The 55,645-nt window shown below is 65.7% G+C and carries 52 protein-coding genes and 2 pseudogenes (1 of these 54 running past the window's edge); 19 read left to right on the plus strand and 35 right to left on the minus strand.

Annotated elements, in window-relative coordinates; all coding sequences use genetic code 11:
• Nucleotides 1-200 (plus strand): annotated as a pseudogene (locus ABFA30_RS19795) (chemotaxis protein); the annotation flags it as partial.
• Between the two features lie 86 nt (nt 201-286).
• On the opposite strand, the gene ABFA30_RS19800 reads toward ABFA30_RS19795, so the two are convergent.
• From ABFA30_RS19800 to ABFA30_RS19810, 3 genes are all read right to left on the minus strand, one after another.
• Complete coding sequence (locus ABFA30_RS19800) at nt 287-1,351, minus strand: hypothetical protein (protein ID WP_225786870.1); 1,065 nt, start codon at nt 1,349-1,351, stop codon at nt 287-289.
• Between the two features lie 62 nt (nt 1,352-1,413).
• Nucleotides 1,414-1,791 carry a RidA family protein gene (locus ABFA30_RS19805; RefSeq protein WP_225786871.1) on the minus strand — a complete coding sequence of 126 codons (378 nt, stop codon included), beginning with the start codon at nt 1,789-1,791 and terminating at the stop codon, nt 1,414-1,416.
• Between the two features lie 12 nt (nt 1,792-1,803).
• A complete protein-coding gene (locus ABFA30_RS19810) occupies nt 1,804-2,940 on the minus strand; it encodes an NAD(P)/FAD-dependent oxidoreductase (protein ID WP_368815611.1) in 1,137 nt (378 codons plus the stop codon).
• A gap of 113 nt (nt 2,941-3,053) precedes the next feature.
• Between ABFA30_RS19810 and ABFA30_RS19815 the strand changes: the two genes are divergently transcribed.
• Both ABFA30_RS19815 and ABFA30_RS19820 read left to right on the plus strand, forming a co-directional pair.
• On the plus strand, nt 3,054-3,677 hold the full coding sequence (locus ABFA30_RS19815; RefSeq protein WP_225786873.1) for a helix-turn-helix domain-containing protein: 624 nt from the start codon (nt 3,054-3,056) through the stop codon (nt 3,675-3,677).
• A 123-nt stretch (nt 3,678-3,800) separates the two neighbouring features.
• The gene (locus ABFA30_RS19820; RefSeq protein WP_225786874.1) at nt 3,801-4,586 is read left to right on the plus strand and encodes a sulfite exporter TauE/SafE family protein; all 786 of its coding nucleotides are present in this window, start codon (nt 3,801-3,803) and stop codon (nt 4,584-4,586) included.
• A gap of 14 nt (nt 4,587-4,600) precedes the next feature.
• On the opposite strand, the gene ABFA30_RS19825 is transcribed toward ABFA30_RS19820, so the two are convergent.
• The 6 genes from ABFA30_RS19825 to ABFA30_RS19850 form a co-directional block, all read right to left on the minus strand.
• On the minus strand, nt 4,601-5,041 hold the full coding sequence (locus ABFA30_RS19825; protein ID WP_225786875.1) for a hypothetical protein: 441 nt from the start codon (nt 5,039-5,041) through the stop codon (nt 4,601-4,603).
• A 116-nt stretch (nt 5,042-5,157) separates the two neighbouring features.
• Entirely contained in the window at nt 5,158-5,697 is a 540-nt protein-coding gene (locus ABFA30_RS19830; RefSeq protein ID WP_368815612.1) for a histidine phosphatase family protein, read from the minus strand.
• 55 nt (nt 5,698-5,752) lie between these two features.
• Complete coding sequence (locus ABFA30_RS19835; protein ID WP_225786877.1) at nt 5,753-6,094, minus strand: DUF3325 domain-containing protein; 342 nt, start codon at nt 6,092-6,094, stop codon at nt 5,753-5,755.
• Nucleotides 6,091-7,617 carry a PepSY-associated TM helix domain-containing protein gene (locus tag ABFA30_RS19840; protein ID WP_253100313.1) on the minus strand — a complete coding sequence of 509 codons (1,527 nt, stop codon included), beginning with the start codon at nt 7,615-7,617 and terminating at the stop codon, nt 6,091-6,093. Before ABFA30_RS19840 ends, ABFA30_RS19835 begins: the two co-directional genes overlap by 4 nt.
• Entirely contained in the window at nt 7,614-7,901 is a 288-nt protein-coding gene (locus ABFA30_RS19845; RefSeq protein WP_410045824.1) for an iron transporter, read from the minus strand. Before ABFA30_RS19845 ends, ABFA30_RS19840 begins: the two co-directional genes overlap by 4 nt.
• 145 nt (nt 7,902-8,046) lie before the next feature.
• The gene (locus ABFA30_RS19850) at nt 8,047-10,287 is read right to left on the minus strand and encodes a TonB-dependent siderophore receptor (RefSeq protein ID WP_225786880.1); all 2,241 of its coding nucleotides are present in this window, start codon (nt 10,285-10,287) and stop codon (nt 8,047-8,049) included.
• 258 nt (nt 10,288-10,545) lie between these two features.
• Between ABFA30_RS19850 and ABFA30_RS19855 the strand changes: the two are divergent.
• Nucleotides 10,546-10,656, plus strand: a pseudogene (locus tag ABFA30_RS19855) (helix-turn-helix domain-containing protein); the annotation flags it as partial.
• Nucleotides 10,657-10,733: 77 nt separating this feature from the next.
• On the opposite strand, the gene ABFA30_RS19860 reads toward ABFA30_RS19855, so the two are convergent.
• From ABFA30_RS19860 to ABFA30_RS19890, 7 genes are all read right to left on the minus strand, one after another.
• Complete coding sequence (locus tag ABFA30_RS19860) at nt 10,734-10,955, minus strand: formate dehydrogenase subunit delta (protein WP_225786881.1); 222 nt, start codon at nt 10,953-10,955, stop codon at nt 10,734-10,736.
• Nucleotides 10,952-13,837 (minus strand): formate dehydrogenase subunit alpha, encoded by a 2,886-nt coding sequence (fdhF, locus tag ABFA30_RS19865; RefSeq protein ID WP_225786882.1) that lies wholly within the window; start codon nt 13,835-13,837, stop codon nt 10,952-10,954. Before fdhF ends, ABFA30_RS19860 begins: the two co-directional genes overlap by 4 nt.
• Nucleotides 13,834-15,393: a formate dehydrogenase beta subunit gene (locus ABFA30_RS19870; RefSeq protein ID WP_410045825.1), complete on the minus strand. Its 1,560-nt coding sequence runs from the start codon at nt 15,391-15,393 to the stop codon at nt 13,834-13,836. The genes fdhF and ABFA30_RS19870 overlap by 4 nt, the downstream gene beginning before the upstream one ends.
• A complete protein-coding gene (locus tag ABFA30_RS19875) occupies nt 15,387-15,869 on the minus strand; it encodes a formate dehydrogenase subunit gamma (RefSeq protein ID WP_225786884.1) in 483 nt (160 codons plus the stop codon). Before ABFA30_RS19875 ends, ABFA30_RS19870 begins: the two co-directional genes overlap by 7 nt.
• Nucleotides 15,870-16,128: 259 nt before the next feature.
• Nucleotides 16,129-16,944, minus strand: a complete 816-nt coding sequence (locus ABFA30_RS19880; protein WP_225786885.1) for a matrixin family metalloprotease — start codon at nt 16,942-16,944, stop codon at nt 16,129-16,131.
• A 107-nt stretch (nt 16,945-17,051) separates the two neighbouring features.
• A complete protein-coding gene (locus ABFA30_RS19885; RefSeq protein ID WP_410045826.1) occupies nt 17,052-17,684 on the minus strand; it encodes a hypothetical protein in 633 nt (210 codons plus the stop codon).
• A gap of 11 nt (nt 17,685-17,695) precedes the next feature.
• Nucleotides 17,696-18,013 (minus strand): hypothetical protein, encoded by a 318-nt coding sequence (locus ABFA30_RS19890; RefSeq protein ID WP_410045827.1) that lies wholly within the window; start codon nt 18,011-18,013, stop codon nt 17,696-17,698.
• Nucleotides 18,014-18,256: 243 nt separating this feature from the next.
• Here ABFA30_RS19890 and dusA point away from each other — a divergent pair, with 243 nt between their 5' ends.
• The 3 genes from dusA to ABFA30_RS19905 all read left to right on the plus strand — a co-directional run bounded on the left by dusA (nt 18,257) and on the right by ABFA30_RS19905 (nt 22,390).
• A complete protein-coding gene (gene dusA / locus ABFA30_RS19895; RefSeq protein WP_410045828.1) occupies nt 18,257-19,252 on the plus strand; it encodes a tRNA dihydrouridine(20/20a) synthase DusA in 996 nt (331 codons plus the stop codon).
• 122 nt (nt 19,253-19,374) lie between these two features.
• Nucleotides 19,375-20,301, plus strand: coding sequence for a transaldolase (tal, locus tag ABFA30_RS19900; protein ID WP_253080492.1), 927 nt, complete (start codon nt 19,375-19,377; stop codon nt 20,299-20,301).
• Nucleotides 20,302-20,515: 214 nt separating this feature from the next.
• The gene (locus ABFA30_RS19905) at nt 20,516-22,390 is read left to right on the plus strand and encodes an alkaline phosphatase D family protein (protein ID WP_410045829.1); all 1,875 of its coding nucleotides are present in this window, start codon (nt 20,516-20,518) and stop codon (nt 22,388-22,390) included.
• Between the two features lie 27 nt (nt 22,391-22,417).
• On the opposite strand, the gene rssC is transcribed toward ABFA30_RS19905, so the two are convergent.
• Together rssC and rssB are read right to left on the minus strand one after the other, a co-directional pair.
• The gene (gene rssC / locus ABFA30_RS19910; protein WP_194787571.1) at nt 22,418-22,900 is read right to left on the minus strand and encodes an anti-sigma factor antagonist RssC; all 483 of its coding nucleotides are present in this window, start codon (nt 22,898-22,900) and stop codon (nt 22,418-22,420) included.
• Nucleotides 22,897-24,081 carry a two-component system response regulator RssB gene (rssB, locus tag ABFA30_RS19915; RefSeq protein ID WP_225786898.1) on the minus strand — a complete coding sequence of 395 codons (1,185 nt, stop codon included), beginning with the start codon at nt 24,079-24,081 and terminating at the stop codon, nt 22,897-22,899. The genes rssC and rssB overlap by 4 nt, the downstream gene beginning before the upstream one ends.
• 270 nt (nt 24,082-24,351) lie before the next feature.
• On the opposite strand from rssB, the gene ABFA30_RS19920 reads away from it, so the two are divergent.
• On the plus strand, nt 24,352-24,651 hold the full coding sequence (locus ABFA30_RS19920; protein WP_225786899.1) for a PilZ domain-containing protein: 300 nt from the start codon (nt 24,352-24,354) through the stop codon (nt 24,649-24,651).
• Between the two features lie 116 nt (nt 24,652-24,767).
• Here the strand turns inward: ABFA30_RS19920 and ABFA30_RS19925 are convergent, their stop codons facing one another.
• On the minus strand, nt 24,768-25,475 hold the full coding sequence (locus tag ABFA30_RS19925; RefSeq protein ID WP_225786900.1) for a VacJ family lipoprotein: 708 nt from the start codon (nt 25,473-25,475) through the stop codon (nt 24,768-24,770).
• A gap of 192 nt (nt 25,476-25,667) precedes the next feature.
• Between ABFA30_RS19925 and ABFA30_RS19930 the strand changes: the two genes are divergently transcribed.
• Both ABFA30_RS19930 and ABFA30_RS19935 read left to right on the plus strand, forming a co-directional pair.
• Nucleotides 25,668-26,231 carry a phosphonoacetaldehyde phosphonohydrolase-related protein gene (locus ABFA30_RS19930; protein ID WP_253090898.1) on the plus strand — a complete coding sequence of 188 codons (564 nt, stop codon included), beginning with the start codon at nt 25,668-25,670 and terminating at the stop codon, nt 26,229-26,231.
• 123 nt (nt 26,232-26,354) lie between these two features.
• Entirely contained in the window at nt 26,355-26,618 is a 264-nt protein-coding gene (locus ABFA30_RS19935; RefSeq protein WP_225786902.1) for a DUF4404 family protein, read from the plus strand.
• Nucleotides 26,619-26,767: 149 nt separating this feature from the next.
• Here ABFA30_RS19935 and queF read toward each other — a convergent pair whose 3' ends face one another.
• Together queF and ABFA30_RS19945 are read right to left on the minus strand one after the other, a co-directional pair.
• Entirely contained in the window at nt 26,768-27,598 is an 831-nt protein-coding gene (queF, locus tag ABFA30_RS19940; RefSeq protein ID WP_225786903.1) for an NADPH-dependent 7-cyano-7-deazaguanine reductase QueF, read from the minus strand.
• Nucleotides 27,599-27,664: 66 nt separating this feature from the next.
• Complete coding sequence (locus ABFA30_RS19945) at nt 27,665-28,159, minus strand: plastocyanin/azurin family copper-binding protein (protein ID WP_225786904.1); 495 nt, start codon at nt 28,157-28,159, stop codon at nt 27,665-27,667.
• Nucleotides 28,160-28,328: 169 nt separating this feature from the next.
• Between ABFA30_RS19945 and ABFA30_RS19950 the strand changes: the two genes are divergently transcribed.
• Complete coding sequence (locus ABFA30_RS19950) at nt 28,329-29,009, plus strand: heavy metal response regulator transcription factor (RefSeq protein WP_253080493.1); 681 nt, start codon at nt 28,329-28,331, stop codon at nt 29,007-29,009.
• Entirely contained in the window at nt 29,006-30,358 is a 1,353-nt protein-coding gene (locus tag ABFA30_RS19955; protein ID WP_410046058.1) for a heavy metal sensor histidine kinase, read from the plus strand. The genes ABFA30_RS19950 and ABFA30_RS19955 overlap by 4 nt, the downstream gene beginning before the upstream one ends.
• Before the next feature lie 116 nt (nt 30,359-30,474).
• Here the strand turns inward: ABFA30_RS19955 and ABFA30_RS19960 are convergent, their stop codons facing one another.
• From ABFA30_RS19960 to ABFA30_RS19970, 3 genes are all read right to left on the minus strand, one after another.
• A complete protein-coding gene (locus ABFA30_RS19960; RefSeq protein ID WP_253080494.1) occupies nt 30,475-31,719 on the minus strand; it encodes a lipoprotein-releasing ABC transporter permease subunit in 1,245 nt (414 codons plus the stop codon).
• A 61-nt stretch (nt 31,720-31,780) separates the two neighbouring features.
• Nucleotides 31,781-32,464 (minus strand): lipoprotein-releasing ABC transporter ATP-binding protein LolD, encoded by a 684-nt coding sequence (lolD, locus tag ABFA30_RS19965; RefSeq protein WP_410045830.1) that lies wholly within the window; start codon nt 32,462-32,464, stop codon nt 31,781-31,783.
• 7 nt (nt 32,465-32,471) lie between these two features.
• Complete coding sequence (locus tag ABFA30_RS19970) at nt 32,472-33,719, minus strand: lipoprotein-releasing ABC transporter permease subunit (protein ID WP_225786908.1); 1,248 nt, start codon at nt 33,717-33,719, stop codon at nt 32,472-32,474.
• Nucleotides 33,720-33,812: 93 nt separating this feature from the next.
• Between ABFA30_RS19970 and ABFA30_RS19975 the strand changes: the two genes are divergently transcribed.
• Both ABFA30_RS19975 and ABFA30_RS19980 read left to right on the plus strand, forming a co-directional pair.
• Nucleotides 33,813-34,397, plus strand: coding sequence for a PilZ domain-containing protein (locus tag ABFA30_RS19975; RefSeq protein WP_225786909.1), 585 nt, complete (start codon nt 33,813-33,815; stop codon nt 34,395-34,397).
• Between the two features lie 33 nt (nt 34,398-34,430).
• The gene (locus tag ABFA30_RS19980; RefSeq protein ID WP_225786910.1) at nt 34,431-35,153 is read left to right on the plus strand and encodes a glycerophosphodiester phosphodiesterase; all 723 of its coding nucleotides are present in this window, start codon (nt 34,431-34,433) and stop codon (nt 35,151-35,153) included.
• A gap of 42 nt (nt 35,154-35,195) precedes the next feature.
• Here the strand turns inward: ABFA30_RS19980 and sthA are convergent, their stop codons facing one another.
• The 3 genes from sthA to ABFA30_RS19995 all read right to left on the minus strand — a co-directional run bounded on the left by sthA (nt 35,196) and on the right by ABFA30_RS19995 (nt 39,502).
• Complete coding sequence (gene sthA / locus ABFA30_RS19985; RefSeq protein WP_225786911.1) at nt 35,196-36,590, minus strand: Si-specific NAD(P)(+) transhydrogenase; 1,395 nt, start codon at nt 36,588-36,590, stop codon at nt 35,196-35,198.
• Nucleotides 36,591-36,803: 213 nt separating this feature from the next.
• A complete protein-coding gene (locus ABFA30_RS19990; RefSeq protein WP_410045831.1) occupies nt 36,804-37,802 on the minus strand; it encodes an FAD:protein FMN transferase in 999 nt (332 codons plus the stop codon).
• A gap of 236 nt (nt 37,803-38,038) precedes the next feature.
• A complete protein-coding gene (locus tag ABFA30_RS19995; RefSeq protein WP_225787150.1) occupies nt 38,039-39,502 on the minus strand; it encodes a glyceraldehyde-3-phosphate dehydrogenase in 1,464 nt (487 codons plus the stop codon).
• Nucleotides 39,503-39,670: 168 nt separating this feature from the next.
• Here ABFA30_RS19995 and mfd point away from each other — a divergent pair, with 168 nt between their 5' ends.
• Genes mfd through ABFA30_RS20010 form a run of 3 tightly spaced genes read left to right on the plus strand, consistent with a single transcriptional unit; the run spans nt 39,671 to nt 47,024 of the window.
• Nucleotides 39,671-43,117, plus strand: a complete 3,447-nt coding sequence (mfd, locus tag ABFA30_RS20000) for a transcription-repair coupling factor (RefSeq protein WP_253080496.1) — start codon at nt 39,671-39,673, stop codon at nt 43,115-43,117.
• A gap of 9 nt (nt 43,118-43,126) precedes the next feature.
• Complete coding sequence (locus ABFA30_RS20005) at nt 43,127-43,699, plus strand: peptidoglycan binding protein CsiV (RefSeq protein ID WP_225786914.1); 573 nt, start codon at nt 43,127-43,129, stop codon at nt 43,697-43,699.
• Nucleotide 43,700: 1 nt separating this feature from the next.
• Complete coding sequence (locus ABFA30_RS20010) at nt 43,701-47,024, plus strand: SNF2-related protein (protein ID WP_410045832.1); 3,324 nt, start codon at nt 43,701-43,703, stop codon at nt 47,022-47,024.
• A gap of 72 nt (nt 47,025-47,096) precedes the next feature.
• On the opposite strand, the gene nagZ is transcribed toward ABFA30_RS20010, so the two are convergent.
• The 3 genes from nagZ to ABFA30_RS20025 all read right to left on the minus strand — a co-directional run bounded on the left by nagZ (nt 47,097) and on the right by ABFA30_RS20025 (nt 49,428).
• Nucleotides 47,097-48,095, minus strand: coding sequence for a beta-N-acetylhexosaminidase (gene nagZ / locus ABFA30_RS20015; RefSeq protein WP_410046059.1), 999 nt, complete (start codon nt 48,093-48,095; stop codon nt 47,097-47,099).
• A 22-nt stretch (nt 48,096-48,117) separates the two neighbouring features.
• Nucleotides 48,118-48,642: a L,D-transpeptidase gene (locus ABFA30_RS20020; protein ID WP_225786916.1), complete on the minus strand. Its 525-nt coding sequence runs from the start codon at nt 48,640-48,642 to the stop codon at nt 48,118-48,120.
• 72 nt (nt 48,643-48,714) lie between these two features.
• The gene (locus ABFA30_RS20025; RefSeq protein ID WP_225786917.1) at nt 48,715-49,428 is read right to left on the minus strand and encodes a TetR/AcrR family transcriptional regulator; all 714 of its coding nucleotides are present in this window, start codon (nt 49,426-49,428) and stop codon (nt 48,715-48,717) included.
• A gap of 266 nt (nt 49,429-49,694) precedes the next feature.
• Between ABFA30_RS20025 and lexA the strand changes: the two genes are divergently transcribed.
• Together lexA and sulA are read left to right on the plus strand one after the other, a co-directional pair.
• Nucleotides 49,695-50,303: a transcriptional repressor LexA gene (gene lexA / locus ABFA30_RS20030; RefSeq protein ID WP_253080497.1), complete on the plus strand. Its 609-nt coding sequence runs from the start codon at nt 49,695-49,697 to the stop codon at nt 50,301-50,303.
• Nucleotides 50,304-50,316: 13 nt separating this feature from the next.
• Entirely contained in the window at nt 50,317-50,799 is a 483-nt protein-coding gene (gene sulA / locus ABFA30_RS20035; protein ID WP_225786919.1) for an SOS-induced cell division inhibitor SulA, read from the plus strand.
• A gap of 47 nt (nt 50,800-50,846) precedes the next feature.
• Here sulA and ABFA30_RS20040 read toward each other — a convergent pair whose 3' ends face one another.
• The 5 genes from ABFA30_RS20040 to fadA form a co-directional block, all read right to left on the minus strand.
• A complete protein-coding gene (locus ABFA30_RS20040; RefSeq protein ID WP_225786920.1) occupies nt 50,847-51,080 on the minus strand; it encodes a hypothetical protein in 234 nt (77 codons plus the stop codon).
• 51 nt (nt 51,081-51,131) lie between these two features.
• Nucleotides 51,132-51,653 (minus strand): DUF6586 family protein, encoded by a 522-nt coding sequence (locus ABFA30_RS20045; protein WP_225786921.1) that lies wholly within the window; start codon nt 51,651-51,653, stop codon nt 51,132-51,134.
• A 147-nt stretch (nt 51,654-51,800) separates the two neighbouring features.
• Entirely contained in the window at nt 51,801-54,410 is a 2,610-nt protein-coding gene (gene topA, locus ABFA30_RS20050) for a type I DNA topoisomerase (protein ID WP_253090893.1), read from the minus strand.
• Nucleotides 54,411-54,510: 100 nt separating this feature from the next.
• Nucleotides 54,511-54,762 carry a DUF1653 domain-containing protein gene (locus tag ABFA30_RS20055; RefSeq protein WP_225786923.1) on the minus strand — a complete coding sequence of 84 codons (252 nt, stop codon included), beginning with the start codon at nt 54,760-54,762 and terminating at the stop codon, nt 54,511-54,513.
• A 77-nt stretch (nt 54,763-54,839) separates the two neighbouring features.
• Nucleotides 54,840-55,645: the 3' portion of an acetyl-CoA C-acyltransferase FadA gene (gene fadA / locus ABFA30_RS20060; protein ID WP_225786924.1), read on the minus strand. Its footprint extends 370 nt past the window's final position; only the last 806 of its 1,176 coding nucleotides appear in the window; its start codon lies off the right edge, out of view; it ends in the stop codon at nt 54,840-54,842.

Below are 55,645 nucleotides of genomic sequence, written 5' to 3' on the forward strand. Positions count from 1 at the left end.
TCGACGGCATGAACCAGTCGGTGGCCACCGCCACCGAGGAGCAGAGCGCGGTGGTCGAGAGCCTGAACCTGGACATCACCCAGATCAACACCCTCAACCAGCAAGGGGTGGAGAACCTCAACGAGACCCTGCGTCACTGCGATGCCCTGAGCCAGCAGGCCGGGCGGTTGAAGCAGTTGGTGGGGAGCTTCAGGATCTGAGGGGAAGGCCGCAGTGGGGCGCAAAGCGCCCCCGATTGGAGACTCACATCATTTTATGATCGCCCAGAGGATCCCTTGCCCCACCTTCAGGCCACCGCCACCTTCCTGCCCTTGCCCCGCCGCAACCACCCCAGCAACACCGCTGCCATCAGCACGAAGCCCAGGTAGCCGAAGAACGGATACACCTCCCCGACCAGGCTGATGAACCCCACCAGGCTGCAAGCGAACGCCACCACCCCGGTCACCACCGAGCCCCAGCGAAACTGCGTCGTCCCCGCCGGCAGCAACCGTGACAGGAAGGAAAACAACGTCCCCACCGCCGTGTTGACGATCATCCCGAAGATGATCAGGCACATCACCAGCCCCAGCAGCGGCGAAACCTCGCTGGCGATCGACAGCATCGGCATGGGCAGCTCGGCGACGCTGTCCAGGCGCGACAGCAACCCCGCGCTCATCACCAGCATCAGCCCGCCCAACGCCGCGCCACCGAGCAAGCCGCCCCATATCGCCGTCCTCTCGCCCTTGGCCGAACCACCGAGGATGGCCAGGATCGGCGCACCCGCGACGATGTTGTAGGACACATAGAGGAACGCCCCCAGCAGCCAGTGACGGGCGCCCGCCTGCTGCTGGCTGGCCAGCCGGTCGAGCTCGGCGAAGCTCTGCCCACGGGAAAACATCGCGTACAGGGCGATCGCCGAGGCGATCAGGATCAGCAACGGCGTGATGGCGCCGATGGCGACGATCACCTTCTGTACATCCAGGCACACGATGCCCACCACCAGCAGGGTCACCAGCACGCTGCCAGCCAGAGCCGGCACGCCGAACTGCTGCTCCAGCAAGGCGCCACCACCCGCCAGCATGACCACGGTGACGGCGAACATGAAGAAGGTGATGAGCCAGTCGACGAACCAGCCCAGGTGACGGCCGCAGATGGCCTGGATGACGTCCTTGTGCGAGGTGGCTTGCTGGCGATTGCCCAACCCCGCCAGGGCCATGCCCAGGAAGGTGAACAACGCGGCGCTGACCAGCGCACCGACCAACCCCCAGACACCAAAGTCGACGAAGAACAGCAACAGTTCCCGCCCGGACGCGAAGCCCGCCCCCACGATCACGCCGATGAAGGCACCGGCGATCTTCAGCTGCTCTTGCATGTGAACCTCTGGCTCTATTGTTGTTGTGTTTCAGGGAAGGCCACGACGGCCCGGCATTCGATTCACGCCTGCCCGACGAACGCCTGCACTTCGATCTCCACGTCGACGCCGAGCGCCAGCGCCGACGCCACGGTGGAGCGCACCGGCAGGGCCTCGCCGAAGAACGTCGTGTAGACCTCGTTGAAACCCGCGAAATGAGCCATGTCCGACAACCACACGGTGACCTTGACCACCTGGTCGAAACGCGCCCCGCACGCCGCCAGGCTCTCGCCGATACGCTCGCAGGCCGCACGGGTCTGGGCCTGGATGTCGCCACGCACCACTTCGCCCGTCGCGCTCATCGGCACCTGGCCGGACAGGAACAGAAAGCCACCGGCCTTCACCGCACGGGAGAACGGAAACGGCAGGCTGCTGGGAAAACGCTGGATATCATCGCTCATGGAAAGCTCCTTTCAGGGTTGTGGGAAACGGGCCGGCGACAGCTGCTCTGGCGACACGCCCTGGGCCAGCAAGCTCGGACAGAGGGGCTGGCCGAGCAGCAGGTCGGCGGCCAGGCGGGAGGCACCGGCGGCGGACTGGATGCCGTAGCCGCCCTGCGCCGCCAGCCAGAAGAACGCCGGCATACGCGGGTCGAAGCCGATCACCAGGTCGCCGTCGGCGACGAACGAGCGCAGCCCGGCCCAACTGTGGCTGGGACGGCGGATCTGCAGGGTGGTCATGGCCTCGATGTTGTAGATGCCCAGGGCCACGTCCAGCTCTTCTGGCGCGGCGTCCTGGGGCTCGACCGGGTCAGCGTTGGCCGGCGAGCCGAGCAACTGGCCGGCGTCCGGCTTGAAGTAGAAGCTTTCGTCCACGCCGATCACCGCCGGCCAGCGACTGAAGTCGTGCGCCGATGGGCCCGGGAAGGTGAAGGCGCTCCGCCGACAGGGCTGCAGGCCAACCTTGACCACCCCGCACTGCCCGGCCACCTGGTCGGCCCAGGCTCCGGCGGCGTTGACCAGTTGGCGAGCCTGCAACTGGCTGCCATCGGCCAGTTCCACTTGCCACAGCTCATCGAGGTAGCGGGCCTGGACCAGCTCGGCGTTGCAGCGCAGCTCGCCACCGGCCGCGCGGTAGCCACGCAGGAAGCCCTGGTGCAGGCCATGCACGTCCAGGTCCATGGCCCCCGGCTCGAGCAGCGCACCGCCGAGGACCTCGCCACGCAGGCTGGGTACCAGGGCCAGGGCGGCCTCGCGGTCGAGCAGGCTGACCTCGGTGCCGTTGGCCAGGTTCTGCGCGTAGGTGGTTTCGAGAAGCTCGCGTTGCTCGGTGGTAGCGACGTACAGGCAGCCACGGGGCTCGAGCAGGGGATGCTCGCAAAAGCCCTCCGGCGGCTGCTCGTAGAAGGCACGGCTGGCGCGGGTGAGGGCCTGGATCTGCGGCGTACCGTAGGCCTCCATGAACATGGCGGCCGAGCGCCCGGTGGAGTGGTAGCCCGGCTGCATCTCGCGCTCGAGCAGCAGCACCCGGCGCTGGCCGGCTAGGCGGTAGCCCAGGGAAGCACCGGCGATGCCGGCGCCGATGATCAGGGTGTCGTAGATCTGTGCCATGCACGCTCCTGTCGCGCTAATTATCATTTATGAGAATTCTAATATATGAGAATTTCGGATCGCGCAAGGGTCCAAGGTAAGATGCCCGACCAAAGCCGTACATGAGAGCCCCGATGCCCGACGACCGTACCCGCCCGCCAAACCGCCCCGGTGCCCTCCCCCTGCTCGACCGCGCCGAGGTTGGCGCGCGCCTGCGCCAGGTGCGCAAGGCGCGGCAGATGACCCTCAAGCAGTTGTCCGCGCTCAGTGGCGTGCCGGTCTCGACCCTGTCGAAGATGGAGCTGGCGCAGGTCTCGGTCAGCTACGAGAAGCTGGCCGCAGCGGCGCGTGCCCTGAACCTGGACATCGCCCAGTTGTTCCGCGCCAGCGGCCCGGCCAGCGCGCCAGCCCCGGCGACCGTGGTGGTCGATTCGCTGCCCGCGGCAGCCGGTTACTCCACCGGCACCTACGACTACCACCCGATTGCAGGGGCCTTCCCCGAACGGCGCATGACCCCCGCCTACGCCCGCATCATCGCCCGGGAGCGCGGCCAGTTCGATGACTTCATCCGCCATCCCGGCCAGGAGTTCGCCCTCGTCCTGAGCGGGCGGGTACGCATCCTGTTCGAAACGGGCGAGGCGGTGAGCATCGGGCCCCAGGAGACGGCTTACTTCGACAGCCAGGTGGGGCATATCTACCTGTCTGAGAGCGAGGATGGCGGCGATGCCCATGTCATGGTGGTGATGACCGACCGCTGATCTTGGAGGCCCGCAGTCGATATCTGGTTATAACCTAATAACGAACAAGTCTATTTCGCTATAAAAAAACCTTTATGCTGGCAGCCATCCGATCACGGGCACAGCGGGACAGTCGAGTAGCGTATGGATGTAGGTTCTTTCGGTTTCACCATTGCGGGACTGGTCGTGGGTTTCATCGTCGGCATGACCGGCGTCGGTGGCGGTTCGCTGATGACGCCGATCCTGCTCTGGTTCGGGGTCAACCCGGCCACCGCCGTGGGTACCGACCTGCTCTACGCCGCCATCACCAAGGCCAGTGGCGTCTGGGTGCATGGGCGCAACAAGAACATCGACTGGAAGATCACCGGCCTGCTGAGCCTGGGCAGCGTGCCGGCGGCAGCGCTGACGCTGTGGTTCCTCAGCACCCTGCACACCGATACCTCGGCGCTCAATGCGGTGATCAAGCAGGGCCTGGCCGTGGTGCTGATCCTCACCGCGCTGGCGATCCTGTTCAAGTCGCGCCTGCAGGCCTTCGCCAATCGCCACGCCGGCGACCACTACCACCTCAGCGACCGCACCCTGAACATCCTCACCGTGCTCACCGGGGTGGTGCTGGGCGTCATGGTCACCCTGACCTCCATCGGTGCCGGCGCTCTGGGCACGGTGGCGCTGTTCCTGCTCTACCCGTTCCTGGTCACCCGCCGCCTGGTGGGCACCGAGATCGCCCACGCCGTGCCCCTGACCCTGGTGGCCGGCCTCGGCCACGCCGGGATGGGCAACATGGACTGGGCGTTGCTCGGCTACCTGCTGCTCGGTTCGCTGCCCGGCATCTACCTGGGCAGCCACCTCACCGGGCGTATCTCCGACCACCTGCTGCGGCCTTGCCTGGCCGGGATGCTGTTGATGATCGGCTACAAGCTGGCGTTCTAACGCGCCCGCTGCCCTTACCTGGCCGCCTGTTGCAGGTAGTCGGTCAGGAAGTACTGGGCATTGCCCTGCTCGGAGAGAGAAGGGTCGTAGCGCAGGGATGTCTCTTGCGCCTCGCCCGGCAGGTAGAGGTTGGCCCAGTCGCCACGAACGATCAGGGCAACGTACTTCTTGCCGTCGACCTCGGTGGAGTAACGCGTATCCCGCTCGGACTTCTCGACGTTCATCTTCTGGATGCGCATCTGCCAGTCATGGTCGATGCCATCGACCTGTACCAGCGCCTGGTTCGCCGAGCGCTCACCGATGCGCAGGGTCCAGACCTTGATCCCCTGCTCGCCGCTGTAGGCGACCACCTTGTCGGCCACCGGTGGGCGCTCGGGCTCGGCGGCCAGCAACGGCGTGGTGATGAAAAGGCCCAGTGCCAGGGCCAGCCAGTTCCGTCTTGTCGTGAGCATCATGCTGCTTTCCTGTATTGCCTGTGAAAGAGCCTCCAGCCGGAGACGCAAAGATGATTGCAAAGGGCCGCACAAGTTCAAACGTGGCGGCGGGTTTTTTCTGCACGTTGTGACGCGCGTCAGGCCAGGCGCAACCGCCAACGCCCCACGCGGCTGAGTGGCAGGCGCGACAGCGGCAATACATCGATGCGCTGGAAAGCCTCCAGCGGGCAGCCGAGCACATGGACCATCGCCGCACGGATGACGAAGGGGTGGGTCACTGCCAGCCAGTCGCCCGGTGGGTCGAACCCCTCCAGCCAGGCGCCGACCCGTTGGCACAAGGCGGCGATCGATTCGCCGCCGTGGGGCGCACTGTGCGGGTCGTCCAGCCATTGGGCCAGGGCCTGCGGCTGCTCGGCCTGCAGGTGCTTGAGCGCCTGGCCTTGCCAGCGCCCCAGGTCGCAATCGGCCAGGGCTGGCTCGATACCCACGCACGTTCCCAGGCAGGCCGCCGTCTCCAGTGCCCGACGCTCCGGTGCGCTCAGCAGCTGGGTACCTGGCGCAGCCGGCGAAGGCCGCTCCGAGCCTGGCGACAGGGCATCGTCGATACCGTGTAAATACCCGGTCTTGAGGGCATGGGTCGGAGCGTGGCAGATCAAGGCAAGGTGGACAGCTTTCACGGGGGCTCTTCGTGGGCGATGTTCAGGCATCCGGTTTAGCATGCCAGCGATTTTTTTACCGCAACGAAACACAGGAGAATACCAGCCCCCACACCGGCACCAGCATCACCAGCCCCACCGCCACCCGCGGCCAGTACGGCAGCACCATCACCAGCACCATCCCCGCCAGCGACATCGCCCCGAACCAGGCCACCGGTCCCATGGCCCAGCCCCAGGCCCCGGCGCACAGCAACAGGCTGCCCAGCAGCGACGACCAGCCCAACCCGCGCAGGGCCAGGCGCAGCCCACGCGGGCATGGCCTGTGCCAAACCTGCTTGTAGTGCCGCTCCAACCCCTGGCACAGCCCCAGCATGCCGGCATAGGCGAACAGCAATCCCCCCATGACCATCGTCATCATCCTGCCACCTCCATCCGCCGAGCGGGCGTCCGGGCCGTCACCGGCACCGAACGGGCCACCCGCCAGGCCGCCAGGGCCAGACCCACGCCCAGCACCAACCCGGTAACCTCCACACCCAGGCGCAGGCTGTCTGCCGTGCCGGTAACCATGCCCAGCGCCCCCAGGCCACCACTCAGCAGCGCCACGAGCCCCAATTGCTCGACCCAGGCGCGCTTGGCCGGCCGCGACCCAGCATGCAACAAGGCCAGCAACCAGGCCCCGAAGAACACCCGCACCTCCCACGCTTCACGCCCGGCCAGCTCCGCAGGCAGCAGGCGGCTGGCCCACAGCAGCGCGACACAGGCCAGCAGCAAGCCGGCGATGAAACCGACGTTGCACACCTCGGCCAGGCGATACCAGCGTCGCGCCGATGCCTCGGCCGTGACCGTGGCGTACTTGCGCCCGCGTTTGACGCAGAACAGCACCAAACCACTGGCGATCATCGCGCAACTGACCAGGCCACAGACGAAGTACAGCCAACGCATGGGGTAGCCACCGAACTGGGCGAAGTGCAGGCCGACCATCACCCGTTGGGTCAATGGCGCCGGGCGCAGCTCGGGCACATCGCTGAGCAGCTTGCCGCTGACGCCGTCGAAGACCATCGCCTGGCCCTTGGTCAAGGCGATACGGTTGCCCAGCTGCGGCCGGATCTCGATGCGTGCCCCAGCCGTATTGGGGTTGCGGATATTCAGGCCACCGATCGGCCCCAGCCGTGCCTCGGCCTGGGCCAGCAGCGGCGCGATGTCGACCAGTTCGCCCGGCACCTTGGCCAGGCGCCGTGGCTGTTCCAGGCGGGTATTGCCCTGGGCCTGGAAGTACGCCCGGGTATCACCGTCGAACAGGGCATCCACGCCTGCGGGAATGTAGATCAGCATGAAGATCACCAACCCCGTGTAGGTGATCATCAGGTGGAACGGCAGCAACAGCACGGCACTGGCATTGTGGAAATCCAGCCAGGAGCGCTGCCCCTTGTCCGGGCGGAAGGTGAAGAACTCCTTGAAGATCTTCTTGTGGATCACGATACCGGTCACCAGCGCCGCCAGCATCACCAGGGCCAGCGCTCCGACCACGAAGATGCCCCAGTTGCGCGGCAGGTCGAGGGTGAAATGGAAGCGGAAGAAGAAATTACCGCCAACGCTGTCGCGCACCGCCAACGGCTCGCCGGTCTGCGGATCGAGTTGCACGCCACCGCCATGGCGGCGTTCGCCGGTGGACACGCGCAGCCCTGGGGCGCGTTCGCTGGGCAGGCTGATGCCCCAGTTGTTGGCATCCGCTTCGTGGGCTTGCAGGTAGGCGATGGCACGCCGCGCGGCATCGGCCTGGGAGACGTCGGTGGCCGGGATCTCCGGCTGCATCCAGTGGTTGAGCTCCTTGTCGAACACCGCCAGGGTGCCGGTGACGAAGATGGCGAACAGCAGCCAGCCGAAGATCAGCCCGGCCCAGGTATGCAGCCAGGCCATCGATTGGGTGAAGGTGTTCTTCATGGCAACCACCCCATCGCCTGCGGCCAGAAGCCCAGCAGCGCCAGCGGTACGGAAATGGCCAAGGGCATCCAGGCATGCAGGGCGTCACGGCTGGCGAACGCCCAGAGGATCGCGGCGGTGTAGAAAACGAACGCCGGCAGCGTGGCGACGATCACCGCGTCGCCAGGTGCCAGTGGCAGCACGCGGGCCAGGCAGGCGGTGGCGGCGTAGCTGAAGGCGTAGCCGCCAAGCAGTGCGGCGGCGCTGCGGGAGAAGATGGCCAGCCAGGTGGGGAGAGTGCTCATCGGTTGCTCCTTGAGGGGCATTCGGGGCCGCTTCGCGTCGGCTCGGCACACCGACAAGCCCGCGCCCACAGATTCGGCGCCGATCTCAAGATCGGCGCGGTCCATGTGGGCGCGGGCTTGTCGGGGCGCGAAGCGGTTCCAACGATCAGAACGAGATGTTCAACGAAGCGAACACCGCACGCCCCGGCTGGTTGTAGGTATTGGCGCCCGAGCTGCTGGCATTGCCGCCACGGTAGATCTGCTTGTCGAAGACGTTGTTCACCCCTACCCGCACGTCATAGTTGGCGTTGAACCTGTACCCGGCGCTGACATCCACCAGGCCATAGGCCTCCACGTCCTGCTGGGCCTCTTGGTCATAGTCCTGCTGGGTGCGGTAGTTGTAGGTCGGCGACTTCTGCTTGCCGAAGTAGGTGCCCGCCAGCTGGAACGACAGCTTGTCGGTGGCACGCCAGTCGAGGGTGGTGTTGACCGTGTACTCGGGGATCACCGACAGCGGCTCGCCAGTCTCGCGGTTGTCGTTGTCGAGCATCCAGGTCAGGTTGGTGTTCCAGTCCAGGGTCGGGCTCAGCTCGATGAAGAAGTTGCCCTCGATGCCTTCCACCCGTGCCTTGCCGGCGTTCTCCCACTGGGTCACGCGGCGGCCGCTGTTGATGGTGTAGACCACGTCGGTACCGCCGATGATCTTGTTCTTGTAGTCATTGCGGAAGTAGGTCGCGCTGGTACGCCAGGTGCCACGGTCATACAGCAGGCCGATTTCCTTGTTGACGCTGATTTCCGGATCGAGGTCGGCATTACCCTGCAAGTAACAGCCCCCGGAGTTGGTCTGTTGCACGCTGCAGCCGTTGCCACGGCTGTAGAGCAGGTAGTTGGGGTTGTACTGGTACAGGTTCGGCGTCTTGTAGGCCCGGGCGATGCCGCCCTTGACGGTCAGATCGTCGGTGAGCTTGTGCGACAGGTTCAGGCTCGGGCTGAGGTTGTCGCCGAATTCCTCGTGATGATCCAGGCGCAAGCCAGGGGTGACGGTGGTGTCGCCGATGACGATGTTGTCCTCGACGAACAGCGCATAGCTCTTGGCCGACATCTTCGAGTCGCTGCGATCGAAACCGGCGATCACGTCGCTGCCGGAGCCGCTCGGGTCGAAGCTCTGCGGGCGGAACGACCCCTGGTCGTTGAGGGTTTCATAGAGGTACTCGCCACCCAGGGTCAGCACGTGCTCGGTGCTGCCCATCGCGAACGGCAGGCTCGCTTCGCTGGTCAGGCGGGTGTTGCGCAGCCGCGACATCGCCGCGCCAGAGTCGTTGATCGACCCTTCCGGGCCCCCTGCCAGGCCTTCGTTGAGGCGCCAGTTGCGCACGTACTCGTAGGCCAGCACGGTCTTGCTGGTACCCCAGGTGAAGTCGCCCAGGTGGGTCAGGTCGTAGGTGTTGCGCTGCATGACGTTGGTCTCGTGGCCATACAGGCTGGAGATCAGGTCGATGTTGCCACCGCCGTTGCTGTTCATGGTGTCGCCGGCGTAGATATTGCCCTGGCGGCTATAGCCGGCGCTGAGCTCGAGGCGATGCTCGTCGTTGAGCCTCCAGCTCAGCAGGCCATTGATGTCCTTGTTGCGCACGCCCTCGCGCCCGGCCACCAGGGCACTGTTGGCGTGCTTGGCGTTGATGTCCAGGTCGTCGGCGTCGGTCTTGGCCAGGCCACCGTAGAGGCGAAAGCCCAGGTCGTCGGTCAGCCCGCCGCTGACGTTGAAGTTGGCGCGCTGGCTGGCGCCTTCGGCACTGTCTTCGGGCAACTGGGTGTACAGGTTGAGGTTGCCCTTGAGCTCGTCGGTCGGGCGCTTGGTGATGATGTTCACCACCCCGCCCATGGCACCGGAACCATAACGCGCCGCGGCTGGGCCACGGAGGATCTCGATGCGCTCGACCGCCTCGGCCGGCACCCAGTTGGTCTCGCCGCGGGTGTCGCGGTCGCCGTTCCAGCCGTAGCGCACGGCATTGCGGGCGTTGGACGGCTTGCCGTCGATGAGGATCAGGGTGTTCTCCGGGCCCATGCCGCGCAGGTCGATCTGGCGGTTGTTGCCACGCGCGCCGCTGGCGCTGTTGCCGGTCAGGTTGACCCCTGGTTCGCGACGGATGATGTCGGACAGGTCGTTGGCCGGGGGGCGGCGCTTGATGTCCTCTTCGGTGATGATCGACGAGCCCAGTGCCTGGCGTGCCTCACGCTCGGCCGTGACCAGGGTGTTCTGGATCACCAGCGCGTTGCTGTCGACCGGCACCTCCAGCACCTCGCCGGACGGGTTCTCCTCGGCCTGTGCCGCCGTGGCCAGCATGGCCGGCGACGCCAATGCGACGAAGGCCAGGGCCAGGCTGTTGGGGGAGGTTCTGGATTGCATCGACACATCTCCTGCAGTTCATGAGCGAAAAGGCGCGACCGCCTGGAAGACAGCGCACACAGAGCCACTGGCCTCACGAACGTTGCGTGGGGCCCTCAGGGATGGCGAATATAATGATTCTCAAATGGGTTTGTATCTTATTTACGAAATTTACAGATTGCGGGGGGAACTTTCATGCCAGTCGTTTGTGAGCATGCATCGGATTTGGCACTGCCGTGCGCTGGGTTTGGCCCCCAGCCCCCACATCGACGATGCGGGCTTCAAGAATGGGAACAGGGGCGACGCACGCCATCCGGCGCCGTTCGCACCCTGCTCCACATGGCGGCCGCACGGCCAGATGTGTTTCGAGAGGTATTGCAGGGAAGGTGACATCCCTGTCCTTGGCGACACCCCGGGTGTCGCCGGGACTCTTGGGCAAACACCTTCGAAGTGCGAGTCCAGAACCGCTACGCCGGCGCCTTCGCTACCTCGATCGCCTCCCGAACCAGCGGGTCCAACCCCTCCCCCGGGTTGGCCTGCAACCACGCCTCCAGTTGCCGACGCATGGCCGGCGTCCAGAAGTTCTGCAGGTGCTGCCTCACCCCCTGCACCGCCAGCGCCCGGTCGGGCTCGCTGGCGAAGTAGTGGGCGATCTGGTTGGCCATCTTGACCAGGTTCTCGCTGCTCATCGGCGCACCTCGGCTTTCTCGGACTTCTCGGCCTGGCGACGCTCCTTGAGCAAGCGCCGTTGTTCATCGCTGAACGCCTGGTAGCGCTTCTGCCACTCCGATGGCTGGAACACCCGCACCACCTCTACGGCCGTGACCTTGTACTCGGGGCAGTTGGTGGCCCAGTCGGAGTTGTCGGTGGTGATCACGTTGGCGCCCGACTCAGGGAAGTGGAAGGTGGTGTACACCACCCCCGGCGCTACCCGACCGCTGACCTTGGCGCGCAACACCGTCTGCCCGGCGCGGCTGCCCACGCCGACCCAGTCTCCGTCCTTGATGCCGCGGCTCTCGGCGTCGGTCGGGTGGATTTCCAGACGGTCCTGGGCGTGCCAGGCGACATTGCCGGTACGTCGGGTCTGGGCGCCGACGTTGTACTGGCTGAGGATACGCCCGGTGGTCAGCAGCAACGGATAGCGGCTGTTGGCCTTCTCGTCGGTCGGCACGTAGCCGGTCAGCATGAAGCGCCCCTTGCCGCGCACGAACTGGTCGATGTGCATGGTCGGGGTACCCTGCGGCGCGGCATCGTTGCACGGCCATTGCAGGCTGCCGTGGCGGTCGAGCTGCTCGTAGCTGACCCGCTGGAAGGTCGGGGTCAGGCGGGCGATCTCGTCCATGATCTCGGAGGGATGGCGGTAGTCCATGCGGTAGCCCAGGGCATTGGACAGGGCCACGGTGGCTTCCCAGTCGGCCTTGCCGGCCAGCGGCTCCATGACCTTGCGCACCCGCGAGATGCGCCGCTCGGCGTTGGTGAAGGTGCCGTCCTTCTCCAGGAACGAACTGCCCGGCAGGAACACATGGGCGAACTTGGCCGTCTCGTTGAGGAAGATGTCCTGCACCACCACGCACTCCATGGCCATCAGGGCCGCGGTGACGTGCTGGGTGTTGGGGTCGCTCTGGGCGATATCCTCGCCCTGGCAGTAGAGGGCCTTGAAGCTGCCATCCAGGGCCGCCTCGAACATGTTGGGGATGCGCAGGCCCGGGTCAGGCTGCAAGGTGACGCCCCAGGCCTGCTCGAACTCGCTGCGCACCCCCTCGTTGGAGATGTGCCGGTAGCCTGGCAGCTCATGGGGGAACGAGCCCATGTCGCAAGAGCCCTGGACATTGTTCTGCCCACGTAGGGGGTTCACCCCTACCCCTTCGCGACCGATGTTGCCGGTGGCCATGGCCAGGTTGGCGATGCCCATCACCGCAGTGCTGCCCTGGCTGTGCTCGGTGACGCCCAGGCCGTAGTAGATCGCCGCGTTGCCGCCGGTGGCATACAGCCGGGCAGCGGCGCGGATCTGCTCGGCGGGCACGCCGCACACCGGCCCCAGCACCTCGGGGGCGTTTTCCGCGAGGCTGACGAAATCGCGCCAGTGGGCAAAATCCTCCGCCTCGCAGCGGGCGTCGACGAAGGCCTGGTCGAGCAGTCCCTCGGTGACGATCACATGGGCCAGGGCATTGAGCATGGCCACGTTGGTGCCAGGGCGCAGTTGCAGGTGCAGTTCGGCGCGGGCATGGGGCGAGTCCACCAGGTCGATGCGCCGTGGGTCGATGACGATCAGCCGCGCGCCCTCGCGCAGGCGGCGCTTGAGTTGCGAGCCGAACACCGGGTGGGCGTCGGTGGGGTTGGCGCCGATCACCAGGATGACGTCGGCCTGCATCACCGAGTCGAAGCTCTGGGTGCCGGCCGACTCGCCCAGGGTCTGCTTGAGGCCGTAGCCGGTCGGCGAATGGCAGACCCGCGCACAGGTGTCGACGTTGTTGTTGCCGAAAGCGGCGCGCACCAGCTTCTGCACCAGGTAGGCCTCCTCGTTGGTGCAACGGCTGGAGGTGATGCCGCCGATGGAGTCGCGCCCATGCTTGAGCTGGATGCGGCGAAACTCGCTGGCGGCGTAGGTGAGCGCCTCGTCCCAGCTGACTTCCTGCCACGGATCGTCGATGTGCTTGCGGATCATCGGCTTGGTGATGCGGTCCGGATGGGTGGCATAGCCCCAGGCGAAACGGCCCTTGACACAGGCGTGGCCGTGGTTGGCGCCACCGCTCTTGTCCGGGACCATGCGTACCAGCTGGTCGCCCTTCATCTCGGCGCGGAACGAACAGCCCACGCCGCAATAGGCGCAGGTGGTGATGACGGCACGCTCGGGCTGGCCGAGCTGGACCAGGCTTTTCTCGCTCAGGGTGGCGGTCGGGCAGGCTTGCACGCAGGCGCCGCAGGAGACGCATTCGGAGGTGAGGAAGTTGTCCCCGCCGGCGGCGGCCACCCGCGACTCGAAACCGCGCCCGGTGATGGTCAGGGCGAAGGTGCCCTGGATGTCTTCGCAGGCACGCACGCAGCGGCTGCAGACGATGCACTTGCTCGGCTCGTAGTCGAAGTACGGGTTGGAGACGTCCTTCTGCTCGGCCAGGTGGTTGGCACCGTCGTAGCCGTAGCGCACCTCGCGCAGGCCGACCTGGCCGGCCACGGTCTGCAGCTCGCAGTTGCCGTTGGCCGAGCAGGTCAGGCAGTCCAGCGGGTGGTCGGAGATGTACAGCTCCATGACGTTGCGCCGCAGGTCGGCCAGGCGCGACGTCTGGGTACGCACCACCATGCCTTCGCTGACCGGTGTGGTACACGAGGCTGGATAGCCGCGCATGCCCTCGATCTCCACCATGCACAGGCGGCAGGAGCCAAAGGCCTCCAGACTGTCGGTGGCGCACAACTTGGGAATGCTGGTGCCGAGCAGTGCCGCGGCACGCATCACCGAGGTGCCGGCAGGCACGCTGATGGAGCGGCCATCGATGACCAGGCTGACCTGCACGTCGCTGTCGCGGGCCGGCGTGCCCAGGTCGATGTCGTTGGCGGGGTCGAAGAAATTGATCACTGTGCGGCCTCCGTGGTGGTCAGACCGAAGTCGGCGGGGAAATACTTGAGGGCACTGGCCACGGGATAGGCGGTCATGCCGCCCATGGCGCAGAGCGAGCCGTACTGCATGGTGTCGCACAGGTCGCGCAGCAGCAGGGCCTGGTCGTGGCGTTCGCCGAGGTCGCTGCTGGCGATCAGCCGGTCCACCACCTCCATGCCACGGGTCGAGCCGATCCGGCACGGCGTGCACTTGCCGCAGGATTCTTCGGCACAGAACTGCAGGGCGAAGCGCGCCATGCTGGCCATGTTCAGGGTATCGTCGGCCACCACCACGCCACCGTGGCCCAGCATCGCGCCCATGGCAGCGAAGGCCTCGTAGTCCAGCGGGGTGTCGAAATGGCTGGGGGGCACCCAGGCGCCCAAGGGGCCGCCAACCTGCGCCGCCTTCAACGGCCGACCGCTGGCGGTGCCGCCGCCATAGTCCTCGACCAGCTCGCGCAGGCTCAGGCCGAAGGCACGCTCCACCAGGCCACCCCGGCGAATGTTGCCGGCCAGCTGGAACGGCATGGTGCCCAGCGAGCGGCCCATGCCGAAGTCGCGATAGAACGCCGCGCCCCTGGCCAGGATCACCGGCACCGAGGCCAGGGTGAGCACGTTGTGCACCAGGGTCGGTCGGCCGAACAGCCCCTCCAGGGCCGGGAGCGGTGGCTTGGCGCGGACGATGCCGCGCTTGCCTTCGAGGGATTCGAGCAGCGCGGTTTCCTCGCCACAGATGTAGGCGCCGGCACCGACCCGCACCTCCAGGTCGAAGGCCCGGCCACTGCCGGCGACGTCCTCGCCCAGGTAGCCTGCCTCACGGGCGATGGCGCAGGCCGCGTCCAGCACACGAATCGCGTCCGGGTACTCCGAGCGCACGTAGATGTAGCCCTTCTCGGCCCCCACGGCGAGGCCGGCGATGGCCATGCCCTCAATCAGCAGGAAGGGGTCGCCCTCCATCAGCATGCGGTCGGCGAAAGTGCCCGAGTCACCCTCGTCGGCGTTGCACACCACGTACTTCTGCCCTGCCCCAGCCTCGCGCACGGTACGCCACTTGATGCCGGCGGGGAATGCCGCGCCGCCACGGCCACGCAGGCCGGAGTCGAGCACGGCGGCAACCACGTCCGCCCCCTCGAGCGCCACGGCACGGGCCAGCCCTTCGAACCCGTCATGGGCACGGTAGTCCTCCAGCGACAACGGCCGGGTGATACCGGCACGGGCGAACAGCAGACGCTGCTGGGACTTGAGGTAGGGGATGTCCTCCACCGGCCCCAGGGCCAGGGAATGGCCACCTGCTTCGCCCATCAGGGCATCCAGCAGGCTGGGCACGTCTTCAGGCGTGACCGGCCCGAAGCCCATGCGCCCAGTGGCGCCCTCGAGCTCCAGCAAAGGTTCCAGCCAGTACAGCCCTCGGGAACTGGTGCGCTGGATATCCAACGCCACTTGCCGGCGCCCGGCCTCGTCGGCCAGCGCCTCGGCGACCTGGTCGGCGCCCACGGCGCGGGCCACCGAGTCACAGGGGATGAAGAGCTTCAGCATGCTTCGTCCTCCAGGCAGCCGTTGACCAGGGCACGCAGGCGCTCGGGGGTGAGGCGGGCATGCAGCCGGCCGTCCAGTTCCAGGGCCGGCGAGCAGGCGCAGGCGCCCAGGCAGTACACCGGTCGCAGGCTGATGGCGCCATCGGCGCTGGTGCCGTGGTCATCCAGCGCCAACTGCTCGCGCAACTGTGCAGCCAGGGCCTCGGCGCCCCGGCTCTGGCAGGATTCGGCCCGGCACAGGCGCAGGGTGTGGCGCGCCGGCGGTGTGGTACGGAAATCGTGGTAGAAACTGATCACCCCGCGCACCTCGGCCTGGCTGAGGTTGAGAGCATGGGCGATCTCGGGGACGGCGGCATCCGGCACGAAGCCTGCGCCGTCCTGGATGGCGTGGAGGATTGGCAACAGGGCGCCGGGCATGGCCTTGTGGCGTTCCAGCGCGTCCTGGATCAATGGCAGGTGAAGCGTCTCATCAGGCATACAGCGGACCTCGGCATCACGGACAAGGCTGCCGCGGCGGGCAGGCGTCCGGCGTGTTCTGCTGTGGCGCACCGGTCACGTCACGGTCACGTGGTATACGGGCGCCCTCCTTGCCCATGGCCGTGCGTCTGCGCGCACTGGTTCCCCTGGGCATCCTGCAAGCATGGCACTCCTGGCGCCGGCAGGTTGCACCCAAACGACCAGGCGCATCCTGAAACCGACCAGGGGTCCGCCCAGGATGCCGTGGCGGCCGCCGTACTCACTTCAACGGCAGGGCCTGGAACTGTTCCCGCAGGGTATGGAACGGCGCCACCAGGCGGATGGGGGTGCCGTTGATGTGGGTGAGCGCCCCGCTATGGGCGGCCGAGTACAGGGCTTTCAGGTCGTTCCTGTCGTCCTCGGTCAGTTGGCTGTCAGGGCCGTAGTTCATGATCGAGACCGGTTTCTGCGAGCCGAATGGAATGCTGGGGAAATCCGCCTCCTGCTGGGGCGCGAACCAGTGCCGGAGGCCGAACACATGGCCCAGCTCGTGGGCGATGGTCTCGACCTGCTCGGCCTCGTCCTGCTTGAACAGCGTCGGGTAGATCACCAGGTCGTGCCGCCCGGGGTCGGGAAAGAAGGCACTCGCCAACACGCAGGCTCCTGCCCCGTCGCAGCGTTCGACCTGCTGGACGACGATCTGGAAATCCCAGGCGTCGTCATCCCTGGCGAAGGCGATCGGCACGGCGTCGCCCCAAGCCCGTAGGGCCTGGCAGAAAAGCTGCTCGATCCTGGCCTTGGCGGCGTCGGGCGCAGCGAAGCGCGCCAGCGATTGCTCCTGGAAGCGCCACCTGAGGATGGTGTCTTCGCGCCAGAGCGGAATGAAGCCCTGGGTGGCGTCCAGCTGCAGTTCGGCAACGTTGCGCACATGGCCGCGGGATTCGGTGGCACAGATGATGTTCTGCTTATGTCCATACACGTGCACTTTCGGATCCAGGCCTTCCTCTGGCCCGCCGCTCGGCTTGAGGCGGAACGGGTCGACGGACGCCTGTGCCGGGTGGTTGTCGGTTTTCTTCCTGGGGGTTCGAGCCGCCATTGCGTTCTCCTTGCATGGGGGATGATTGCACGAAAAGCTAGCTGACCCGGGGCCGCCTGCAAGCCCAGGGCTGTCAGTCCCCCCAGGCCCGCGCACGCCTCGATCGCCTACACGGCCAGCCGCGCCAAGCGTTGCAGGGCGAGGATCACCCCCGGATCGCGCGCCTCGAGGACATCCGCCTGGATCCGCGCGATCACCGACTTGAGCAGCTCGGTCTGGGTCATCCGGGTTTGCTGCTGCAACGCCAGGAAATCCTCGGCCACGTGGGGGTTGACCTTCATCGACAGACGCCGGGTCGCCCCCGAAGGCGGCAGGCCGCGCTGACGCCGTTGCTCGTCCAGCGAGCGGGCGAACGCCTCGTGGGCCGGCAGCAGTTGTTCGCCCTGGCTGGCCTGCACCAGCAACTGGAAGTAATGGCCGAGGAACAGCTTGCGCAGGTTGGCCCCGGCTTCGCAGCTGACCGCGTGCATGGCCGCGTCGAGGGCATCGAGGTAGACCGCCGGCAACCGCGCCTCGATGGACTTGAGTTGTTGCTTGCGCGCATCGCGGATGGCCGGCGTGGACTGCGGCGGAATGGCGACTACCGTATCGCAGTGCGTGCACACGCCGACCAGGATGTCCCGCGCCTGGCCCTGGCCATCGCTGAATGGCACGTCGCGACGCACGTAGCGGGTCTGCACCACGGCCTGGCAATGCTCGCAGAGCGCCTTGCCGCTATCGCCTTCGAAAAGGATCTTCATGATCTGGGGTCTCACCGATGTACGCTGATGAACCAGGCTCCTGGCTCGATGAAATAGAACTTGATGTACCAGCCGTGCCGCCTGAGCACATGGACATCGATTTGCGCGACGGCGTGATGGGGGCTGCAGGCGTGGTGCATGCCGCTGCACGCGCGAACGATGCCGATCACCTCCTGCGCCGAAACCGCCCCTGTCGCCAGCAGGTTCTTCACCTCGATGTCGCCACGCGACACATGCAGGTAGTCACCCCTCTCAAGGGCCGCGATCAGGTCGCGCCTGGCCTTCCTGAAGCCATTCTCCATAGTCTTCTCTGTCGATACGAAAATCATCGTACAAATTCATGAGGACGTCCACCCATGTGGTGAACCTGAGCGACCGACGGTTGCCCAACCCTTCGGGAGGTAAACCGCGAACACTCTTGGTAGACTATGGCCCTGTTGTCTGCGCAGCGGCGCCCAGCAATGTAACCGCCGCTTTCGCAATCTTTCCCGATGTGTCCACCCCGACATGCGTGCGCCGCAGACATTCCCGACCGCTTTCGTTACCCGCCGTGAACCATGCCAGCAGAAACCGTGATCCCAACCACCACCACGCGCCCTAAGCCGTCCCGCCGCTTTTCCGTGGCACCGATGATGGACTGGACAGACCGCCATTGCCGGTTCTTCCTGCGCCTGCTGTCCAGGCACACCCTGCTCTACACGGAGATGGTCACCACCGGCGCCCTGCTGCACAACGACGCCCATCGCTTCTTGCGCCACGACGACACCGAGCACCCGCTGGCCCTGCAACTGGGCGGCAGTGTGCCGGCGGAGTTGGTAGCCTGCGCCCGGCTGGCCGAGGACGCCGGCTACGATGAGGTCAACCTCAACGTCGGCTGCCCCAGCGACCGGGTGCAGAACAACATGATCGGCGCCTGCCTGATGGGCCACCCGGCGCTGGTGGCCGATTGCGTCAAGGCCATGCGCGATGCGGTGCACATCCCAGTCACGGTCAAGCACCGCATCGGCATCAATGGCCGTGACAGCTATGCCGAGCTGTGCGACTTCGTCGGCCAGGTGCGCGAGGCGGGCTGTCGCAGCTTCACCGTGCATGCGCGCATCGCCATCCTCGAAGGCCTGTCGCCCAAGGAGAACCGTGAGGTCCCGCCGCTGCGCTATGACGTGGCCGCGCAGTTGAAGGCCGACTTCCCGGACCTGGAGCTGGTGCTCAATGGCGGTATCAAGACACTGGAAGAGTGCCACGTGCACTTGCAGACCTTCGACGGCGTGATGCTAGGCCGCGAGGCGTACCACAACCCCTACCTGCTGGCCGAAGTAGACCAGCAGTTGTTCGGCAGCACGGCGCCGGTCATCAGCCGCAGCGAGGTGCTGGCACGGCTGCGTCCGTATATCGTCGCGCACATGGAAAGCGGCGGCGCCATCCATCACATCACCCGCCACATCCTCGGCCTGGGCCAGGGCTTCCCCGGTGCCCGGCGCTTCCGCCAGTTGCTGTCGGCAGACATCCACAAGGCCGCCGAGCCGCTGGCCGTGCTCGACCAGGCCGCCGAGCTGCTGCAGGGCCGCTGACGGAACCCCGGGTGCGCTTTCGACTCGAACCTTCATTCCCTCGCCCATCCTGCCCCCCCGGCCCTTGAGCGGTCGCCGGGGCTCGGGTAATGTCGAGTCATTGCACAGGACAGAGCACGCCCATGACCTCCAAGCTGGAACAACTCAAGCAGTTCACCACCGTGGTCGCCGACACCGGGGACCTGGACGCCATCACCCGCCTCAAGCCGGTCGATGCCACCACCAACCCCTCGCTGCTGCTCAAGGCCGCCGCCATTCCCGGCTACGCCGACCTGCTCAGGCAAGTCAGGGCCGACGCCAAGGGCAATGTGGACCTGGCCTGCGACAAGTTCGCCGTGGCCGTCGGCTCAGGCATCCTCAAGGTCATTCCAGGGCGCATTTCCACCGAAGTGGACGCACGCCTGTCGTTCGACGAACCGGCATTGCTGGCCAAGGCCCGCCAACTGATCGCGCTGTACGAACAGGCCGGCATCCCGCGTGATCGCGTGCTGATCAAGCTGGCATCCACTTGGGAAGGCATCCGCGCCGCCGAGCAGCTCGAACGCGAGCAGATCCAGACCAACCTGACCCTGCTGTTCTCCTTCGCCCAAGCCCAGGCCTGCGCCGATGCCGGGGTGTTCCTGATCTCGCCGTTCGTGGGCCGTATCTACGACTGGTACAAGAAGAGCACCGGCAAGGAATACGTCGGCGCCGAAGACCCGGGCGTGCAATCGGTGACGCGCATCTACAACTACTACAAGGCCAACGGCTACGACACCGTGGTCATGGGCGCGAGCTTCCGCAATATCGGCCAGATCGAGCAACTGGCCGGTTGCGACCGCCTGACCATCAGCCCCGAGCTGCTGCAGCAATTGAGCGACGACCAGGGCCAACTGCCGCGCGTGCTCCAACCCGGCAATGCCGGTGAGGCCAAGCAGCAGTTGAACGAAAGCCAGTTCCGCTGGGCGATGAACGAAGACGCCATGGCCACGGAGAAGCTGGCCGAGGGTATCCGCCAGTTCGCCCGGGACCAGGAGAAGCTGGAAGCGTTGATGGCTGAAAAAGCCTGATACAAATCTGGTTTGCCCCGCGGGCGGCAAATGCCGAGCATTTCCGCCCGCTTTTCGTCTGGGTGCTGCGTTTGCGCAGGCACTGCCCGTTGAACGTACTGACGCTTTCGCGGGCAAGCCCGCCCCCACATGGCCTTGCAAACCCATTATGTGTGGTCGACGCAGCCTCTGTGGACTTGCCTGCGAATGGGTCGGCTTGCAACCTGAACTGTCGATGACCACCCTACCCCTCATTCTCGCCGGCCCCGTGCTGCGCCGCCTGGAACCCCAGCGCCTGGCCATCTGGCTGGTCGGCACGCAACCGCTTCGCCCCGAGTTCGTGCTCGATTGCCCAGGCATCGAGGCCAATCTTGCCTGCGAGGTGATCCCAGTGGGCCGGCACGCCTTCGTGCACCTGCTGGACATCCGCTTCGACCAGCCGCTGCCTCGCAACCAGGCCATCGGCTACGATCTGCTGCTGGACAACAGCCAAGGCATCGCCGACTGGGCCCCGCACCTGCTCTACCCCGGCACCCGCCGGCCAAGCTTCGTGCTGCGCGAGCGCCTCGACCAACTGCTTCACGGCTCATGCCGCAAGCCCCATCACCCCGCCGCCGATGGCCTGCTCTGCGCCGACCGCCTGCTGCAAGCCTGCCAGCGTCCGCAAGAGCGCCCCGCCCTGCTGCTGATGACGGGCGACCAGGTCTACGCCGACGACGTAGCAGGCCCCATGCTGCGCGCCATCCATGAGCTCATCGAGCACCTGGGGCTGTTCGGCGAATACCTCGAAGGCGCCCTGGTCGACGACAGCACCGCGCTGTACCGCCACCCGGCCAGCTATTACCACCGCGCCGACCTGCTGCCGGCCCAGGAAAGCAACGAGAGCCTGCGCGAACGCTTCTTCGGCGGCAAGCGCAAACCGATCTTCTCCAGCAGCAACGCCGACAATCACCTGGTGACCTTCGCGGAAGTCATGGCCATGTACCTGCTGGTCTGGTCGCCAGTGCCCTGGCGCCTGGTGCGCATGGACATGCCCGCAGGCCTGAGCGAACCGCGCCAGGCCCGGTATCGCGCAGAACTGCCGCTGATCCAAGCGTTCGCCGCCGACCTCGGTCAAGTGGCCCGGGTGATGGCCCACCTGCCCTCGCTGATGATCTTCGACGACCACGACATCACCGACGACTGGAACCTTTCGGCGCAGTGGGAACAGACCGCCTACGGCCACCCCTTCTCGCGGCGGATCATCGGCAACGCCCTGCTCGGCTACCTGCTCTGCCAGGGCTGGGGTAACGATCCGGACGGCTGCGCGGGGCTGGCCGAAGCCTGCAGGGCCCTGGGCGAGCGAACGGCCCAAGCGCACCTGGACAACGCTGCCCAGGACCAATTGATCGACCAACTGCTGCGCTTCCAGGGCTGGCAGTTCGACCTGCCCAGCGATCCGCCATTGCTGGTGCTGGACACCCGCACCCGCCGCTGGCGCAGCGAAAGCAGCCTGAAGAAGCCGTCCGGCCTGCTCGACTGGGAGGCGCTGTGCGAGCTGCAACAGGCCCTGCTCGACCATCCTTCGGCGATCGTCGTGTCACCGGCACCGATCTTCGGCGTCAAACTGATCGAGACGGTGCAACGGGTCTTCAGCGGGCTCGGCTATCCGCTGCTGGTCGACGCGGAAAACTGGATGGCCCATCGCGGCGCGGCCCAGGTGATCCTCAACATCTTCCGCCATTCGCGCACGCCCGGGCACTACGTGATCCTTTCCGGTGACGTGCACTACTCCTTCGTCTATGAAGTGCTGATCCGCCACCGCCAGCGCAGCCCGCACCTGTGGCAGGTCACCAGCAGCGGGATCAAGAACCAGTTCCCCAAGCGCCTGCTGGACGTGCTCGATCGCCTCAACCGTTGGCTGTATGCACCGCATTCGCCACTCAACTGGTTCACCAAGCGCCGGCAGATGGAGGTAGTGCCACGCACACCCAGCCACAGCCAGGCGGGAGAGCGGCTGTGGAACAGTGCAGGTTTGGGGCAGGTATTCTTCGATGAGCAAGGCCGGCCGGCGCGGGTGTTCCAGCTCAATGCCGACGGCGCCGCGGCTACCGAGTTCGTGCGGGACTGACGCCACGCATCGGTAGCCCGGGCTCGCTCAGGAGCGCTCCAGGGCGCTCACCAGGTCGTGGAACGCCTCACGGTTGGAGTCGTTCAGACCCATGAGGATCTTGTGCGCCTCCAGCACCTTGGAGCGCACCACCTCTTCGTTCTGGTCCTGGGATGGCAGGTCGGTAAGGCATTCCGGGCAGGGGACCGGGCGATCGACGATGTTGAACACCTGGTCGAAGCCCATGGACTGCAGCAGACGGGAAATGTCCGGGTTGGTGGTCACCACGGTAGGCAGCAGGCCCACCTTCTGCCGGGACAGGATCGACAGCTTGGCCAGCAGGCCCAGGGTGGTGCTGTCGATGCTTTCGGTCTCGGTCAGGTCGATGACGATGGCCGAGAAGTTCAGCGCGGTGAAGATTTTCTCGATCGTCGCATCCAGCGCCGAACACAGGGTCAGGCGCACTTCACCGACGAATTTCAGAACGAAGGTCCCGCTCTGCTCGGCGAACTGGATTCTACCGGTACTCATTCAAGGTTCCTGCTCAACACCAATAGGGCGATATCATCCGGCATCTCCCCAAGCGTAGCCAATCCGAATCGTTGGCGCAGCCCGTCCAGGCTGCCACCGGCTTCCTTGACGATTTCCGGCAAGGTCGCTTCCTTATCTTTGAGTGTGTCCCCAGGCAAAAGGTCCAGTATGCCATCGGACATCAGGGTCAGGCTGAAGTGCCGTGGCAGCTCCAGCACATGGTCCTGGTAGCTGGCCTCGTCGAACAGCCCTACCGGCAGGCCGCGCCCCTCCAGGTAACGGGCCTGGCCCGGGGTATAGAGCACCGGCAGCGGCAAATGGCCGCCGACGCTGTAGGTCATCAGCCCGGCTTCCTCGTCGATCACCCCACCGACCATGGTCACGTGCTTGCCCAGCTTGCAGTTGATCAGCCCACGGTTGATGTGGCTCAGCACTTGCGAAGGCTTGAAGTCGCGCATCCTGCCGCTGCGCTTGAATTCGAACAGCAGCCGGGTGGTCATGAACTTGAGCAGCACGGTGACGAACGCCGACGAAGCGCCATGCCCGGACACGTCCGCCAGGTAGAAGGCGATACGGCGCTCGTCCACCCGGAAGTAATCGGCGAAATCGCCCGACAGGTACAACGACGGGATGATCTGGTGCTCGAACGACAGGTCGCCGGCCAACCATGGGCTTTCCGGCAGCATGTTCATCTGTACCTGGCGGCCGGCGTTCTGGTCCTCCTGCAGCAGGTGCAGGCTGGCTTCCAGCTCACGGTTGGCAGCCTCGAGCTTGTCGCGGTAGCGCTGGTTCTCCAGCACCAGCCGCGAGCGGTCGAGGGCACGGCGCACCGAGTGCTCGAGCACGGCCAAGTCTTCCAGGGGCTTGATCAGGTAGTCGGCGGCGCCCAGGCGCAGAGCCTCGACCGCATCGCTCATGACCCCTGCCCCGGACACCACGATGACCGGCAACTGCGGCGCCCGCTCGCTGACCCGGCGGATCAGCTCGAGGCCGCCCATCTGCGGCATGCGCAGATCGCAGATCACGAGGTCGGGCTGGTGTTCTTCGAAGACCTGGAGGCCCTGCTGGCCGTTGGCGGCCTGGAGGACGCTGAAGCCACTGTCTTCCAGATAGGCGGCGAGGCTGGCACGGACCACGTCGTCGTCATCGATGATCAGCAGCGTTGCACTGGGTTTCTGCATGTGGGCGAACGGCGCCGGATTAGGTTGGAGCAGCGACGTCGGCAAGGCGGACGGGCAGCTACTGGAATACTCTGTGGCGACTCTCTACTTGAGTTGTAGGCCAAGAAGACTGGCCCGGCAACTGGCAGAGGTGCCCTGTAAGGCGCAGACGGTACTCCCATCCGCCAGGCGTTTCAAGCATGCAAGGGTCGAGTGCTGCGCACTTTACAGGGCAAATCACCGGGAGTTATAAGAAAGCCGACCCGCGCAACCTGATGGGAAGGATGCAGCATGTCCCAGATACCCTCGAACCACGGCGAGAAACGCGACTTCATTCGTATGCGCATCGATACCGAAGTCACCCTGCTGCATGCCGACCAGGTGATCGCGGCAGTCTGCCTCGACCTCTCCAGTGGCGGCATGCAGGTGCAGGCACGGGAGCATTTCCAGGTGGGCGACCGGATCGAGGTACGTATCGATTCCGACCACCCTGCCCTCAAGGGCCTGCACGCCAGCACCGAGGTGGTGTGGATCGCCGAGCAGCCCGATGGTCAGCAGAAATTCGGCTTGCGCATCCTGGCGATGCACTGATTTCCAGGGTCAATGCCTGTCAGTTAAGCCTGGGGCCGCTTCGCCCCCCCAATGGCGCTGTAAACCTTAACTGACCAGCATCGCCCCGAAGGTCGCCTTTTTCATCCCCGCCAGGATCAGAAATCGTCCTCGACTTCCCCATCCTTGACCTTGAACTCGCGGTTCTGCAGGTAGGCGTTGCGGATGAAGATGTACTTGTCGCCGCTGATCAGCTTTTCCGCCGACAGCAGGTCGGCGCGGGTGTCGACCACATCCAGGGCGAAGATCGAATTGCGGGTCGGCACATGGTCGATGTAGCGGTAGGGCTTGGTGTAGGTGTCCGGGTACTTGGCCAGGCCGTCGCGCACGGTGCTTGGGCCAAGGAACGGGATCACCACGTACGGACCGCTGCCCACGCCCCAGTAGCCCAGGGTCTGGCCGAAGTCCTCGTCGTTGCGCTGCAGGCCCATCTTGGTGCCGACATCGAAGAAACCGCCCAGGCCGAACGTGGTGTTGACGATCAGCCGCGCGGTATCCACGCCCGCCGCGTGCGGCTTGAGCTGCAGCAGGTCGTTGACCAGGTTGGTGACGTCGCCCAGGTTGCGGAAGATATTATGGATGCCGTCTTCGAGAAATTGCGGGGTGACTGCCTGGTATCCCTTGGCCAACGGCTTGAGGGCATAGGTATCGAGGGTATCGTTGAACCTGAAGATCGGGCGGTTCACCGCCTCCCAGGGGTCCTCCTCGGTAGCCGCCTGGCTGGCGGCCACGGGCGCCAGCAGCAGGCTGGCGCAGACACAGGCCTGGGTGATTCGCTCGATCACGCCGGCACCGATCCTATGCATAGATGTTTCTCCATCGGGATTCACGGTGGCAGGCGCCTGGGCGCGCTGCCGGACAAGCCGCCAGTATAAAGGCTCGCTGGCTGATAAACAGCCTTACACATTTTTGCTCACTATTTTGTGAGCGTCTGTTACGTAGTCATCTACCGGTAACAATTGCCGAATAGCCTGCGGGCTATTTCAGGGAAGTTGACCATGCAAGACGCGCCCGCCTTCACCGCCGTGCTCTTCGGTTTGCGCGGCTGCCTGGTCCAGGCCGCCAACGGCAGCCCACTGCCCACCCCTGGCGCCCTGGATGCCCTCACCGGCCTGCGGCGCCAGCAGGTCCCTTGCATATGGCTCGACGAGCTCAGCGCCAGCCAGGGCGAGTCTCTGGCCAGCGTGCTGCCCGACTGGCTGCCGGGCCAGGCCGGCAACGCCCCCCCCTGGCCGGCGCCGAATGCCTGCTGGCACGCACTCATGTCCTTGCAGAGCCAACGCCTGGACGGCTGCGTGCTGGTCAGCGGCGATCCGCGCCTGCTGCAGTCCGGTCTCAACGCCGGGCTGTGGACCGTGGGCCTGGCCGCCTGCAGCCCTGCCTGCAACCACACCTCCGGCCAATGGCAGGCGATGAGCCGGGAGGCGCGCGAACGGGCACGCGGCAAGGCTACGCTCGAGCTGTTCAGCCTCGGTGTGCACTCGGTGATCGACCACCTCGAAGCCCTCGACACCTGCCTTGCCGACATCGCCCAGCGCCGGCGCAAGGGTGAAAAACCCTGACACAGCGCCGTTGACGCGGATCATGCAAAGCGCCGGCAGGTGGATTACGATTGAAGACAAGCGAGAACCTTTGCCTCACCGCCGAGGTCCATGCCTTGCCAAGCCATAGAGGGAGAACACCCGATGCCTGCCCGCGAACTGCAAGAGCAACTCGAAAGCCTGCGCGAGCAACTGGAACGCAACCCGCCGCTCTCCTTGGAAGAGCGCGAACATCTGCATGAACTGATGCAGCAGATCGAAGCCCAGCTCAAACTGGAAGAGGCCACCCAGGACAACAACCTGGTCGATGGCGTCAACGCGGCCGTCGAACGCTTCGAGGCCGAACACCCGGATCTCACCGCCATCCTGCGCAATATTGCCAATCACCTGCACAGCATGGGTATCTGAGCCAGAGGGCCGCCTTGCGGCCCATCGCCGGCAAGCCGGCACCCACAGAGTCCGAGGCGATCACCGACGACGCGGCTTGCACGGCCCCGGCGGGAAAGGGCCTGGTCCGCAAATGGGCTGCAAAGCAGCCCCAAGACTCACAAACATCCTTACTGACGAACCAGCCGCTGGTTGCCAGGCGCGATCGCCCGGGTGCTGCGGTAGGGGTTGATATCCAGCCCGCCACGGCGCACGTAACGGGCATACACGGTCAGGTGCTCGGGCTCGAGCAGGCGCAGCAGGTCCAGGTAGATGCGTTCGACGCACTGCTCATGGAAGTCGGCATGCTGGCGGAAGCTCACCAGGTAGCTCAGCAGGCTGGCATGGTCCAGGGCCAGGCCCTTGTACTCGACCACCACACTGCCCCAGTCCGGCTGGCCAGTGACCGGGCAGTTGGACTTGAGCAGGTGGCTGTGCAGGGTTTCCTCGACCACGCGCTGCGGGTCGCAGTGCAGCAGTTCAGGCTGTGGATGCTCGTAGTTGTTGATGGTCACATCCAGCACATCGATGCACTGACCTGGCAAGGCCACCACGCCCTGGGCCTCGACTTCGCCCAGGCTGCGCACCCGCACCGTCACCGGCTTGCCGGCGGCGGCTGAGAGGTCCTTCTCCAGGCAAGCCTGCAACTCGCTGGTGCTGGCGAAGGCCGTCTGGTTCAGCGAGTTGAGGTACAGCTTGAACGACTTGGACTCGATGATGTTCGGCGAATCGGCCGGGATGGCGAATTCGCCGATGGCCACCACCGGCTTGCCCGAAGGCAGCAGCCAGGACATCTCGAAGCAGTTCCAGTAGTCCACCCCCTGCCATGGCAGGGTCTGGGCGCTGACGCCGAGTTCGGCCCACTTGGCGGTACGCGGGATCGGGAACAGCAGCGAAGGTGTGTAGGTGGCGATGTATTCGCTGGATTTGCCCAGCGGGGAGTGTTCGGCGGCGGGATGCATGGGTCTGACCTGGCAATTCGGAATGCACCTATTCTACCGTTTTTGCCCCCTGCCTTGTGGTCGATGTCACTCGATGGTCAACGGCCCGACCATGCCCGCCTGGTAGTGCCCCGGCACATTGCAAGCGAACTCGATGGGCGCCGAGGCGCGGAAGGTCCACGTCAGCTCGGCACGCTGGCCGGGCGGGACCAGCACCGTGTTGCCGGCGTCGTGGCCGTGCGCGCCATGACCGTGGTCCATGCCCCCGTGATCCGCGCCGGCGGTGAAGAGCTTGCCTTGCATGGCCAGCATTTGCTTCTGGTGCTCGGCGTGCATGGCCTTGTCGCCAAGGTTGAACTCGTGGGGCAACTGGCCTTCGTTGATGAGCACGAAGCGCACGGTCTCGCCGGCCTTGACCTGCAGGCCGCGGGGCTCGAAGGCGATGTCCTTGAGCAGCACCTCGACGGTACGGGTGGCCTTGGCCGCCGGCGCTGGCTCGCCGAAGGCGAAGCCATGGCCACTGTCGGCGAGCACGGGCAGGCTGAACAGCGCGAGGGCGGCGGCGATAAGGGGGTGTTTCATGTCTACTCCAAGGCTACAGCAGCGATGGAACCACTCTAGGCTGAGGCAACTGGCAGTTGCCTGACAGGGAGATTACAACTTTGTCAGCTTCGCCGGGCACGCCTATCGTCACGTATCATTGGCACCCGGCGCCCACCGAAGCCCGCCAATCTTTTGGAGCAAGGCCCCCATGAAACTGCTGATCGTCGAGGACCAGGCCAAGACCGGCCAGTACCTGTGCCAAGGCCTGAGCGAAGCGGGCTTCGCCACCGAGCTTGCCGGCGACGGCGACACCGGCCTGCACCTGGCCCTGGGCGGCGACCACGACCTGCTGATCCTCGATGTGATGCTCCCCGGCCGCAACGGCTGGCAGATCCTCCAGGCCGTGCGCCAGGCTGGCCTGGACACGCCGGTGCTGTTCCTCACCGCCCGCGACGCCGTGCAAGACCGGGTACACGGCCTGGAGCTGGGCGCCGACGACTATCTGGTCAAGCCCTTCGCCTTTTCCGAACTGCTGGCCCGGGTACGCAGCCTGCTGCGCCGAGGCGCCAGCCCCAGCCTGGATACCAGCCTGACCCTGGCCGATCTGCGCCTGGACCTGATCCGCCGCCGGGCCGAGCGCGGCGGCCAGCGCATCGACCTGACCGCCAAGGAGTTCGCCCTGCTCGAACTGCTGCTGCGTCGCCAGGGCGAGGTGCTGCCCAAGTCGCTGATCGCCTCGCAGGTCTGGGACATGAACTTCGACAGTGACACCAACGTCATCGAGGTGGCGATCCGCCGCCTGCGCCTGAAGATCGACGACGCCCACGACAACAAGCTGATCCATACCGTACGCGGCATGGGCTACGTGCTCGAGGAGCGCCAGGACTGATGCCGCGCCTGTCCCTCGGTGGGCGCCTTGCCCTGCTCTTCGCCGCCTGTACCGCCGCCGTCTCGCTGACCGCCGGCGTGCTGTTCAGCCGGGCCAGCGAACAGCACTTCATCGAACTGGACGAACAACTGCTAGGCAGCCGGCTGTCGGTTCTGCACGCCCTGCTCGACGGCGTGAGCTCCCCCGCCGAACTGGCGCCACACCTGCTGGCCTTGCGCATCGAGCTCAGCCACCAGGCCGACCTGGCCCTGCGCATCCGCGGCGGCGACGGCACGCTATGGTTCGACAGCCGGCCTGACCTACCGGACGCACCACGCCAGCCCGGCCTGGCCACCCTGCACGCCAACGGCGTCGACTACCGCAGCCTGGGCGCCCGCCTGGACACCGCCACCCCGGGCTCGGCGCAACTGACCCTGTTCCTCGACATCACCCATCACCAGCATTTCCTGCAAGGCATGCAGCGCCTGATCTGGCTCACCGTCGGCCTTTCGGCCCTGGCCACCGCGCTGCTCGGCGCCTGGGCCGCCCGGCGCGGGCTGCGACCATTGCGGCAGATGGGCGATGTCGCCGCCAGCGTCAACGCCCGCTCGCTGACAACCCGGCTGCCGGTGGCGCAGATGCCCGAGGAACTGGCCGAGCTCGCCAGCACGGTCAACGCCATGCTGCAGCGCCTGGAGGATGCCTTCCAACGCCTTTCGGCATTTTCCGCCGACATCGCCCACGAGCTGCGTACGCCACTGTCCAACCTGCTGACCCACACCCAGGTCACCCTCACCCGGCCACGCAGCCTGGAGGACTATCGCGAAGCCCTGCACGGTAACCTGGAGGAGCTGCAATGGATGGCGCAACTGGTCAACGACATGCTCTACCTGGCCAAGGCCGACCATGGCCTGCTGCCCCCCAACCGCCAGCCGCTGGACCTTGCCGCGGAGGTGGATGCCTTGCTGGAGTACTACGCGCCACTGGCCGAGGACGCCGAGGTACGCCTGCAGCGTGTGGGTGAGGCGCAGTTGGAGGGTGATCGGCACATGCTGCGCAGGGCCCTGTCCAATCTGCTGGACAATGCCCTGCGCTTCACGCCCAGAGGCGGAGAGATCCGAGTGACACTGGCGCCGGGGCTGCACATCAGCGTGGCCAATACCGGCCCGGCCATCGCGGCGCAAATACTGCCGCGGCTGTTCGACCGCTTCTACCGGGCCGACCCCGCACGCCAGGAAGGCAGCAGCGAGCATGCGGGGCTGGGGCTGGCGATCACCCGCTCGATCGTGCAGGCCCATGGCGGGAACATCCGGGCCGAATGCGCGGGAGGCTGGACACGGTTCCTGATCGAGTTACCCGAAGCACGGTGAGAGGAGCTGTCTATCCGCCCGCAACGGATTCCCTTGCAATGGCACATGATTCGTGAGCGCCGCTGCCCCTGCCTGGGCTTGCCCGCGATGGGCCGCACAGCGGCCCTGCCCGTAGATCACTCGTACCGCAACGCCATCGCCGGTTCCACCTGGGAAGCGCGATACGCCGGATAGATCGTGGCCAGGAAGCTCATCACCAACCCCGCCGCGCAGATGATCGCCACATCCCCCCACTGCAACTGCGACGGCAGGCTGCTGATGAAATACACATCGGACGTGAAGATGTGCTGCCCACTGACCCGCTCCAGCCAACCGACGATCTGGCTGACGTTGAGCGCGGCGACCACCCCGAGCACACCACCGACCAGGGTGCCGACGATACCGATCAGCGACCCCTGGACCATGAACGTGCCCATGATCTGCGCAGGCGTGGCGCCGATGGTGCGCAGGATGGCGATGTCCGAACCCTTGTCGTTCACCACCATGACCAGGGTAGCGATGATGTTGAACGCCGCCACGGCGATGATCATCAACAGCAACAAACCGATCATGGTCTTTTCCATCTTCATGGCGCTGAACAGGCTGCCCTGGGTGTGCGACCAGTCATCGGCACGGTAGGCCTCGCCCAGCCCGGCGGCGATCGCCTTGGACACCTGCGGCGCAGCGTACAGGTCGTGCAGCTTCAGGCGCACGCCCTGCACGCTGCCCGGTGCCCAGCGCTGCATCTCGCCGGCGTCGGCCACGTTGATGTAGGCCTGGGAACCGTCCAGCTCGGCACCGACCTTGAAGATGCCGACCACGGTCAGGCGCTGCATACGGGGGGTGATGCCGCCCGGTGCCTTGCTGATCTCCGGGACGATCAGGGTCAGCTTGTCGCCAGTGTTGAGACGAAAGCGCCGGGCGGTCAGCTCGCCGATCACCACGCCATACTCGCCCGGCAGCAGGTCCTGCAGGCGGCCCTGGACGATGTGCTGGCCAACGATGGAGACCTTGCCCTCCTCGGCCGGGTCGATGCCACTGACCTGGATCGGCTGCATCGCGCCCTTGTAGGAGAGCATGCCTTCCATTTCCGTCAGCGGTGCAGCGGCCATCACCGCGGGGTTCTTCAGGGCTGCGTCCGCCACCTTGCGCCAGTCGTCCAGCGGTTGCACGCCGAGGATGCTGGCGTGAGGCACCAGGCCGAGGATGCGCGAACTCATCTCGCGCTGGAAGCCGTTCATCACCGAGAGCACCACGATCATCGCCAGCACGCCCAGGGACAGGCCGATCATCGAGGTCATGGAGATGAACGAGATGAAGTGGTTACGGCGCTTGGCACGGGTATAGCGAGCACCGATGAACAAGGGCAAGGGTCTGAACATGTACGAGAACACCCAATGAAGGTTGGTTACGAGGCGGCCCGTGCCGCCCCGTGCAAGCGACTCAGATCGGCACCAGGTGGCCATCGTCCAGGCGCAGCACCCGGTCCATCTGGCGCGCCAGGTTGAGGTCGTGTGTCACCACCAAAAAGGCCGTCTGCGAATGGCTGGAAAGCTCCTGCATCAACTCCTGGATGCCCTGGGCAGTGTGATGGTCGAGGTTGCCGGTGGGCTCGTCGAGCATCACCAGGCCCGGGCGGTTGACCAGGGCACGGGCGATCGCCACGCGCTGGCGCTCACCGCCGGACAGCTCGGCCGGCTTGTGGCTCAGGCGATGGCCCAGGCCCACACGCTTGAGCAGCGCCTCGGCGCGCTCGCGGGCCTCGGGGATCGATGTGCGGCCGATCAGCAGCGGCATGCACACGTTCTCCAGGGCGGTGAACTCCGGCAGCAGGTGGTGAAACTGGTAGACGAAGCCCAGGGCGCGGTTGCGCAACAGGCCACGGGCCCGCTCGCCGAGTGCCGACAGCTCCTCGCCAGCCAGCCAGACGCTGCCCTGGCTCGGCGTATCCAGGCCACCCAGCAGGTTGAGCAAGGTGCTCTTGCCGGAGCCGGAGCTACCGACGATGGCCACCCGCTCACCGGCGTGCAGCTCCAGGTTCAACCCGGACAGCACCTGCACCGACTCCGGGCCTTCCTCGTAGGCCTTGCCCAGGTTGCGGCAACTCAGTACGGCTTTATCACTCATGCGCGACTCACTCATAACGTAGCGCCTCTGCAGGCTGGGTGCGCGCCGCACGCCAGGCCGGATACAGGGTGGCGAAGAAACTCAGGACCAGCGCCGCACCGCAGACCATCCACACGTCCTCGGCCATGATCTGCGACGGCAGGTAATCGATGAAGTACACGTCGGCATTGAGGAACTTGTGCCCGATCAGCTTCTCGATGCCAGCGATCACCGCACTGACATTGAGCGCGGCGAAGATGCCGACCAACGCGCCGATCAAGGTGCCGACCACGCCGATCACCGTACCCTGGACCATGAAGATGGCCATGATCTGCCCAGGCGTGGCGCCGAGGGTGCGCAGGATGGCGATATCGCCGCGCTTGTCGTTGACCACCATCACCAGCGTGGAAATGATGTTGAACGCCGCCACCGCCACGATCAGCAGCAGCAGCAGGCCGATCATGGCCTTCTCCATGCGGATCGCCTGGTACAGGTTGCCGTGGGTGCGGGTCCAGTCGCGGGGGTAGAATTCCTCGCCCAGGTGCTGGGCGATGTCCCAGGCCACGCGCGGCGCCTGGAACAGGTCATCGAACTTCAGGCGCAGGCCCTGGACCTGGTCGGCTTTCCAGCGGTGCAGGCGGGACAGGTCGGCGATGTTGGTCAGGCCCAGATAGCCGTCGATCTCACCGGCCCCGACATGGAAGGTGCCGACCACGGTGAAGCGCTTCATGCGCGGGAACATGCCGGCCGGCGTCACGCTGACCTCCGGGGCGACGAAGGTCAGCTTGTCGCCGATGCCCACGCCCAGCTTGGCGGCGGCCTTGTCGCCGATCAGGATGCCCCACTCGCCTGGCGCCAGCCGGTCGAGGCTGCCTTCGCGGATGAAGTCGTCGATGATCGACACCTGCCGCTCGCGGGCGGGATCGATGCCGTTGAGCAACACCTTCTGCACCTTGCCGTCGTGGGTCAGCAGCCCCTGCATCTGGGTGAACGGAGCGACCGCTAGCACACGCGGATTCTGCTTTACTTGTTGGGCGAGGGCCGGCCAATCGTCGACCGGCTGGCCGCTTTCCAGCGTGGCATGCGGGATCATGCCCAGCACGCGGGTACGCATCTCGTGGTCGAAACCGTTCATCACCGACAGCACCACGATCATCACCACCACACCGAGGGCGAGGCCGATCATCGAGGTGAGCGAAATGAACGAGACGAAGTGATTGCGGCGCTTGGCACGGGTGTAGCGCGTACCGATGAATACGAAAAGAGGTCTGAACATGTCGGGGCTTGTTCGGATGAAAGGGAACGTCCTTGTGGCGGGGCGCCAATGGCGGCTTTACACTCGGACCACCGCCGTAACCATGGGTTCGCCATGACGACACTAGACGAAGAAGATCGCCGCGAATACTACCGCATCGAAGACAGGATCGCACTTCAAATCAGCCCCTTGAGCGCGGCCGAGGCCCTGGAGACAGACCTGTTGCAAGATGCTTCACCGCTGTTCAACCTGCTCAGCGAACTGCACCTGGCCGACTTCGAATCGCAACACCTGATGCGCCAGTTGAGCGAGAAGGATCGCACCCTGGCCGCCTTCCTGCGGGTGCAGAACAAACGCCTCGACCTGCTCGGCGCGGTGCTCGCCCAGACCCTGCTCGGCGAAATCGGCCAAGCGCAGCGGGTGATCCTCTCCGAGGGGGGTATCGAGTTCGCCCAGGCCGCGCAGATCGCCCCCGGCACCCGGGTGGCGGTGAAAATGGTGCTGATGCCCCGGGCCCATGGCCTGCTGCTGCGCGGCCGGGTCACCCACTGCGACCCACGCCCGCAGGGCGACTACGAGGTCGGCACCGAATTCGTCGACATGACCGACGCCCAGCGCCAGCTCCTGGCCCGCTACATCCTGCAGCGCCAGCAACAACAACGCCGCCAGCTGCGGGAGCAGGACGAATCCGCCTCTTGAGCCTTTCCCCATTTCAGACCTGAAGGAACGAACGTGACCCTGATCTATGGCCATCGCGGCGCCAAGGGCGAAGCGCCCGAAAACACCCTGACCAGCTTTCGCCAGTGCCTGTCGCACGGCGTCGATCGCTGCGAACTGGACCTGCACCTGTCGGCCGACAACGAGCTGATGGTGATCCATGACCCGACCCTCAAGCGCACCACCGGCCGCCGAGGCAAGGTGGTCGAGCACACCGCCGCCGAGCTGGCCACCTACGATGCGCGCAAGGGTGGCCCAGGCTGGGTGCAGCCCTGCCCTATCCCGCGCCTGGAGGAACTGTTCGAGAAGTGTGCCTTCGAGCACTGGCAGCTGGAGGTCAAGAGCGCCTCGCGCACCCGTGCCGCCAGCACCGTGCTGGCGATCCGCGAGCTGGCCCAGCGCTTCGGCCTGCTCGACAAGGTCACCATCACCTCCAGTTCACGGGAGGTGCTGGGCGCCGCCCTGGAGCTGGTGCCAGACGTCTCGCGCGGGCTGGTCGCCGAATATGCCTGGCTCGATCCGCTGAAGGTGGCGCAGAACTACGGCTGTACCCTGCTGGCACTGAATTGGACGCTGTGCACCCCCGAGCGCCTGCTCAAGGCCCAGCGCCAGGGGTTGCATGTGTCGGTGTGGACGGTCAACGAACCGGCGCTGATGCGCCGGCTCGCCGACTTTGGCGTAGACAGCCTGATCACAGACTTTCCCGGTTTGGCCAAGACCACCCTTGGGAAGGACTGAACCCGGTCTCCCCGGCCGGCTCAGGCCACCGGCCGGAGCCGCTCAAAAAAGCCGGTTCAGGCCGTCGTAGGCAGCTACCCGATAGGCTTCGGCCATGGTCGGGTAGTTGAAGGTGGTGTTGACGAAGTACTTGAGATTGTTCAGCTCACCCGGCTGGTTCATGATCGCCTGGCCGATGTGGACGATCTCCGAGGCCTGGTAGCCGAAGCAGTGCACGCCGAGGATTTCCAGGGTCTCGCGGTGGAACAGGATCTTCAGCATGCCCTGCGGCTCGCCGGCGATCTGCGCGCGGGCCATGCTCTTGAAGAAAGCCTTGCCCACTTCGTAGGGCACCTTGGCCTGGGTCAGCTCCTGCTCGTTCTTGCCGATCGAGCTGATCTCCGGAATGGTGTAGATACCGGTCGGCACGTCATCGACGAAGCGCCAGCTGCCGTTGTCGACGATGCTGCCTGCGGCCGAGCGGCCCTGGTCGTGGGCAGCGCTGGCCAGGCTCGGCCAGCCGATCACGTCACCGGCGCCGTAGATGTTCGGCACGCTGGTGCGGTAGCTCTGGTCGACCTCGATCTGGCCACGGCTGTTGATCTTGATGCCGATGTTCTCAAGGCCCAGCTTGTCGGTGTTGCCGGTTCGGCCATTGCACCACAGCAGGGCGTCGGCCTTGATCTTCTTGCCCGACTTCAGGTGCAGGATGACACCGTTGTCCAGGCCTTCGACCCGCTCGTACTCCTCGTTGTGGCGCACGGTGATGTTGTTGTTGCTGAAGTGGTAGCTCAGCGCCTGGGAAATTTCCGAGTCCAGGAAGCTCAGCAGCTGGCCACGGTTGTCCACCAGCTCCACCAGCACACCCAGGCCACTGAAGATCGAGGCGTATTCGCAACCGATCACCCCGGCACCGTAGACGATCAGCTTGCGCGGGGTGTGGCTCAGGCTCAGGATGGTGTCGCTGTCGTAGACGCGCGGGTGGTGGAAGTCGATGTCGGCCGGGCGGTACGGACGCGAACCGGTGGCGATGATGATGTGCTTGGCCACCAGCTTCTCGACCACGCCATTGGGGCAGACCACATCGACGGTCTGCTCGTCGGCGAAGCTGCCGGTGCCGAAGAACAGGTCGACACGGTTGCGCGCGTAGTAGCCGGTGCGCGAGGCGACCTGCTTGGAGATCACCTTCTCGGCGCTCTTGAGCACATCGGGGAAGGAGAACCAGCGCGGCTCGCCGATGGCGCGGAACATCGGGTTGGTGTTGAACTGCATGATCTGCCGCACCGAGTGACGCAGGGCCTTGGACGGGATGGTGCCCAAGTGGGTGCAGTTGCCGCCGACCTGGCGACGGCTGTCGACCATCGCCACCTTGCGTCCTGCTTTGGCGGCATTCATTGCCGCACCTTCTCCGGCCGGGCCGGAACCCAGCACCACTACGTCGTAGTTGTAGACAGCCATGCGTACTCCTTCAGAACTGGCCCGCCGGCCGGTTGGCCGCGGGGCGCGATCATGTCGCCGGGGCGCCATGAGAAAATTCGGGTGCAGTCTAATCAAGCCTGAACGCCGCGCACATTAACCCTTGGTCGCGTCGTAGGCCAATCTTGCCTGCACTACATGTCGTTCACCGATTCCCTGGCGGCGATCATCCGTGCCTTGCCTTTCACTCGCCTTTCACTCGCCTTTGAGCTTTCGTTCGAAGCCAGGCGTAGCCCGGGAGACGAACCCATCCTGCGTCCGGGTCACCAGCATGGCCGCGATGCCATGGGCGATGGCGAAGTCCCAGCCCTGTTGCGGCCCCAGGATCAACAGCAGGGTCGAATAGCCGTCGGCCCGCAGCGCCGAGGCATCGAGCACGGTGACCGCGGCCAGGTCATGTTCGACCGGGCGCCCGAGGCGGGCATCGAAGGCGTGCGAATAGCGCCGGCCATTCTCCTCGAAATAGTGGCGATAGTCACCCGAGGTCGACACTGCCAAGCCATCCACGGCAATTACCTGGCGCGCGATCTGACGGTCCTCGCGGGGCAATTCCAGGGCGATGCGCCAGGGGCTGCCGTCGGGCTTGCGGCCCTCGGCCTTGAGTTCCCCCGTGGCTTCGGCGAGGAAATCGATGATACCCATGGCGCGCAGCCGCCCGGCGATCAGGTCGACGGCATGGCCGGCGGCGATGCTGTTGAAGTCCAGTTCCACGGGCGCGTCCTTGCACAACGCATCGCCCTCGATGCGCAGGTGGCGATAGCCCACGCGCTGGCGTACCAGGGCCCGCGCCTGCGGGTCGGGCACCTGCTCGCGGCGGGCCTGGGGGCCGAAGCCCCAGAGGTTGAGCAAGGGCTCGACGGTGAGATCGAAGGCACCCTGGCTCTGTTCGGCCAGTTGCTGGCCGAAGGCGACCAGCGCCAGCATATCGGCGCCCACAGCCTGGCACTGGTTGGCCGGCAGCTGGTTGAAGCGGCTGACGGTGGAGTCACCCCGGTAGGTCGAGAAGTGCCCGTCGATGTCGCGCAGGATCGCCTCGACCGCGTCCTGTACCTGCGCTGGCGACGGGCCGCCGGGTTCGCGCACGTACTGGATGCTGTAGCTGCTGCCCATGGTCGGGCCGCCCAGGCGTTCGAGGGTGGGCGCAGGGTTGCAGGCAGCGAGCAGCATCAGGATGAACAGCAGGGTCGTGCGCACATTGGATCTCTCGGTTGGCCAGCCATGCTGGCGCGGCGCCTGTTGGAGCGTCTGTCTTGTGTTGTCTGTACCGGCCCTATCGCCGGCAAGCCAGCTCCACTGCCCTCAGACCAGCGCAGCCCTTTCGCGACACAAGGCCGCCCAGCAGCTACCGCGCCAGACCTGGGTGAACACAAAAAATGCCAAAAAAAACGGGAACCCGAAGGTTCCCGTTTTTTCAACTCATTACAAGCGGATCAGCGTGGAAACGCTGGCGGGTTCACACCGGCCATCTCTTCCATCACGCGCACCACCTGGCAGCTGTAACCGAATTCGTTGTCGTACCAGACGTACAGGACAACGCGGTTGTCGTTGCAGATGGTCGCCTCGGCGTCGACCACACCGGCGTGGCGGGAGCCGACGAAGTCGGTGGACACCACTTCCTGGGAGCTGACGTAATCGATCTGCTTGTGCAGTTCCGAGTGCATGGCGGTCTGGCGCAGGAACTCGTTGATCTCGTCGCGGCTGGTGGCCTTTTCCAGGTTCAGGTTGAGGATGGCCATCGAGACGTTCGGCGTCGGCACGCGGATGGCGTTGCCGGTCAGCTTGCCCTTGAGCACCGGCAGCGCCTTGGCGGCGGCGGTGGCGGCACCGGTCTCGGTGATGACCATGTTCAGCGGCGCGGCGCGGCCACGACGGCTGCCCTTGTGGAAGTTGTCGATCAGGTTCTGGTCGTTGGTGAACGAGTGAACGGTCTCGACGTGGCCGTTGACGATGCCGTACTGGTCATTCACGGCCTTGAGCACCGGCACGATGGCGTTGGTGGTGCAGGAGGCCGCGGAGATGATCTTGTCGTCGGCAGTGATGTCGCCGTGGTTGATGCCGTGCACGATGTTCTTCAGCGCGCCCTTGCCCGGCGCGGTGAGGATCACACGCTCGATGCCCGGGCACTGCAGGTGCTGGCCCAGGCCCTCGGCGTCACGCCACTTGCCGGTGTTGTCGACCAGCAGGGCATTGTCGATGCCGTACTGGGTGTAGTCGATCGACGCCGGGTCGTTGGAGTAGATCACCTGGATCAGGTTGCCGTTGGCGGTGATGGTGTTGTGCTCCTCGTCGATGACGATGGTGCCATCGAACGGGCCGTGCACCGAGTCACGACGCAGCAGGCTGGCACGCTTGACCAGATCGTTCTCGGCACCCTTGCGCACGACGATGGCCCGCAGGCGCAGGCCGTCGCCACCGCCGGTCTTCTCGATCAGGATGCGCGCCAGCAGGCGGCCGATGCGGCCGAAGCCGTACAGGACGACGTCGGTGCCCTTGCGTGCGGCAGCGTTCTGCTGGCCGACGACGTCAGCCAGCTCTTCGCGCACGAACTGCTCGACGCTGCGGCCGTTGCCTTCGAGCTTGAACTTGTTGGCCAGCTTGCCCAGGTCGACCGAAGCGGCGCCCAGTTTCAGCTCGCTCATGGCCTTGAGCAGGGGGAATGTCTCGTGGACGGACAGCTCGGTCTCGTCGCTCTGACGGTGACGGGCAAAGCGGTGGGCTTTGAGGATCGAGATAACCGAACGGTTGATCAGGCTGCGGCCATAGATCGAGCTCACCACGTTGTTGTTGCGGTAGAGCTGACCGATAAGCGGGATCATCGCTTCAGCCAGGGCTTCACGATCGATCCACTCACCAAGACACTGGTCGGGCTTCTGAGTCACGGGAACCTTCCACATGTAGGGGGAGAAAAAAGGGGCTACATTATGACGCCCCATGGCGTATCGGGCAATGAGCGCCTGTCGCTGCCAGCGGACCCCGCCGCCACGCCCTTGCCGAGCCTGACAGCGCGCACCAGCACCGGTACAATTGTCGTCTTTGCCGCAACGCTTGGAGTCGGATCTTCCGTGTCAGTTCTGCGCCTACCGCAATTATCGGCCACGGCCGGCAAGCAAACCTGGGGCAACCTGCCCGGTGCCGCCCTGAGCCTGGCCATCGCCGAAGCCGCCAGCAGCGCTGGCCGCTTCACCCTGCTGCTGACCGCCGACAGCCAGGCCGCCGACCGTCTCGAGCAGGAGCTGCGCTTCTTCGCCCCAGACCTGCCGGTGCTGCCCTTCCCCGACTGGGAAACCCTGCCCTACGACCTGTTCTCGCCGCACCAGGACATCATCTCCCAGCGCATCGCCAGCCTCTACCGGCTGCCGGAACTGGACCACGGCATCCTCGTGGTGCCGGTCACCACCGCCCTGCACCGCCTGGCGCCGACGCGCTTCCTGCTGGGCAGCAGCCTGGTGCTGGACGTGGGCCAGACCATCGACGTGGAACAGATGCGTACACGCCTGGAGGCCAGCGGCTACCGCTGCGTCGACACGGTCTACGAGCATGGCGAGTTCGCCGTGCGCGGCGCGCTGATCGACCTGTTCCCCATGGGCAGCAAGCTGCCCTACCGGATCGACCTGTTCGACGACGAGATCGAGACCCTGCGCACCTTCGACCCGGAGACCCAGCGCTCGATCGACAAGGTCGACTCGGTGCGCCTGCTGCCAGCCCGCGAATTCCCCATGCAGAAGGAGGAAGTCACGCGCTTCAAGGCACGCTTTCGCGAACGTTTCGACGTCGACTTCCGTCGTAGCGCGATCTTCCAGGACCTGGCCAGCGGCATCATCCCGGCCGGCATCGAATACTACCTGCCGCTGTTCTTCGAAGAGACCTCGACCCTGTTCGACTACCTGCCGGCAGACACCCAGGTGTTCTCCCTGCCAGGCGTGGAACAGGCCGCCGAGCACTTCTGGAACGACGTGCGCGGGCGCTACGACGAGCGCCGTGGCGACCTGACCCGCCCGCTGTTGCCGCCCGCTGAGCTGTTCCTGCCGGTAGAGGACTGCTTCGCCCGCCTCAAGCAATGGCCACGGGTGGTGGTCAGCAGCGACGAGGTCGAGCCGGGCGTCGGCCGCGAGCGTTTCCCGGCACGCCCCCTGCCGAACCTGGCGATCGAGGCCAAGGCCAACCAGCCGCTGGCGGAGCTGGCGAACTTCCTCGACCAGTTCCCCGGCCGCGTGCTGTTCACCGCCGAATCGGCGGGCCGCCGCGAGGTCCTGCTGGAGCTGCTCGAGCGCCTCAAGCTGCGCCCGCAGACGGTCGAGGGCTGGGCCGATTTCGTCACTGGCAGCGAGCGCCTGGCGATCACCATCGCCCCCCTCGACGACGGCCTGCTGCTGGACGACCCAGGCCTGGCCCTGGTCGCCGAGAGCCCGCTGTTCGGCCAGCGCGTGATGCAGCGCCGGCGCCGCGAGAAGCGTGGCGACGCGGCCAACGACGCGGTGATCAAGAACCTCACCGAATTGCGCGAAGGCGCCCCGGTGGTGCACATCGACCACGGCGTGGGACGCTACCTGGGCCTGGCCACGCTGGAGGTGGACAATCAAGTCGCCGAATTCCTCACCCTGGAATACGCCGAGGGCGCCAAGCTCTACGTGCCGGTGGCCAACCTGCACCTGATCGCCCGCTACACCGGCAGCGACGATGCCCTGGCGCCGCTGCACCGGCTCGGCTCGGAAGCCTGGCAAAAGGCCAAGCGCAAAGCCGCCGAGCAGGTCCGCGACGTCGCCGCCGAGCTGCTCGACATCTATGCCCGCCGCGCCGCGCGCAAGGGCCATGCGTTCGCCGACCCGGCCGCCGACTACGCCACCTTCAGCGCCGGCTTCCCCTTCGAGGAAACCCCCGACCAGCAAAGCGCCATCGAGGCGGTGCGCGCCGACATGCTCGCCGGCAAGCCCATGGACCGCCTGGTCTGTGGCGACGTCGGCTTCGGCAAGACCGAGGTGGCCATGCGCGCGGCCTTCATCGCCGTGCACAGCGGCCGCCAGGTGGCGGTGCTGGTGCCCACCACCCTGCTCGCCCAGCAGCACTACAACAGCTTCCGCGACCGCTTCGCCGACTGGCCGGTGACGGTCGAGGTGATGAGCCGCTTCAAGTCGGCCAAGGAAGTCGCCAGCGCCGCGGCAGACCTCGCCGAAGGCAAGATCGACATCCTCATCGGTACCCACAAGCTGTTGCAGGACGACGTGCGCTTCAAGGACCTGGGCCTGGTCGTCATCGACGAGGAACACCGCTTCGGCGTGCGCCAGAAGGAGCAGCTCAAGGCCCTGCGCAGCGAGGTGGACATCCTCACCCTGACCGCCACGCCGATCCCACGGACCTTGAACATGGCGGTGTCGGGCATGCGCGACCTGTCGATCATCGCCACCCCGCCGGCGCGACGCCTGTCGGTGCGCACCTTCGTCATGGAGCAGAACAAGAGCACGGTCAAGGAAGCGCTGCTGCGCGAACTGCTGCGCGGCGGCCAGGTGTACTACCTGCACAACGACGTCAAGAGCATCGAGAAGTGTGCCGCCGAACTGGCCGAGCTGGTCCCGGAGGCGCGCATCGGCATCGGCCACGGGCAGATGCGCGAGCGCGAGCTGGAACAGGTGATGAGCGACTTCTACCACAAGCGCTTCAACGTGCTGGTGGCCTCGACCATCATCGAGACCGGCATCGACGTGCCCAGCGCCAATACCATCGTCATCGAGCGCGCCGACAAGTTCGGCCTGGCCCAGTTGCACCAGTTGCGCGGCCGGGTCGGGCGCAGTCACCACCAGGCCTACGCCTACCTGCTCACGCCGCCACGCCAGCAGATCAGCGCCGACGCCGAGAAACGCCTGGAGGCCATCGCCAACACCCAGGACCTGGGCGCGGGCTTCGTCCTGGCCACCAACGACCTGGAGATCCGTGGCGCTGGTGAACTGCTCGGCGAAGGCCAGAGCGGGCAGATCCAGGCAGTGGGCTTCACCCTCTACATGGAAATGCTCGAGCGTGCGGTCAAGGCGATCCGCAAGGGCACTCAGCCGAACCTCGAGCAACCCCTGGGCGGCGGCCCGGAGATCAACCTGCGCCTGCCGGCGCTGATCCCGGAGGACTACCTGCCAGATGTCCATGCTCGCCTGATCCTCTACAAGCGCATCGCCTCGGCAGCCGACGAGGACGGCCTCAAGGACCTGCAGGTCGAGATGATCGACCGCTTCGGCCTGCTGCCCGAGCCGACCAAGAACCTCATGCGCCTGACCCAGCTCAAGCTGCAAGCGGAAAAGCTCGGCATCAAGAAGGTCGACGCCGGCCCCAACGGCGGCAAGCTCGAGTTCGAGGCCGAGACGCCAGTCGACCCGCTGACCCTGATCAAGCTGATCCAGGGCCAGCCCAAACGCTACAAGTTCGAGGGCGCCACCCAGTTCCGCTTCTTCGTGCCGATGGAGCGCCCGGACGAACGTTTCAACACCCTGGAGGCGCTGTTCGAGCGCCTGAGCCCACAGCCTTAAGGAACATCCATGCGTGCCATCCGTTGCCTGACATTGCTGCTGACGCTGATCGCGCCGGCTGCCTTCGCCGAAGGCCCCTATCAGGTGGAAATGATCCTGGTCCGGCAGAACGCCGTGCCCGCGGTGAACAGCCCGTTCGCCCCCGAAGACTGGAGCGCCGGCGCCCCACGCCTGAACAAGGACGCCGAACGCCCGACCGCGCTGAACGACGAAGTCACCCGCCTGCAGGCCACGCCCAGCTATACCGTGCTGCTGCACAAGGCCTGGCAGCAGCAGGTCGGCAGCGAGCCGAGCCGCATCGCCCTGGGCGCAGGTCAGGAGCAGTTCGGCCACTTCCCCATCGAGGGCAACCTGAGCATCGCCCAGGGGCGCTTCATCACCGTGGAGGCCAACTTCTGGGTCAACCAGCTCGATGGCAATGGCAGCGTGCTGCAGAGCGAGCAGTTCAGGCAGAGCAACAGCACCATGAAGGCCAACCAACTGACCTTCCTCGACGGCGGTCACCTGGCGCTGCTGCTGAAGATCGCGCCGGTCGGTGAGCGCAAGCTGCCGGTACTGAGCCCGGAGATGATGGAGCAGTAAGGTGAACGAGAGCGCTGTGCAGTTCTTCGTCCGCGAGCTCGATGACTGGCGCGACTGGTTCGACCCGCGCACGCTGCAACGCGGCGAAGCCTATGCCGAGGACGGCCGGGTCCGGCTGGTCGCGGTCGACGAGACGAGGGTCCAGGCCGAATGCACGGGCTCCGCAGGGCGCGTGTACCAGCAATGGCTCAGCGTGCAAATGACCAAAGACGGGATCGAGTTCGAGGGAACCTGCAGTTGCCCGGTAGGCCACAACTGCAAGCACTGCGCCGCAGCCCTGTTCCTGTTGCGCCACGCACCCGCCCCGGTCAGCGCCCAGACCGATACCCACGCCAGTCTTTCGCCCGAGCTGCACTCCTGGGTCGAGGCCATGGCGAACCCGGTCGAGCAGCCCGCCCCCAAGGCGGACCACAAGGGCCGGGCGCTCTACTACCGCGTCGGCATGGACCAGGAGCAGTGCTACCTGACGGTGCTCAAGGGCACGCGGCAGAACGGCGGCGCCCTGGAACTCACCCGCATCACCTCGTTGCCAGAACTGATCTACTACCCGCCCCGCTACGTGACCGAAGCCGATGGCCGCCTGCTTCGGCTCATTGAAGCAGAGCGGGCGAAAGGTGGCCTACCGAACACCCTCTTCATCGGCGGCGCCCTTGGCGCCGAGCTGCTGGGCTATGCCCTGGCCACCGGTCACCTGTTGTTCCGAGGGCGTGACGACCTGCCCCTGCAGCCCGGCCCCGAACGCCACGCGGCGTTCCGCTGGGTCCGCCTGGACAACGGCAGCTACCGGGGCGCCTGGTATGCCGATGAGCAGGCCCTGGCCCAGGTGCTGCCACTGGAGCCACTGCATTACGTGGACACTACCACCGGCCAGGTCGGCAAGCTGACCCACGACCTGGATCCATTCATCGCCAGCCAGCTGTCGCGGGCACCCACGGTCCCGGAACACTTGGTCGTGCCTCTGAGCCACCGGCTCAATGCCCTGAACCGCCAGGTGCCCACGCCGACCACCGTCAGCACCGAGGACATCGACGGCATCGAACCACGGCCCCACCTGACCCTCGGCAGCCTCGAATTCAGCGCCTACATGCCCAAGACCGGGCGCATGCAGCGCCAGATGCAACACCGTGCCGCGCTGTCGTTCGACTACGACGGCCTGCGCGCCAGCGGCAACGGCGACAAGCCATTGACCCGACTGGTGGAAACGACCAGCCAGCGCATCCAGCGCCAGCCCCGCGCCGAACAGGCGCTGCGCAAGGCCTTGCACGACCTGGGCTTCAAACCCGCCACGCGGCAGAGCAAGGCCCTGCCCGACAGCGCCGGCGAGATGTTCCAGTTGCCCGACGACGAGGCCTGGCTGCACTTCGCCCGCGAGCACCTGCCACGCCTGCGCAAGGCCGGCTGGGTGATCGACATCCACCGCGACTTCGCCTTCAACCTGCAGGAGGTGGACGACTGGTACGCCACCGTGGTGGAGGCGCCAGGCCATGAATGGTTCGACCTGGAACTGGGGATCGTCGTCGATGGCCAGCGCCACAGCCTGCTGCCGATCGTCCTCCAGCTGCTGCGCAGCAGCCCCGAATTGCTACGCCCCAGCGAGCTGGCCCGACGCAGTGACGACGAGCACCTGCTGATCGACATGAACCGTGGCCGGCTCGACGCGCCGGCGCTGCGCGTCGCCCTGCCCTATGGCCGCATCAAGGCCGTGATGGGCACGCTGGGCGAGCTGTACCTGCATGACGACAGCATCGGTCCCTCCCTACGCCTGGACCGCGCCGACGCGGCGCGCCTGAACGACCTCGAACACCTGCCCCTGCACTGGGAAGGCGGCAGCCACGTGCGCGACCTGGGCCGGCGCCTGCGCGACGCCCGCGACGTGCAGATCGAGCCCCCGGCAGGCCTGAACGCCACCTTGCGTCCCTACCAGCAGCAAGGCCTGAACTGGATGCAGGCCCTGCGCGAGATGGGCACCGGCGGCATCCTCGGCGACGACATGGGCCTGGGCAAGACCCTGCAGACCCTCGCCCACCTGTTGCTGGAAAAGCAAGCCGGGCGCCTCGAGCACCCAGCCCTGGCGGTGATGCCCACCAGCCTGGTCCCCAACTGGCTCGACGAGGCCCAGCGCTTCGCCCCGGAGCTGCGCGTGCTCGCCCTGCAAGGCCCCGGTCGCAGCAAGCATTTCGCCTCGCTGCACGAATACGACCTGGTCCTGACCACCTACGCCCTGGTCCCCCGCGACCTCCAGCACCTGCATGAGCGGCCCTGGCACCTGCTGGTCCTCGACGAGGCGCAGAACATCAAGAGCAGCACCAGCAAGGCCGCCCTCGCCGTTTGCGAATTGCAGGCCAACCAGCGCCTGTGCCTGACCGGTACGCCGATGGAGAACAACCTCGGCGAGCTGTGGTCGCTCTTCCACTTCCTGATGCCTGGCTGGCTGGGCGACCTCAAGCGCTTCAACCGCGACTATCGCGTGCCCATCGAGCGTCATGGCGACAGCGAGCGCATGGCCCACCTGGCCAGTCGCATTCGCCCGTTCCTCCTGCGCCGCACCAAGGAACAGGTGGCCCAGGAGTTGCCGGCCAAGACCGAGATGATCCACTGGGTCGAGCTCAGCGACGCCCAGCGCGATACCTACGAAACCGTGCGGGTGGCCATGGACAGGAAAGTCCGCGACGAGATCGCCCGCAACGGTGCGGCGCGCAGCCAGATCGTCATCCTCGACGCCCTGCTCAAGCTGCGCCAGGTGTGCTGCGACCTGCGCCTGGTCAAAGGCGCCGAGATCAAGGGCTCGCATGCCGACAAGGGCAAGCTGGGCAACCTGCTGGAGATGCTCGAGGAACTGCTCAGCGAAGGGCGGCGGGTGCTGCTGTTTTCCCAGTTCACGTCGATGCTGGCGCTGATCGAGGCCGAGCTGGAGAAGCGCGGCATCCGCTACAGCCTGCTGACCGGCGACACCCGCGACCGTCGCGCCCCGGTGCGACAGTTCCAGAACGGCGACAGCGAGGTGTTCCTGATCAGCCTCAAGGCCGGCGGCACCGGCTTGAACCTGACCGCAGCGGACACGGTGATCCACTACGACCCGTGGTGGAACCCGGCCAGCGAGAACCAGGCCACCGATCGTGCCTACCGCATCGGCCAAGACAAGCCGGTGTTCGTGTTCAAGCTGATCACCCGCGGGACGGTGGAAGAGAAGATCCAGCAGTTGCAGCAGGAGAAGGCTGCGCTGGCGGCCAGCCTGCTCGATGGCGAGGCGGCCGGTCAGTGGCGGCTGGGCGACGAGGAGATCGAAGCGCTGTTCGCACCGTTGCCGGGCAAACGCGGGCGCTGACGCCCCCGCGTACGGGTTTGGTAAATGCTGGGGCCGCTTCGCGTCCCAAAGCCTTAACTGGCTACTGACGTATCAATCGACCAGTTGCGCCTCTTTCAGCGCCCCCAACGCCTCCAGCCAGCGCGGCTGCTGACGGTAGTCCGTCCGGGCGAACCCACGCCCACGCATCCCGGCGATCCGCGGCGACGGCCTGACCTTCAGGCGCTGGGCCGCACAGAGCGCCAACTCCGCCGCCGCCCGGTCATTGCACACCAAGCCCATGTCGCAGCCGGCGCTCAGGGCCGCCTCGATCCGGCTGGCTGCATCTCCCACCACATGAGCCCCTGCCATGGACAGGTCATCGCTGAAGATCACGCCCTGGAAGCCCAGTTCGCCGCGCAGGATGTCCTGCAGCCAACGGCGCGAGAAACCGGCCGGCTGATTGTCCACCTGCGGATAGATGACATGGGCCGGCATCACCGCCGTCAGCTGGCCACTCAGGCGGGTGAAGGGCACCAAGTCCGCCTGGCGCAACTGCTCCAGGCTGCGCTCATCGGTGGGGATGGCCACGTGGGAGTCGGCCTCGGCCCAGCCGTGGCCGGGGAAGTGCTTGCCGCAGGCCGCCATGCCGGCAGCGTTCATGCCACGGATGAAGGCACCGGCCAGTTGCGTGGCACGCTGCGGGTCGCCTTCGAAGGCGCGGCTGCCGACCACCGCGCTGCGCTGGTGGTCAAGGTCGAGCACCGGGGCGAAGCTCAGGTCCAGGCCGACCGCCAGCACTTCGGTCGCCATCAGCCAACCACATTGCTCGGCCAGGTATTCGGCATTGGCGTTGTCAGCGATCGCGCGCATCGCGGGCAGGCGCACGAAGCCCCGGCGCAAGCGTTGGACCCGGCCGCCTTCCTGGTCGACGGCCAAGATCAGATCGGGACGGATGGCGCGGATGGAGGCGCACAGCTCGCGCACCTGGCGCGGGCTGGCGATGTTGCGGGCAAAGATGATCAGGCCGGCCACCTCGGGCTGGCGCAGGAGATGGCGATCTTCGGCGGTCAGCCATTCACCGGCGATATCCACCATCAGGGAGCCTTGCAGGCTGGCGGTCATAGGGAATCCTTCATTGGAGATCCAGGGAAGCCCACTGGGGGCAGGCGGCCTCGTCGATCCGTACCGGGCAGTGCAGCGGCACGCGTTCGAACAAGTCCAGCAGGTCGCTGTTGCGCAGGCGCACGCAGCCATGGGACAACGGCACGCCCAGAGGTTCGCTGTCGGGCGTGCCATGCAGGTAAATGTAGCGACGGAAGGTGTCGACCCGGCCAAGGCGATTGACGCCCGGCTCGCAGCCGCTGAGCCAGAGGATACGGCTCAGGATCCAGTCGCGCCCGGGGAACTGCGCATGCAGCGCCGGCGACCAGACTTCGCCGGTCCAGCGACGGGCACGCAGAACCGCGCCGAGCGGCAGGCCTGCGCCGATCCGCGCCCGCACCTGGTGAAGCCCCCTGGGCGTGCACCCCGAACCGTTCAACTCACCGGCGCCGTTGCGGGCGGTCGAGACCGGCAGGCGCACGCACAGTTGCCCACGGGCGAAACCGTAGAGGCATTGATCGGCCAGGGAAATGTGCAGGAAATCGAGATCGGGCATGGGCGCTAGCGGCCTGTACGGTTACCACGCAGGCCGCCTAGCTTAGCCGAAGCGCCCTGCCCCGCCCAGTGCTCAGGCCTTGGCAGGGGCGCTGGCGGTGCCGGACTTGCTGCGCGGGCGCAACTGCGCCACGACCATGGCTTCGTCGGTGACGCCGCTGTCGGCGCGCATGCCAGCGGCCAGGAACGGCACCATCAGGCGCATGACCTGCTCGATCGAGGTGTTGATGCCGAAATCGTTCTCGGCGATGGCGCGCAGGGCCTTGATGCCCGACATACTGAACGCCGCGGCACCGAGCATGAAGTGCACGCGCCAGAACAGTTCCAGTGGCGGAATGCGCGGCGCGGCCTCGTTGACCAACAGCATGTAGCGGCGGAACACCTTGCCGTACATGTCCTCCAGGTAGCGACGCAGGTGCCCCTGGCTCTGGCTGAAGGCCAGGCCCAGCAAGCGCATGAAGATCGACAGGTCGTTATTGCTGCGCGGTTGCACGGCCAGGGCCTGCTCCACCAGCATCTCGAGCAGCTCCTCGAGGCTCGGCTTGTGCTCGGGGCGTGCCTGGCGCCGCTCCAGCTCACGCTCGAGGCTGGCGCAGAAAGGGCCGAGGAAACGCGAGAAAACTGCCTGGATCAGGGCTTTCTTGGAGCCGAAATGGTAGTTCACCGCAGCCAGGTTGACCCCGGCCTTGCTGGTGATCAGCCGCAACGAGGTCTCCGCGAACCCCCTTTCCGCGAACAGCTGCTCGGCAGCATCGAGAATGCGTTCAACGGTTTCCGATTGGGCCATGACTACTCCGCCTGACAAACAGTTGTTTGAAACATACGTTTCAGGCCTGTTCCTGTCAAGGCTCCGTGACTAGGCGGTCGCCATTTAAAAGCTACAAGCGTCAAGCTGCAAGCGGCAAGAGGTGCCAGCCCTGTAGATGCGCACCTGCGGGGACTCGGCGAAGGGCCCAGGGCGCCTTATCGCGCTTTTCTTGCATCTGATGGCTTGCAGCTCGCCCTCTACTGTATATAATCCCAGTCACTGTATAAAAAGACAGAGCGCCCGCCATGCTGAAACTGACGCCACGCCAAGCCGAGATCCTGGCCTTCATCAAACGCTGCCTGGAAGACAACGGCTTCCCGCCGACCCGCGCGGAGATCGCTCAGGAGCTGGGCTTCAAGTCCCCCAACGCCGCCGAGGAGCACCTCAAGGCCCTCGCCCGCAAGGGTGCGATCGAGATGACCCCGGGCGCTTCCCGCGGCATCCGTATCCCGGGCCTGGAAGCCAAGGCCGAGGAAAGCGGCCTGCCGATCATCGGCCGGGTCGCCGCCGGTGCGCCGATCCTCGCCGAGCAGCACATCGAGGAATCCTGCAACATCAACCCGGCGTTCTTCCATCCCCGTGCCGACTACCTGTTGCGCGTGCACGGCATGAGCATGAAGGACATCGGCATCTTCGACGGCGACCTGCTGGCGGTGCACACCTGCCGCGAGGCCCGCAACGGCCAGGTCGTCGTCGCCCGCCTCGGCGACGAAGTGACCGTCAAGCGCTTCAAGCGCGAAGGCAGCAAGGTCTGGCTGCTCGCCGAGAATCCCGAATTCGCCCCTATCGAAGTCGACCTGAAAGAACAGGAACTGGTGATCGAGGGCTTGAGCGTCGGCGTCATTCGCCGCTGATCCAGGAGGCGTCATGCAGCAGTTCATCCATGCACCCCAGCAAGCCCAGCTGCCCCTGTTCGAGGCCTTCCTCGCCCAACCGGTACTGCCCGGGCTGAAGGCCCACACCCCGTCGCAACCCCTCAAGGGCAACCAGCCCGAGCGGTTCAGCGAGCTGTCCCTGCGCGGCGCGGCGGGTCACTGCCAGAGCCTACTGGCTCCCATCCTGCGCGAGCTGAGCGAGGAGGACGACACCCGCTGGCTGACGCTCATCGCCCCGCCCGCCAGCCTGACCCAGGCCTGGCTGCGCGATGCCGGCCTCAACCGCGAGCGCATCCTGCTACTGCAACCGCGCGGCAACCAGAATACCCTGCAACTGGCCTGCGAGGCCCTGCGCCTGGGCCGCAGCCACACCGTGGTCAGCTGGCTCGGCAGTGTCAATGCCAGCACACGCCAGCAACTGATCCGCGCAGCCAATACCGGAAACGCGCAAAGCCTGAACATCCGCCTCGGCTGATGTTCAGGCTTTGCCTGTAGCTGCTCTGAATCTGGGAAGCGCGACGCTCAATGCAGCACGCGCGGCCCCTCGTCACGTTCGAGGTCGCCTTCGATCAGGCGACCTGCCATCTGCACGCCCACGCTGAGCATGGCCTTGGCCACTTCCACATGCTGTCCTTGCAGGAATACCTTGGCGTCCTCAGAGAAATCCAGGGTTACCAGGGAGCCTTCATCCTCGGCGCGGCGCAGCTCGATCCGGCCATCAGGCAACTCGACAATTTCTAGGAAGGACGTTGACATATAGGGCCTGCTTTTCACGAAAGGCCAGTATTGTACCAGCCACGGGCGTTGTCAGCACTCACTCAACGCGTCACGGAAACGACGCACCAGGTGCTTGAGGTTCTGCCGCCAGCTTTCCAGTTCGTCCCGCGACAGTGCGGGTTGCTCGGGCTCATCCAGGTTGACAGCCTGAATCAATGGCTGGGTAACGTCTGTTTTCGGGGCTTTTCTCGCGACCGGCGGTCGGAACAAATCGGCATAAGCCCGCAGCAATTGCGCGAGCCAGGTTTCCGGCTGACGGGCCAGCTCCAGCAACTCGGCCACCTCGGGGATGGCGATACGTTCCAGCGCGTCGTCGCTGAGCAGCAGTTCCACACGCGGCGCCGTTGCCTGGGGCAAGCGATAGAAGCCCGCGATCTCGTGGCACAGCCCCAGCAAGGCCCCGTACAGATGGAACAGCGCCGACTCGCGCTCGGCCTGGATCAGCCCCTGGGCGTTCATCGCCTGGCTGTCGGCAGCCTTGGCCATGGACTCCAGGGCGAGCCCGGCGAAGAACAGTTTCTGGTTGGTGCGGGTGTAGAGTTCCTGGGCCATCTTCAGTGCCCTCCCTTAAAGGCTGCAAGGCGATACTGCAGTGTCGGGGATCGGCAGGCCCGGCCGCAAGCACATCCGCTTCGAAGCCGGTCAGTCATGACATGCGGCTGCCTTTAGGGGCGCGAAGCGCCCCCAAATGCCGACCGATCAGCGCTTGTCTTCGACCTTCCACGCACTGCCGTCGTAGAACGCCTTCCAGCCAGTCGGCTTGCCGTCCACCTCGGACTGCACGTACTGCTCCTTGGTCTTACGGCTGTAGCGGATCACCGCCGGGCGGCCGTCCGGGTCCTTCTGCGGTGCATCGCAGAGGAAATGGTACTTCGGATCGATCTCGTGCTTGTGCGGGATGATCTCCAGCACCAGCGGCGCACGGGTCTCGCGGTTCTTCGGGAACTGGCTGGCAGCCAGGAACAGCCCCGAGGCGCCATCGCGCAGCACGTAGGTGTCGTCGACCTTCTCGCACCTGAGTTCAGGCATGTCCACCTTGTCCATCTTCGGTGGCGCCGCCTCGCCGCTCTTGAGCAGCTTGCGGGTGTTCTTGCACGCCGGGTTGGTGCAGCCGAAGAACTTGCCGAAGCGGCCGGTCTTGAGCTGCATCTCGCTACCGCACTTGTCGCATTCCAGGCTCGGCCCTTCATAGCCCTTGATGCGGTAGCTGCCCTCTTCGATCTCGTAGCCCGGGCAGTCCGGGTTGTTGCCGCAGATGTGCAGCTTGTGCTTTTCGTCCAGCAGGTAAGCGTCCATCGCCGTCGCGCAGATCGGGCAACGGTGCTTGCCACGCAATACGCGGGACTCGGATTCGCCCTCGTCGTCCGCCGCGATCTCGTCGCCCGGCACCAGGTTGACCGTGGCCTTGCAACGCTCCTTCGGCGGCAGGCTGTAGCCCGAGCAGCCCAGGAACACACCCGTGGAAGCGGTACGGATCATCATCGGCCGGCCGCATTCCTTGCAGGCGATGTTGGTCAGGGTCGGCTGGTTGGCCCGCATGCCATTCTCGGCGGACTCGGCGGTCAGCAGCTTCTTGCTGAAATCACCGTAGAACTCGTCGAGCACGTTCTTCCAGTCACGCTCGCCCTGGGCCACGTCGTCGAGGTTCTCCTCCATGCCGGCGGTGAAGCCGTAGTCCATCAGGTTGGAGAAGCTCTCCGACAGGCGCTCGGTGACGATGTCGCCCATCTTCTCGGAGTAGAAGCGGCGGTTGTGCAGGGTCACGTAGCCGCGGTCCTGGATGGTGGAAATGATCGCCGCATAGGTCGACGGGCGCCCGATGCCGCGCTTTTCCATTTCCTTGACCAGGCTGGCTTCGGTGTAGCGCGCCGGGGGTTTGGTGAAATGCTGGCTGGGATCGAGCTGGATCAGCTTGAGCGATTCGCCCTGGGCCATTTCCGGCAGGACGTCATCCTCACCCGGCTTGCTCTGTTGCGGCAGCACACGGGTGTAACCGTCGAACTTGAGGATACGGCCCTTGGCACGCAGCTCGAAGTCACCGGCATTCACCGTGACGCTGGTGGAAAGGTACTGCGCCGGCGGCATCTGGCAGGCCAGGAACTGGCGCCAGATCAGCTCGTACAGGCGCTCAGCGTCACGCTCCATGCCGCTGAGCTTGCTCGGGTGAGTGTTGACGTCGGAGGGGCGGATCGCCTCGTGCGCTTCCTGGGCGCCCTCCTTGCTGCCATACACCACCGGCTTTTCCGGCAGGTACTGCTTGCCGAACTCACGCTCGATGTAGCCACGCGCCATGTCCAGGGCATCGGTCGACAGGTTGGTCGAGTCGGTACGCATATAGGTGATGTAGCCTGCCTCGTACAAGCGCTGGGCCATCATCATGGTCTTCTTCACGCCAAAGCCCAGGCGGTTGCTCGCAGCCTGCTGCAGGGTCGAGGTGATGAATGGCGCCGACGGCTTGCTGCTGGTCGGCCGGTCCTCGCGCTTGGCCACGCTGTAGCTGGAAGCCTTGAGCTTCTCCAGGGCCGCCATGGCCTGGGCTTCGTTCAGCGGCTTGAAGGCCTCGCCGTTCTCCCGGGCCACTTCGAAACGCACCTTGGCGTTCTTGGCGGTGCCCAGGTCGGCATGGACTTCCCAGTATTCTTCCGGGACGAACGCGCGGATCTCACGTTCGCGCTCGACCACCAGCTTCACCGCCACCGACTGTACGCGGCCGGCAGACAAGCCACGGGCGATCTTGGCCCACAGCAGCGGCGAAACCATGTAGCCGACCACGCGGTCGAGGAAGCGGCGCGCCTGCTGGGCATTGACCCGGTCGATGTCCAGTTCGCCCGGCTGGGAGAAGGCCTCCTGGATGGCCTTCTTGGTGATTTCGTTGAACACCACGCGCTTGTAGCGGCTGTCATCGCCACCGATGGCTTCACGCAGGTGCCAGGCGATGGCCTCCCCTTCGCGGTCCAAGTCGGTTGCGAGATAGATGGTGTCGGCATCCTTGGCCAGGCGACGCAATTCGTCGATGACCTTTTCCTTGCCCGGCAGGATCTCGTACTTGGCCTTCCAGCCCGCCTCCGGGTCGACGCCCATGCGCGCCACCAGCTGGCGACGGGCCTTTTCCTTCGGCGACAGGGCCGGAGCCTCGCCCGCGGCCTTGCCACGCTTGGCCGCCGGTTCCTTGCTGGCGCTAGCCGAACCGCTGGTGGGAAGGTCTCGGATATGGCCGATACTCGACTTCACCACGTACTGGCTGCCCAGGTACTTGTTGATGGTCTTGGCCTTGGCCGGGGATTCCACAATGACCAGCGATTTGCCCATGGATCGGAGTATTCCTGAATCTGAAGATGAAAAACGCGTCAGGTGCCGGACGCGGCACCGCTATATATAGTGGCAACAGGGTGAGGTCAAGCGCGGGCAGCTACTCGTCGGCTGCCGCAGGACGCCCGAACAGCCCATCCTCGGCCTTGACCAAAGCAAAGCGTGGCACCTGCTCGCCGTCAACCTCGACGGACTCCAGGAACATCGACAGCGGTCGTACCCAGAGCCCGTATTCACCATACAGCGCCTGGTAGAAGACCACCCACTCCTCGCTTTCGGAGTGCCGTGCGACGCCGAAGACACGGTACTCAGGCCCCTTGTAATGCCGGTACACGCCTGGCTGTATCTGCATGTCGCCCACCCTCTTGAACAAATCCTGTAAAAAACAAAAACCGGGGCACTAGGCCCCGGCTGCTGTCAGCGACGCACTCAGACGCGTTCGAAGACAGTCGTGATGCCTTGGCCCAGGCCGACGCACATGGTGGCGACACCCAAGGTCCCGCCATTTTGCTTCATGACGTTGAGCAGGGTGCCGGAAATCCGTGCCCCAGAGCAACCGAACGGATGCCCCAGCGCGATGGCGCCGCCGTGCAGGTTAACCTTCTCATCCATCTTGTCGAGCACTTTCAGATCCTTGAGCACTGGCAGGGCCTGTGCAGCGAAGGCTTCGTTGAGCTCGATGAAGTCGATATCGGCCATGGTCAGGCCGGCACGCTTGAGCGCTTTCTGCGTCGACGGCACCGGGCCGTAGCCCATGATCGCCGGGTCGACACCGGCCACGGCCATGGAACGGATCACCGCCAGCGGCTGGATCCCCAGGTCCATGGCACGCTGGCCAGACATGACGATCATGCACGATGCGCCGTCGGTGATCTGCGACGAGGTACCGGCGGTAACGGTACCACCTTTCGGGTTGAACGCAGGCTTGAGCGAAGCCAGGCCTTCGAGGGTGGTTTCCGGGCGTATGGTCTCGTCGTAGTCGAAGACCTTGAGGAAGCCGTTCTCGTCATAGCCCTGCATCGGGATGATCTCGTCCTTGAACTTGCCTTCGACCGTCGCCTTGTGGGCGAGCTGGTGCGAACGCAGGCCGAACAGATCCTGCTGCTCACGGCTGATGCCATGCATCTTGCCGAGCATTTCCGCAGTCAGGCCCATCATGCCCGAGGCCTTGGCGGCGTGCAGCGACAGGTGCGGGTTGGGGTCGACGCCATGCATCATGCTGACGTGGCCCATGT

Source organism: Pseudomonas sp. HLMP, assembly GCF_046365545.1.
Taxonomy (GTDB): domain Bacteria; phylum Pseudomonadota; class Gammaproteobacteria; order Pseudomonadales; family Pseudomonadaceae; genus Aquipseudomonas; species Aquipseudomonas guariconensis_B.

Bases quoted from the DNA above. Each gene is read 5' to 3' on its own strand.
- ABFA30_RS19935 (WP_225786902.1), top strand. From the start codon at position 26,355: ATGCCTGCCCGCGAACTGCAAGAGCAACTCGAAAGCCTGCGCGAGCAA.
- lexA (WP_253080497.1), top strand. From the start codon at position 49,695: ATGCTGAAACTGACGCCACGCCAAGCCGAGATCCTGGCCTTCATCAAA.
- ABFA30_RS19920 (WP_225786899.1), top strand. From the start codon at position 24,352: ATGTCCCAGATACCCTCGAACCACGGCGAGAAACGCGACTTCATTCGT.
- ABFA30_RS19850 (WP_225786880.1), bottom strand. From the start codon at position 10,287: ATGCAATCCAGAACCTCCCCCAACAGCCTGGCCCTGGCCTTCGTCGCA.
- ABFA30_RS19995 (WP_225787150.1), bottom strand. From the start codon at position 39,502: ATGTGGAAGGTTCCCGTGACTCAGAAGCCCGACCAGTGTCTTGGTGAG.
- ABFA30_RS19845 (WP_410045824.1), bottom strand. From the start codon at position 7,901: ATGAGCACTCTCCCCACCTGGCTGGCCATCTTCTCCCGCAGCGCCGCC.
- ABFA30_RS19860 (WP_225786881.1), bottom strand. From the start codon at position 10,955: ATGAGCAGCGAGAACCTGGTCAAGATGGCCAACCAGATCGCCCACTAC.
- ABFA30_RS20040 (WP_225786920.1), bottom strand. From the start codon at position 51,080: ATGTCAACGTCCTTCCTAGAAATTGTCGAGTTGCCTGATGGCCGGATC.
- ABFA30_RS19880 (WP_225786885.1), bottom strand. From the start codon at position 16,944: ATGGCGGCTCGAACCCCCAGGAAGAAAACCGACAACCACCCGGCACAG.
- ABFA30_RS19840 (WP_253100313.1), bottom strand. From the start codon at position 7,617: ATGAAGAACACCTTCACCCAATCGATGGCCTGGCTGCATACCTGGGCC.
- ABFA30_RS19875 (WP_225786884.1), bottom strand. From the start codon at position 15,869: ATGCCTGATGAGACGCTTCACCTGCCATTGATCCAGGACGCGCTGGAA.
- ABFA30_RS20020 (WP_225786916.1), bottom strand. From the start codon at position 48,642: ATGCCCGATCTCGATTTCCTGCACATTTCCCTGGCCGATCAATGCCTC.
- ABFA30_RS19975 (WP_225786909.1), top strand. From the start codon at position 33,813: ATGACGACACTAGACGAAGAAGATCGCCGCGAATACTACCGCATCGAA.
- ABFA30_RS19970 (WP_225786908.1), bottom strand. From the start codon at position 33,719: ATGTTCAGACCTCTTTTCGTATTCATCGGTACGCGCTACACCCGTGCC.
- ABFA30_RS19885 (WP_410045826.1), bottom strand. From the start codon at position 17,684: ATGAAGATCCTTTTCGAAGGCGATAGCGGCAAGGCGCTCTGCGAGCAT.
- queF (WP_225786903.1), bottom strand. From the start codon at position 27,598: ATGCATCCCGCCGCCGAACACTCCCCGCTGGGCAAATCCAGCGAATAC.
- ABFA30_RS19905 (WP_410045829.1), top strand. From the start codon at position 20,516: ATGACCACCCTACCCCTCATTCTCGCCGGCCCCGTGCTGCGCCGCCTG.
- ABFA30_RS19945 (WP_225786904.1), bottom strand. From the start codon at position 28,159: ATGAAACACCCCCTTATCGCCGCCGCCCTCGCGCTGTTCAGCCTGCCC.
- ABFA30_RS19890 (WP_410045827.1), bottom strand. From the start codon at position 18,013: ATGATTTTCGTATCGACAGAGAAGACTATGGAGAATGGCTTCAGGAAG.
- ABFA30_RS19820 (WP_225786874.1), top strand. From the start codon at position 3,801: ATGGATGTAGGTTCTTTCGGTTTCACCATTGCGGGACTGGTCGTGGGT.
- rssB (WP_225786898.1), bottom strand. From the start codon at position 24,081: ATGCAGAAACCCAGTGCAACGCTGCTGATCATCGATGACGACGACGTG.
- sthA (WP_225786911.1), bottom strand. From the start codon at position 36,590: ATGGCTGTCTACAACTACGACGTAGTGGTGCTGGGTTCCGGCCCGGCC.
- ABFA30_RS20055 (WP_225786923.1), bottom strand. From the start codon at position 54,762: ATGCAGATACAGCCAGGCGTGTACCGGCATTACAAGGGGCCTGAGTAC.
- ABFA30_RS19805 (WP_225786871.1), bottom strand. From the start codon at position 1,791: ATGAGCGATGATATCCAGCGTTTTCCCAGCAGCCTGCCGTTTCCGTTC.
- ABFA30_RS19835 (WP_225786877.1), bottom strand. From the start codon at position 6,094: ATGATGACGATGGTCATGGGGGGATTGCTGTTCGCCTATGCCGGCATG.
- ABFA30_RS19870 (WP_410045825.1), bottom strand. From the start codon at position 15,393: ATGCTGAAGCTCTTCATCCCCTGTGACTCGGTGGCCCGCGCCGTGGGC.
- ABFA30_RS19960 (WP_253080494.1), bottom strand. From the start codon at position 31,719: ATGTTCAGACCCTTGCCCTTGTTCATCGGTGCTCGCTATACCCGTGCC.
- ABFA30_RS19800 (WP_225786870.1), bottom strand. From the start codon at position 1,351: ATGCAAGAGCAGCTGAAGATCGCCGGTGCCTTCATCGGCGTGATCGTG.
- ABFA30_RS20045 (WP_225786921.1), bottom strand. From the start codon at position 51,653: ATGGCCCAGGAACTCTACACCCGCACCAACCAGAAACTGTTCTTCGCC.
- sulA (WP_225786919.1), top strand. From the start codon at position 50,317: ATGCAGCAGTTCATCCATGCACCCCAGCAAGCCCAGCTGCCCCTGTTC.
- topA (WP_253090893.1), bottom strand. From the start codon at position 54,410: ATGGGCAAATCGCTGGTCATTGTGGAATCCCCGGCCAAGGCCAAGACC.
- ABFA30_RS19815 (WP_225786873.1), top strand. From the start codon at position 3,054: ATGCCCGACGACCGTACCCGCCCGCCAAACCGCCCCGGTGCCCTCCCC.
- ABFA30_RS20005 (WP_225786914.1), top strand. From the start codon at position 43,127: ATGCGTGCCATCCGTTGCCTGACATTGCTGCTGACGCTGATCGCGCCG.
- ABFA30_RS19930 (WP_253090898.1), top strand. From the start codon at position 25,668: ATGCAAGACGCGCCCGCCTTCACCGCCGTGCTCTTCGGTTTGCGCGGC.
- ABFA30_RS19825 (WP_225786875.1), bottom strand. From the start codon at position 5,041: ATGATGCTCACGACAAGACGGAACTGGCTGGCCCTGGCACTGGGCCTT.
- ABFA30_RS19925 (WP_225786900.1), bottom strand. From the start codon at position 25,475: ATGCATAGGATCGGTGCCGGCGTGATCGAGCGAATCACCCAGGCCTGT.
- rssC (WP_194787571.1), bottom strand. From the start codon at position 22,900: ATGAGTACCGGTAGAATCCAGTTCGCCGAGCAGAGCGGGACCTTCGTT.
- lolD (WP_410045830.1), bottom strand. From the start codon at position 32,464: ATGAGTGATAAAGCCGTACTGAGTTGCCGCAACCTGGGCAAGGCCTAC.
- ABFA30_RS19950 (WP_253080493.1), top strand. From the start codon at position 28,329: ATGAAACTGCTGATCGTCGAGGACCAGGCCAAGACCGGCCAGTACCTG.
- tal (WP_253080492.1), top strand. From the start codon at position 19,375: ATGACCTCCAAGCTGGAACAACTCAAGCAGTTCACCACCGTGGTCGCC.
- ABFA30_RS19810 (WP_368815611.1), bottom strand. From the start codon at position 2,940: ATGGCACAGATCTACGACACCCTGATCATCGGCGCCGGCATCGCCGGT.
- ABFA30_RS20025 (WP_225786917.1), bottom strand. From the start codon at position 49,428: ATGGCCCAATCGGAAACCGTTGAACGCATTCTCGATGCTGCCGAGCAG.